Source organism: Orbus hercynius (genome assembly GCF_003634275.1).
Lineage (GTDB): Bacteria > Pseudomonadota > Gammaproteobacteria > Enterobacterales > Orbaceae > Orbus > Orbus hercynius.
In genome coordinates this window covers 57672-115342 of the sequence record NZ_RBWY01000001.1, presented here as the reverse complement: position 1 = coordinate 115342, position 57671 = coordinate 57672, and the positions used below count along the sequence as shown (strand labels likewise).

The following is a 57671-nucleotide window of genomic DNA, read 5'->3' as shown; positions in this document are numbered from 1 at the left end:
GGCAATCTTATTGGGCACACTATTCACCCCAACAATAAAGATACCATCACTGAGATCATGCATACGGTGATCGAGCGGTTTTGATTTTTGCCCCATCTGATACCAACCATCAATGCAGCGGCTGGAAAATACCACCAACCCTTCATCACCCGGCTTAATCGGCACGGTAAAGCAAAATCCCCCTGCATGGGGAAATTGCACCGGAACATCAGCTAAAGGCGGGATGTCAATCTCCTGACCATTAGTAATAATTCGGGTGATCATAATTTCGCAAGTAACCGTGTGCCCATTAAAGCTTACTACTCGCGCGGGAAGTGCCGTATACAGATTTGAACGGTCTAATTTAATCCCCTCTTTGATCACTTGTGTTAACGATTCATACATCAGTCACCTCAATATTAGGCAATAAAAAAGCCCCGATCAGGGGCCAATAATAGGATTTAATCTCTTAGCGTGAGCTAATTGAATGTAATCTAGACGTTAGCGCTCAATACAACCAATCTCTTACAAGTTGATCTGGGTAAATTTCCCGCCAATGCATACCAACTTGCTTTTCCAATCATTACCGGTTAAATCGCCACTGTGCTGTATCGACTGAATTTTATAATCACCATTATATTCTGCCGATTTGGATTCAATGCGCACTAATGCACCTATTTTAAAATGGGGATTACACAGCGTCGTGACTTCTAAACCGTTGCTGGTTTTTTGTGGACAGCCGATCATGCCTGTTGCGCTGGATATCAAAAAGCCCTCATCAGCACGAATGGCTTTCTCTTTTGGTAGCATCACCAATTGGTGATCTTGAATTGACCAATCCGCATTATTATTGAGCGCAACGCGATTGACTGCCTCTCGCGTGTCACACATTAATACGCGCGGCCTAGGTAATACAGAATGATTAGGTAAATCAATATTGCCTTTTTGTATTCGTGCACCAAAACTACCCAGAGCCTCACTTAACACATCAGAATCATCAAGCCCTGCTGCAATCGTGGTGATAATGGTCTTCTCGGTATAAGCAAAATAACCATCCGAACATTTCAGCTTGGTAATAATATCGAGTCCAGATTCACTATTCGTCACCTCAATAATATCGCCCTTAAATATCATCCTTAAATCATCATCGCGATAACTGACAAACAATTCCACATGATTATAAACCTTAGTGGTAATCAAATTACGGTTATTGGGATTAAGATTGTAAATTGAGATTTCAGATGTATTGGGCTCAGAAGAGATGGTTTTGGTAATATTAAAGGTGATTTTTAAATTATTATATATGACACTTTCTGTTTCATTGCCAATATTAAGCTGTATAACTCGTCCGAATTGTCTCATGGTATTCTTCCTTCGTCATGATGAAAAGCGCCATCCGATTGGCAAAATCAGTCTGACTCACGGCGTTAAGCCCATATCCGGACTTGTCACCGAGGGTCAATACAAAGGGTAAATCAAACTCAATTAATGCCGGACTCCCCACCGTCAGTCCTTTCATTTTGGTAATAAAGACATTGTTATTGAGATCAAATAAGTCAAATTGATAGCCTTTTAACCATTTATTGTAATACAAAGTTAAACGCAGATTCATGTCATATAGCGCAAATGATTGCTCTTGAACACTCGCTGATGTTATTGATATTTTATGCATAAGGTATCCACTTATTTGTCACTGCATCATAAACAGATTTGAGATTAGAACGATTATCCTCAACCTTTTGAGGCTGCGTTCGGCCTAAATTTCGTTTCGATCCATTAATGCCACCCACTTTTTGGGTCTCAACGATAAACACCTCACGTAGTACCAGAGAAAATTCACCTGACATCCGATTTTTTTGGTTCATTTGAATCGAAATTAAAATCATATTTTTATATAATTTTGAGCTAGTCAGTAATGAAACGGGCTCACCATTACGCTGTAATAACAACAACTTTTCGTAGGCACTGGCCACGCGATCTGATGACTGAGCATTCACATCAAGCGAACTATCCGTTAAAAAATCGGCAATCGGTTGATTTAACTGCTGATTTGCATTCGCATAAGTGAGCGCAAGCTCATTGGCCCTTTGTTGCATCAATTCAGACAAAGTACTCACCTCCATCGGTACTACATCATCAACAACGCGCATACTGCTAGTTACTGCCGCCGCGGGCATTATTGCGGGTGTATAACCCACGATAATGCCACTGATAGAAACATCTTTCGGATCTAAAACCGCATGATCAGCAATATTAGCCCCGCTTTCAATTGGGTTTTCAGTCACTTTTAATTTTGATGTATGCTGTTCAACGGTAACCGCATCAAAACTAAATGACCCATTTTGGTTAGTTAACAAGCTCGCTGACTGACGAGATGATGAATCTAAAATACTCATTAATGCCATTAAGCCGCCCCCACTGATGAATTAAGATTATTACGCGCATCGACCAGATGTGTTTGGTATAACTCAGCCGCCTCTCGTGCCGATGTTCGAGTGTCAGATGAATGAATGGTAATATTATTCGTCACGTCACCCTGATTAACGGTATTGGTGGTATTGGATGTCTTCGCTATCGTAGCTTGCCTTGCGGCATTACTCATTTGTTCGGTACTAAACGCTTTAGCGATGTCTTGATTATCATCTGAAGACTTATCACCAACACCGAAGAAGGACAAGAATCCCTTAACTTTTTTTACCGCACTTTCAATGCCACCGATAAATTTCTCTTTCACCCATGCTATTGCATCAGCAAAAGGCTTAATAATAGCCTGACCAATGGCAGCAAAGACACTAATGATGTTATCAACAAAGGACGCAATAGCCTGCCCCCACTCATCAAAGATTCCCATCACCCAATCATAGGCAGTAGTAAATGCAGAGATAATCGCCGTAACGATCTGATCAAATACATCGATAATAGTTTGGCAGATCGCTTTACACGATTCGACAAACCCATTCCATTTAGCCACAATCCAATCAACAACGGCAAAAAAGAGCGCTTTAACGTAGTTCCAGCCATCAACGAACATCTGCCAAAAACTGCCAAATGTCGACTCACCCGTCGTTACCCATTGGTATAGATCAAATAAGGCATAAACCAAAGCGGCAACCAACGTAACGATCAGCCCAATTGGATTCATTAAAAAAGCGCGTCCTAAAAATATTACGGCTTTACTTAACAAGCCCGTGATCTTGGTTAAAAAACTGAGAGTTCCACTTAATGATTTAATAACAGAAATAAACGTTTTACTGCTGCGGATAACCGAGATAAAAGACGTCGCTGTCGCGAGCACAGCAAGTAATGCTAAAATATTACCAAGGCCATTTTTCATCTCATCAGATAGACTATTCCATAGTGGTTTGAGTTTACTAATCCACTCAACACAGACACCCCAGAAGTTACCAAATAAACTATCCCCGCCATCCATATAGACCATAAAATCATCGATAATTAACATCAATCCGATGATGGCCGCAGCAACCACACCCAGCGGGCTTAATAATAATTGACGATTAAAGTGCGCCCATACCGACCCGAGTATAATCAACGCATTTTGCCAACCCACCGTATTACTGATGATGGCATCGATAAACCGTGCGGTATTCATAAAAGTCTGTATCACTTTACTCAAAATGGTCACTAAATTGCTAATGCCATTTTGAATCAAGTTTTTATTAATCAGTAACCAATCATTAAAATAACCAATTAATTTTATGACCGTCGGCGCAAGCCCTAAGGCAATTTTATTTTTCACACTGCTAATTGCCGTTTGCGATTTATCCAAAGCTTTGGTGTAGGCCTTCGACACCGCCACTTCATCCTGAGAGATTTTAAATAACGCATCTTTATTTTTTGCCAGGCTTTCCGTTTGCCGAATTGACTCATCAAACGCCTTAGCAGCTTGGTTTACCACTTTTGCAACGCTGATAACACCTTGTTTTAATTGTTGTAAAAGCGAGGTTGTTTTCTCTGTCTTCTCCCCGGTTTTTTCCATAGTGGCAGAGAGACTCATGAACGTCGCACTAAGGCTATTATTAATTAAGGTTGTACTGCTTCTAAGCTCATTGGCAGTGTTATTGATCCCAGAGACTAAGGTATTAATCGTTTGAACTTGGGTTGATTCAACCCCTATTGTTATCAGAGCTTGATCTAATTTCATGATTTTTCGTTCGCCTGTTTTTCTGCTAATAATTGTTCTGCAATCACTTCATGCATATCAAGTACATCGTTAAGTGAATAAACCGTTCTTAATTCATGAAGTGTTGCAAAACCCTTGGTAATTGGCGTCCAAATAAACCAATCTACATCGCTGAATCCACCAGCTTGCCCAAGTCCAGCGTACTTACTTTGGATGCGAGGCCATTTGGTAAAAAACCCAAAAAATGAAATTTCAACCCTTCAAAAATAAACGAGAAATAGTGATCTCGGTGAGTATTGAAAAACGTATTAGCTTCATCTGATTTTTGTAATAAAAACGTTTTATTATGTTCATCGACAACAACTGCATGTTTTAAAATAAATTTTTCAACATCAGCCATTGCTGGTGAGTTAATATTCACCAGTAACTGACCAATATCAAAATTAACGCTCTCACTGGCTGAAAAACAACCCTTCAACAGGGTTGTTAATTTAAAAGCCTCGATTTTCGCTTCAATAAAATTGGCAGCACGCAATTTATAAGTACATTCACCAATTTGAGTCTCATGATCTTGCATTATTTACCTTCCGTTAGTTTAAATTCAGCTTTCGTTGCTTTCAGTGTCCAAGTGTAACCATTATGCGATGTGCCGCGAGCATGTGTTGGTGACGTAGTAAACCAACATTTAGTTAACAAAAACTCATCGCCATTGCGCAAATCTTTGTAAGAGATGGTACTTGGCGCTGATGTTTTTGAGTTATTCACCTGCTCATTACGTAAATCCATCAACAATTTATTTGCCGCAGCATGTTGTAAAATCTTAATCGTAATCGTTGCGCCTTGATTACACGCGTGAACAAATACGCCATCACCACTCGTGCCGTAAGTAATATCGCCATCATCACCAATTGGTGCGATAGAAATCGCATCTTGTGCGTTTTCAAAACCAGTAATTCGATTACCATTAATGGTAAGCACTGCATCAGATAAAGAAAATTCCATGATTTAGCTCCTAAATATTATATTTAACGACAACATCAACACTATGACCGGCACCCGCAAGCTTTAACGCACACATAATTGGCATCATTTTGCGGCTGTTTCGATCGCTAATATCTTGCGTATCAAAGCTATCAGAGTAAAAGTAGTAGCCACTCTCTAACTTATCGCCATAGCTTAACGAGCCGACATCAGCACTCGTCCATTGCCCTGTCGCGAGGAACTTATTATTGCGGAACTGTTCACCAATCACTTTGGCTGAGGCCAGTAATACTTCTTGATCTTCGTCAGTTTGCGCAATTTTTGATGGTGAGCCTTGTAAGGTATTAAACAACTGAACTTGTAACGCATCAGTAAAGGCATCCAAACCAGTTGTGATATCAATAAATGTTCCACCTAGCATCGTGCCTTCAGCTAACATATTGACACCAGCGTAATCGGTATAATAGTTAATCCCTAACCGCTTACACTTGGTTGCCTCAATCATAGTGATTTTGTCATCACTCGTTACGCTCGTTTGCTGCTTAAACTTGACCGTTTTGGCCGTATTCGCACCTGTCCAGACGGTTGATAAAGCAATAGCCATCATCTCAATACCGGCAAACTCATCACCTGTATTATTGTATTGCACCATTAAACGACCGCTATTTTTTTTAGCCAATTTTTTCAAAATATTGCTATCAATATACTCAATATTGTCGCTACGGGTCTCGGTGTAACCAAGGACTTTCATATTGGCACTCACCACCCAATCATGGGCTTCAAGTAATTCGCTATCAGTTAAAATCGTCGCGAAGTAGGCGCCATACCAGTTTTGATATTGGTTCTCTAATGCCGTCATAGCCTGTGAGATACTTTCCGCTTTCAGCGTAAGTGCATCAGCGCCAGGTAAAATAGTTGCTTTACCATCGACCAGATTTAACATTTCACCAATGTAAGTACCATTTAGCGCTTCATCAAAAACATAGCCAAGCGTATCAGATACGCTCGCTGACGACTGAATGGCAAACCGTACGCCAGTTTCGTCATAATAAAACGTTCCTTTATTATTCATGGCATCAGCAATCGCTTCATTAATAATCGTTGCGACCTCTTTTAACGAAGACACCGTTGTAAAGGATAAGCCGCTCACTTGGATCGTTTTGCCATTTAGCATAAAACTAAAATAACCGTTATCAATTTGCTTGTACGTGACATAACTTGTTGATGCATATGAGCCAAGTAGTTTGCTTTGCGTCGCTGCTAAGGTGAATTCATTTTTAACGTATTTGGCGATCAAGGCAGTTTTTAATTTTGGTCTTGCGGCAAATAAACTTTTTGCTGCTTGATATACTCTTGAATTAGCGCCAAATCGATTAGCCACGTCATCGGCGCTGGTCACAACCACATAGCGTGAATTGTCATTGTAAAAATCGCTGCCAGTTTCGTCAGTAAAAATGGCGATAACACTCATGTCTCGCTTAGTTGCTCCTGCTGCTGACTGCTCGACAGATACATTAACAACTTGATTAATTGGTAAACTCATTAATTCTCCTTGGTAATAATTTTAACGCTTTCGCCACGATTGACGTTAGCTTGTGTGATGTGATTGATTGAGAAGATTAGATCAACGGTTGCCCCCACCTCCTGTTCTTCGGCACTGTCTGAAATGACATGTTTTATTTCTGATGCTCTTAAATAACCGATTCTGAGCTGACGCATTTTTAGCCGCATCGGAGCAAGCTGCATGCTATTAACTAGGTTACTGAGCATCAACATCGAATTGTCGCCATAAGCATTTACTAAAATCGTGACCTCTCGCAAACTGTTAATCGTTTCAAGCTCATCCTCGCCGCTGTAGCTAAGCTGTGAACCTATTTCGAATTGAGAAGAGTTAATAACAGTGAGAAAGTGATCATATTGAGAGGTATCAGCCTGTGATTTATTCTCCATAACCCGCTCAACAGGTAGTCCTAATACTTGCGCGATCAATTGTCTGACAACACTCATATCCAGCTGGCAAACGGTTGTAATTGTCATAAATACTCCATAAATAAAAACCACCGAATTAGGTGGATACTGTTGATTATTTGGTTACTCCTCGCCAACATGACGAGTGATGAATGCGGTGAGTGCTAAGAGAGGTAGACATACTGTCTGACACGCTATAACGAAAACTCTAACGTTGCACAAAACAGAGCGTTATCTTTGTCATAGCGCTGCATACCTTTGATGTTATAAGGACGTAACGATTTTAGATTTTCAAAAGCTTGATTTTTAATCGCTTCGGCTTGCTTCATATCATCGGCAAAAACATGTACCTGAAAACAATAAGATGAGCCAACTGGCCCATCAAATACATCAATCGATGATTCAGATTTTTTGCGATAACAAATATACGGAGTTTCGGTACCAGGTTTTGCTATTAATGGACTAATTCGACCATCACATAACGTAATCAGTGCTAATTCAATTTCGGTTTCGATCATAATGGCGATCCTTTTATCGTTTTTAAAAATAAAAAAACCGGTGTAAACCGGCTTTAGATGGATAATATTTAACATTAGAGTGATAAGCTAAGATTATTCAGCAAGACAAATACGACTGATATACTGCTGCAATCCCAATATCATGGTGTCTTTGGTGATGATGTCGTCTCGGAGTAGATAATAATTTTGTCGAGCTTCTCCAGTGAGTTCGCAGGCGTTTGCATCATCCATGCCGGCGGAGCTGGTTTGATTTGGTTTACCATTGTTGAGCTGCAACCTGGCAACATCATTAATAACATTATTATAGCGATGATCATTCTCAGCTTTTGCATCTGCTAAATTCCTTGTAAATTTATTATCAATCTCGTTAACTTTTTGTACTAATGTGTGATATTGATTGAATTCGGCTTTAACTTGTGATAATTCGGTTGTCAGTGTGCCAAGTTTAATATAAGTGTTTTTGATATCAGCTAGGATGGTGGTTAATAATACCAACATCGCAATAATGGCGGCTATTGTGATAAATTTAAATCGCTTAGACATAATTCACGCTCTTTTTCTCGTCTAATAACTAAACCGTTTAGCACTTTGCCAGCCGATTTATTCCATCTTGGCAGCTCATGACAAGCAGCTTGATAATCACCCGTGTTTAAATACCGGTACATCGTTGACATTTTCATCTTAGAACAGCCAACATTGAAGGTGATTGAGACGGTTGCATCAAACACTGATTGCGGTAACTTGGCCCCGCTCGCGTATTGATTAACGCACTGCTCGGCTTGTTTGATATCACTCACCCAACGCACCGCGATTTCATCATCCGAGTATATGCGTTGCTCGATTTGCCCAGTTGTTGAGCCAATGCCAATCGTTAAAATATTCGCTGGGCAATAATAAGGTTCGTTCCGGCAGCTTTCAGCGTTCCCTATAATCTCAAGCCCTTGTCGACTGATGCTAATATCATCACGGTAGTTAGTCAGTACAATGCCAATAATCACACCCACACTACAAATCGAGCTGGTTACGATCTTCGATAAATTTTTCATAGACCTGCTCCCGTAATTTTTTCTTATGCTGAAAGTCACGCCGTTTGTAAACCCAATTAATGCAGAATGTCGCAATAGATAAAATTATCCCGACTATAATTGCGATATCGTTCAAGCTAAGCGCTCCAATTAACGTACAAATAACCCCCCAGAAATAAGATAAGGGCGATGTGAATTTATCCATATTTAATGTCTTCATGCATGCCCCCTATAACTGGAAGCGGTTAGTTAAAAAATAGCGACAGCTACTGTCGCTGACAATAATCACGCTTTAAATTAGCCGTGTTAATTATTCAAGTGTGGTTTGAGTAAGCCGAATAAAAATATCGTTGAATTCGCGTGGCCGTCTTAGCCTGATTTTAGAAATAAAAAAACCGACTTTTATCGGTCGGTTACTATTTTAAGCCTCGCAATTTCCAATATTATCTTGATTGTTAGAAACTATACCTACCCAATAAATGTGAGGTAAATATAGAATATTTATGTACATCAAAATTTCGAGTCGAAAAAAAAGGGGTTAACACAGCTCTTTTGTTTATGATAAACACATCTATTATGTTATCTGTGAACCCCTGTATTTGAATAAACGAGATAAAAATAAGTAATTGACTAGTAAAAGGTTTGATAATAAAAAAGCCCAGCTAAGTACTTAGCTGGGCAATCTATAAAAAATTATATCTGTGATGGCTTATCCCCAATTAACCGCTATGAGGAGGCTATACAGAATTTTTACTATGGAATAATAATATCACTAACCGTCCCAAAAGTCAACCGTTAAATCAACTAAAGTTTACTTAATTTTATAAATTCATTTAAAACAAACTGTTCGGCTGTTTTTTTTCGATTAGCAACCGTTGACTTAGGTATATTTAAATATTGTGCAATATCTCTAATCGTTAATTTTTGGCTCCAATCATATCCATCAATAGCTAAGTCAATCCCCTTATAGTAAGCGTCAATCACCGCATATTCCTGTTGATGTTTTATTAACGAAGATGTTTTTAGCGAAAGCAGGATTTTATCAATAAAATCAATTAATTCGAAATCAAAAAATAGACCTTTTGAAGCAGGTGAGCTAATAAATGATGATGATTTACGTTTATAGCCACAATCGCTTTTATAACGATGATACTTCCCCCACATCATCAATTTGTCACTAATATTGACGAATAAATCAATATTTTCATATTGATGATGGAGTGAATGAGTAGCAGGTAAATGACTGGTATTAGTTAACTTATTGATACTATTATTAAACATATTGACGTCCTATTCTTTTGTTCAACAGATACAACCTTCATAAGGTTAACTAAATAATAATAATAATTGACCCGGCAGTCAACTTTAGTTTACAATATTTCGGTTAATATAAGTTAACTTTAATTAAAAAAAGGCCTAGATATGTTAGGAGAACGAATTAAGTTTGCCCGTTTACAAAGCAAACTCACTCAACCAGAAATTGCTCAAATGCTTGGCGTATCGAAAGCTGCGGTTTCTAAATGGGAAAAAGGCGATAATACGCCTAAAGAGCTTGATCGCCTCGCAAAAATTTTACACGTGAGCCTTGATTGGTTAAGAACAGGTAAAGGTCAAGTCAAGCGAACAGATGAAATAATGAAAGAGCTCAATAAAATTCCTGTAGATGAATGGGATGACTCAACACCACTGGAAACAGATGAAGTTGAAGTCCCCTATTATAAATCAATTGAACTAGCCGCTGGCGCCGGTGCCACCTCAGAAATCGACTATGATGGCTATAAACTTCGTTTTGGCAAACGCTTTTTTAGGCGCAAAGGGGTCCAAAAAGAGAATGTACTCTGCTTTCCCGCTCGAGGTAACTCGATGGAACCTGTGATTCCTAATGGGGCAACCGTTTCAGTTGATACTGCAAAAAAAGAGATCATTGATGGCGACATTTATGCTATCTGCCAAGATAATTTATATCGTTTAAAACGCCTGTATTTAGCACCAAATAATAAGGTAAGGATTAACTCATTCAATTCAGATGAGCACCCCGATGAGACAGCTGATTTAAAAGAAGTCGAAATTATTGGACGAGTTTTTCATTGCTCTTTTGAACTCTAATTAAGGAAATAAAATGAATCGATTTTTTTTGATTTTTGCCGGTTTTTTTGGTGCAACAGGTATTATTTTAGGTGCGTTGGCCTCTCATGGTTTAAGTCATATTTTATCTAGCCAAAATATGACTATTTTTAAGCTCGGCGTTGAATACCAAATGTATCATACTGTAGCACTACTCGCGATTGCAGCATGGTTAAATTACCAGCGTAATCGCTTTATTATCCTCTCGGGTTGGTTATTTATCCTTGGTATTATCTGCTTTAGTGGCACGATGTACGGTATTACGTATTTACAGCTGCCTAATATCGGCACGGCACCTGTTGGCGGGTTTGCTTTTATTCTTGGTTGGGTATTGCTTATTGTTGCAGCATTTAAAAGATAGCTTGTAAATTCATCGGGTAAATAAAAAAACGCTTTAACTTAAGCGTTTTTTTATCGCGTTATTTAGCTGAGTCTTATCGAAATTACATCAGTTGATACATTTTTTAATTTGCTCATTAAAATATTTCACGGCATAACAATTTATTAAAAAAACAAACAATAAGAAATGTAATTAATTTTACGAATAAAAATAATAAATTATTTTTTTATATGTTATTATAACTCAGTAATATTTTTCATATTACATTCCTTTATTATTCCTTATTATTTGCGGACTAATTTTTAGTTCGCTTTTTTTTTATCGACAAATACAGTAATCCTCTAATTTATATCAATTAAAAATTGAAAATGATTAAAGTATATTAAGATATCGCTAAAATTAAACTAATTACCTACGGTTAGACTAAAAGACACATCTCAATTTTCTTATTTAAATTGTGTAATTTACATATTTCATTACAAATAAAAAAAAGCTATTACATTTATTTACAATGAAAATATAGAATTACTGGTGAAATATGGTAGAATTTATTTGTGATGTGATAATTATGTTACATTTCCTTTCTTATTCCTTATTATTTGCCCAACATTTATGTTGGGTTTTTTTATAAAAAAACCAATCAAGTTGAAAATCACGATTTTAAATGACTCTTACGATTTCTTAACAGACAAGCGGGGTTGTAAAGAGGATAATAAAAATTCAAAGAATGCTTATGAGTAATTCATTGATTTCCTTTTTTCTTATTTCTTATGATTTTGCGAACTAATCGTTAGTTCGCTTTTTTTTTCCATCATATAAATGCACTTAGCTAATCATATATAAATATAAGCACGTGATCGACAGCAAGTTGTACACAATGATCCTTTTCTTTAACGAGGCAATATATAAATAATGCTGGTTTTGCAGCCTCAATGTCCCCCGCTAACCGAGCTATAATCCTAGTCACTGAATATTATGATACTAACCCCCATCAATTAGCATTAGTTACAGCAACGCGAATTTATAAGGAACTTGAAATCATCCGACTTGTCAGTGGCTAAATGAGTTGTGGTATGTTGCCCACGAAGTAACATTATCGCCTAGCTATCTAGTTACGAGATCAATCAAGCACCTATATCAATGGTATGAGTGATTTTTATAGATATAAAAATATTCACCCAATCGCCGCTATTTTAACTTTTTTTTTGCATTTCTATACAATTAGGTAGTTTGTTAAATTTTGATTTTTCTGTAATGATATGGAAGATAATATTCGATGCTTATCAGCATAGGCGCTTTATTTAATTAAATACAATTAAGTAAAGAAGCGTTAGAACTTATAGCAGGAAAAATCACCCTAATTGGTGATAATAATTTCATTATACTGGAGAATAAGATGAAAAAATTATTATTAATCGCATCGTTAGCCTTTCTATCCGCTGCATGTGCTAAAAAAGATACCATCAATACACCCAATCCGGCATCACAATATTGTGTTAATATCGGCGGTAAGTCTGAGATTGTCACCGATCCAAAAGGATCTTATGGATTATGTCATTTACCTGATGGTCAAGTCGTTGATGAATGGGAGCTTTTTAACTCTAACAATAAATAACCGCAAAAGCGGTTGTTTATTTCAATCAAATAATGATACTGATTTGCGGTGAAGCACGACACAAAAGCTTACTTCATGGATAATAACCCAAGCCAACTATTCCACTGTTGCCATCATCTCCAATTCGATCCTTGCGATATGCAATAATTGTCAAAATTTAAACAGTAAAATTTACCGTTATATTTGATCAGCAAATGACCTATTGCCGCTACTGCTTAATACAACGCGAGTTATCACATTAATGAAGATTTCATTACTCATGTGCAACTAAGGCCAGTGCCAAATAGCATTATATGAATAAAAAGTAGCTATAAATTTTACAATTAACACCAAATAAGGAATAAACTATTGGAATAGTTACAAACAAATTAAATAATAAAGAATAATGAGGAATTCGGAATGAATTTATATTGGTCAGCCATATCACAAGTCATCAGCTCTTGTTTACCCGTGTTTCTGTTAATTTTTCTTGGTTGGTTTTGTGTACACAAAGGGATATTCAACCAAGATGCTAAAAAATTGCTTTCAGGATTAGTGTCTAATTTTGTGTTCCCAGCGCTCCTATTTGTACAGACATCTCATGCTAAACCATCAGAAATCTTCAATGGCAGTTGGATTGTCGCGTTTTTTTGCACCATGCTTTGTATTTGGATAATCTGTTTTTTAGTTAATAAATATTTCCTACGCAGCACACTGAAAGAAAGTACCATGCAATCAATGCTATGTTGTTTCCCTAATATGGGGGGTATGGGCGTACCATTTTTAACATTATTGTTAGGTGCTTCATCAACTATCTCGGTCGCTATTGCTAATTTTGTCGTCGCACTCACCTTAATACCGATCACCATTTTTCTACTTGAATTTTGTGATGCCAAAATATCGGGTAAAAATGTCAGTGCCAAAATGGTGTTAGATGCAGTCAAAAATTCGATTATGAAACCGATGTTTTTGGCGGTTATTTTAGGATTAATAGTCAGTACCACAACCAAATCTGACGGCACAACTTGGGTTCCTGATTTTGTGATGAATGCAGCAGCGATTATGTCGGGTGCCTGTAACTTCATTTCACTTATTGCTGTTGGTGTTGGTGTATATGGCGTGAAAATAACTTTCGATAAGTCATTAATCATCAATGTAGTATTAAAATCATTTATGACGCCTATCGTCGCTTTAGCTGTGGTTCATTTTTTTGGTATATCAGGCATGGAAGCAGAAGAATTGGTCTTTTTACTTGCTATGCCAACCGCCTCAACTGCCGTTATTTTAGCGTATAATTGGAATGTACAGCAAAAAGAAGCATCGAGTATTTTCCTTGCATCAACGGCATTATCAGTGATTATTTTGCCGTCATTACTATTAATCATGAAATTTATTATTCCTGGTGTCATATAAACACCCAGTAATTTTTTATCAAACACAGTTTATTTAGTTAGTCATAGGTTATTAAGGCATGAGTTATGAAATTTATTAGTTACAGTTATAATCAGCAAGCACATTACGGTATTCTTACACAACAAGGTATTATTGACCTAACCACCAGAATGGGGAAGCAATTTAAAGATTTAAAATCGTTACTTGCCGCTGGCGCGCTTAAACAAGCCCAAAAGTATTTACACGAACCCGTTGATTTTAGTGAAGCTGATATTGAGTTCTTACCCGTCATTGTTAATCCGAATAAGATTTTGTGTGTTGGCATGAATTATGCCGACAAACGCGCTGAGTTTGAACAAACTGATCCGGCGCCAACACTATTTGTCCGTTTTGCAGACTCACAAACCGGTCATCAATGCCCGCTGATTAAGCCTGCAATTACCAATGAATTTGATTATGAAGGTGAACTGGCTGTCATTATTGGCAAAAACGGCATGCATATTAGCGAACAAGATGCACTATCTCATGTCGCCGGTTATAGCTGCTATATGGATGGCTCTGTGCGTGATTGGCAACATACTTGGTTTACGGCTGGTAAAAACTGGCCAAAAACGGGGGGATTTGGGCCGTGTTTAACCACAACGGATGATATACCCGATCCGGCCAATTTAACCATTGCGACTTATTTAAATGGCAATCAAGTCCAACACGATAATACCCGTAATCTTGTCCATAAAATACCGGAACTCATTGCGTATATTAGTACCTTCACCGCGTTATCTGCAGGTGATGTGATTATCACAGGTTCGCCTGGCGGCGTCGGTAAAAAGCGCATACCACCGTTATTTATGAAAGCGGGTGATCGCATTGAAGTTGAAATCGAAAAAATTGGTCGCTTAAGCAATATTATCGCCGATGAAATTAATCCTAAACGATAAATGATGAATGCATATGATAAATGATAATATTAGATTTGCACGAGTAGGCAATAGCGAAGCATCACTAAGCGAAGTCAAACACTTTCTTGAGCAAAGCAATTTACAACTCGATAAACAAATTGATTTATTTGTTGTTGCCTATAATGAACACGATCATCTTATTGGCTGTGCGGGAATTTATCATAACATTGTCAAATGTGTCGCCATTGATCCCAACTATCGCGGTGAAAACTTAACCAATTATCTGATTAATCAAATCATCGATTATGCGGCTGACCGAGGGATTTTTCACTTATTCCTCTACACTAAGCCAGAGAATATCAGCATATTTACGGCATGTAGTTTTTACCCGTTAGTTGTGGTGCCAAATTTAGCAACGTTAATGGAAAATACGCCGGTTGGTATAAAACATTATTGCCAGGAACTGTCAACATATCAGCATGCTGGCAAAACAATTGGCAGCATTGTGATGAATGCTAACCCCTTTACACTTGGTCATCAATATTTAGTTGAATTTGCGGCCAGTCACTGTGATTGGTTACATGTCTTTGTGGTGAGCGAAAACAGTTCCCTATTTACTTTTCAAGAACGTTTTAAACTGGTACAAGCAGGCACCGCTCACCTGGCAAATGTGTCTGTCATCTCAAGCTCTGAATATATTGTCTCGCAAGCGACGTTTCCTAATTACTTTTTAAAGGAAAAAGCCGATATCGAGCATGCTAATACTGGCATCGATCTGTTATTGTTTAGAAACTATATTGCGCCATCGCTCAATATCACTAAACGATTTGTCGGTACTGAGCCCTTCTCACCAATAACGGATAAATATAATCAAGGCATGAAGTATTGGTTAAACCAATACGAGACAAATAGCCCTAAGATTGAACTAATTGAAATTGAGCGTAAAAAAATCCGCGATGTAGCCGTTTCTGCAACCGCGGTTCGGCGCTTATTGAGTGCAAATAGAATTGCTGAAATTCAAGAATTGGTCCCAACTACTACTTGGGACTTTATCGAAAAAAATAGTATAGAAATAGCAGAGAGGTGTTATGAAAATCATTAAAGATGCTATCGCAGGCACACTTGAGTCAAGTGATATACAGGTAAAAGTCTCGCCACATAAAGGATTAGAAATCGTCATCCATAGTGATGTAATGCATCAATTCGGTGATCAAATTACCTCAACCGTCAAAGAAACGCTCAAAAAGTTAGGACTCACTGATGGCTTAATTATTGTCGAAGACAAAGGAGCCCTTGATTGCGCGATTAAAGCGCGCGTCGAAGTTGCGGTATTGCGAGGCGCTGACGTTAACGAATTAAATTGGAGTCAACTAAAATGAGTAGATTACGTCGTAGTATGTTGTTTTTACCCGGTTCAAATGCCGCTATGTTATCGACCGCATTTGTCTACCAACCCGACTCAATTATGTTCGATTTAGAAGACGCGGTTTCATTGCGTGAAAAAGACAGTGCACGCTTACTGGTATTTCACACACTGCAATTACCAATCTATAAAGAGTTTGGTATTGAAACGATTGTACGCATTAATTCATTAAAAACCGAATTTGGTTTAAAAGATCTTGAAGCCGCAATTTGGGGAGGCGCTGACGCCATTCGTCTGCCAAAAACCGATTCTGCGCAAGAGATCCACGAACTAGAAGTGCATATGGCGCGCATTGAAAAAGCAAGTGGCCGCGAAGTCGGTTCAACCAAAATCGTGGCAGCAATCGAATCAGCTCTTGGCGTTGTCAATGCCCTATCGATTGCCCAGTCGTCGCCGCGTTTGATGGGCATTGCGATGGCTGCGTTTGATTACCTTGTCGATATGCAAACGCAGCGCGGCGATGGTAGCGAGCTGTTTTATGCAAGATGCGCTGTGTTACATGCTGCGCGCGTTGCCGGCATTGATGCCTTTGATGCCGTCTTCTCGGATGTCGATGATGAAGAAGGCTTCTTAAAAGAAGTTGAGCTGATTAAACACCTTGGTTATAACGGTAAATCATTGATTAATCCACGTCAAATTCTACCGTTACACAATGCTTACTCGCCAACTCAAGCAGAAGTTGACTATGCACAGCAAGTCATCGCTGCCGCCGAAGAAGGAGAGAAGAAAGGTTTAGGGGTTATCTCGTTAAACGGAAAAATGATTGATAATCCGATCATTAACTCAGCGCGTAGAGTGATCTCGCGTTATGAAGCCTCAGGCGTTCGCCAATAAACTGAGTTAAACGATTATAGGAATACAGCCATGAAAAATATAGTAGATACATTAGCCAAACAATGTCCGGAGTTAAAAAATCTAACCCCATTTTCGACGCCTTATGCAACCACACCTTACTTAGCTGACGTTAAGCAAAAACATCATCGAAAAATCCTCAATTCAGTCGAAGATGCGATTCGGACTTGTGGCTTAAAAGATGGGATGACGATTTCATTCCATCACGCGTTTCGCGAAGGTGATAAAACGATCAACAATGTGATTGATATCATTGCCAAAATGGGCATTAAAGATCTCACATTAGCATCAAGTTCGTTACTCAGCTGTAATACACCATTAATTGAGCACATTAAAAATGGCGTAATTACCCAAATTTATACATCAGGTATGCGCGGTGAACTAGCCGATGCGATTTCACATGGCTTAATGAAAAAACCGATCCAAATCCATTCACATGGTGGCCGAGTTAACCTCATTCAGCAAGGTGAAATTAATATCGATGTTGCGTTTCTTGGTGTATCAACGACAGATGAGCTTGGTAATGCTAACGGCGTATCGGGTAAATCACGCTGTGGCGCATTAGGCTACGCGATGGTGGATGCGCAATACGCGAAAAAAGTGGTGTTATTAACAGAAAGCCTAGTCCCCTTCCCTAATACGCCGCCAAGTATTCGTCAAGATCAAGTTGACTATATTGTCCATGTCGATCAAGTTGGCGATCCAAGCAAAATCAGTGTTGGCGCAGCCCGTGTCACTAAAAATCCTCGTGAACTGATGATCGCTCGTTATGCTGCCGATGTCATTGAACACTCGGGATATTTTGAACAAGGATTTTCACTACAAACGGGTTCTGGCGCTTCAGCGACTGCGTGTACAAAATTCTTGGGTGAAAAAATGGTCCGTAAAGGCATTACCGCGCGTTTTGCACTAGGCGGAATAACAGAAGGTATCGTTGCCCTGCACGAACAAGGATTAATTGAAAAAATCATTGATACGCAAAGCTTTGATCAGACTGCTGGCGAATCACTCGCCAAGAACCCTAATCATTTTGAAATATCGACTAACGTTTATGCTAACCCGGCGTCCAAAGCCGCTTGTGTAGATGAGTTAGATGTGACAATCTTAAGTGCGCTAGAAATCGATTTGGATTTTAATGTCAACGTATTGACCGGCTCAGATGGCGTTATGCGCGGCGCATCAGGCGGCCACTGTGACTCGGCTGCCTCAGCAAATTTAAGAATTATTGTTGCACCGCTTATCCGCAGCCGTATTCCAACGGTTGTGCAACATGTGGCAACTAAAGTGACACCGGGCGATAATATCGATGTGTTAATTACCGATCATGGTATTGCGGTTAACCCTAAACGTCCTGAATTGATAGAGCGTTTAACCGCAGCAAAATTACCGGTGACAACCATTGAAAAACTGTATGAACGTGCGATATCGCTAACGGGTAAACCAAAAGCGATCAAATTTGCCGATCGTATTGTGGGCATTGTGCGTTATCGTGATGGTTCGGTGATTGATGTGGTAAAACAAGTTAACCAATAAATTATAGTCCCTAAGTGCAAGTCTATTGATGTTGATAATGATCCTGATGCCAAATAACATCAGTTATAAAAACAAAGACTTGCCTTAACGATGAACGACGCGGGATAATAAAATTGACCCCATATACGTTAGCGGCTCAAAACGCGTGCGATTAATTATTTATTGAATAGAAAACAAACGATTGTAAAACATAATCAAAATCGTTGCCTTGAATTTAATGATTAAAAAGTGTTAAATTTACATTAATTATGTAATTTTTGCGCAAAATAACCGCTTTATAATTGCTTTAATTTATCAAATAAGCATTAATAATGTAGTTACTTTACGAGAATTAGATATAATCGATACAACAAAATGCTGAATATACATGTTCCGTATTTTTAAATACCATATTTTTAATAAGTTCTAGGAGAATAAAACATGAAAAAACTTATTACGTTAGCCGCTGTTGTTGGTGTAACTTCACTTTTAGCTGCATGTTCAAGCCATAGCAAAAATGAAACTATTGACGGTAGCTATATTTTAGTGAGCGCCAATGAGCAACCACTACCTCAATCAATTCCACCTGTCATTAATTTGTCAGTTAACGATGATCTTACGCAAGTTAAAGTTAGCGGCAAAATGTGTAATGTGTTCAATGGTGATACCAACTACCAAAACGGCGTATTACAAGGTAACTTTATGATGACAAGAGCAATGTGTAGCGAGCCAGTATTAAATGCATTAGATACACAAATTAGTCAAATGTTTGCTCAAGGTGTTAAAGTTGAAAAAGTTGATGGTAAATTAGTTTTCACATCAGGTAACAATACCCTGGTTTACCAGCCTTTACAGTTGACAAGTAAAGACAACACAAAATAATCGTGTGATAACCATGCAAACAGCACTATCATTTAAACGGTGATAGTGCTGTTTTTTTATCCGAATTTTAACCTCTTCACCTACAACAATTATGCCAAACATTCTGCTCGAACGGGTCTATCAAAAACCATTATCAATTAGCCAGAATAGTTATTTAATTGACCGACTATGGCCAAGAGGCATTGCTAAAGCCAAACTTGCTGACGTGATTTGGTTAAAAGAGATTGCACCCTCTAACGAACTACGCAAGTGGTACCATGAGCACTTAGATCAGTGGAATAGCTTTTATCAACAGTATCAACACGAACTTGAAAATAACCAAGCAGTCGCTATATTATCTCAGCAGCTAACAGGCAACCAGGTCATTACCTTGCTTTATGGCAGCAAAGACCCACAACATAACCATGCCATTGTACTACGCGATTTTTTGTACAATAAACTCAAACACAATAATAGCGCTAGTTAAACGCAACAATTTTTAGTATAATGACATTTCATTTTTGGGGCTGATTCTGGATTCGACGGGATTTGCGAAACCCAAGGTGCATGCCGAGGTGCGGTAGGCCTCGTAAATAAACCGCAAAATATAGTCGCAAACGACGAAAACTACGCACTAGCAGCTTAATAACCTGCTCAGAGCCTTCCCTCCCTAGCCTTCGCTCGTAGGACGGGGATCAAGGGGAGTCAAACCCAAACGAGATCGTGTGGAAGCCTTGCTTGGGGCGGAAGCATTAAAACCAATCAAGCTAGTTTATCAGTGGCGTGTTTGTTCGCAGCGGGTAGATGAAACTTAAAGACAAACTACGCATGTAGTGCCGAGGATGTAGAAATTTCGGACGCGGGTTCAACTCCCGCCAGCTCCACCACTTATTGTTCCATAGCAGTCCATTAAAGCCCGTAATTCATTGAAAAATAAAGAATTACGGGCTTTTTGTTTCCAACCCCATCCAGACTAATCCGCGCGAGTCCAACCCAAATTGGCATATTGATTGGCATACATAATAGTGAAATACAAAAATCTCGTTCCATTGATAAAGAGTTATCACTCTATGATGGTGATGGACTTTATGTGTTAATTAAACCGTCAGATAGAAAATTATGGCGTTTTCGTTATCAACGTCCCGACTCTGGAAAAAGAACAGTTCTTGGTTAGGTAATCAATTTTTGGATACGCTAGGGTAATTTTATAATTATAAGATTTTTTACATTGTATTTTGAGTTAATATAATAATTATCTAAATAATTTTTAAATGGTGAAAGTTGTGACAGAATATAGTAATGGTAATTTAGATTTTATTCAAAGGACTCTTGATATTTTAGAGAGAAATAAAGATGAGAAATATAATGTTACATTATTAATAAATTGTTGTATTGGTTTACTTGTTGTTCCTAAAGAGGCATTTTTTGATAACATTAAAACAATGGCATTAAGTCAATTCAACATAGATACTGCTCATCTAACGGCTAAGAATAAAGATAAGAACTTACAATCAATTGTAAGGAGAATGAGAAATGGCATTACTCATTTTCATTTAGATTTTGAATCGAGAGATAATGAAATTAATAAAATAACAATAAAAGACAGACCGAGTCCTGACAGAGAGTTCGATTTTGAAATAACATTTGAAATTAAGGAGTTGAAAGATTTTTTATTAAGTTTAACTTCATATTTAATAAAACATCATACTTAAAACTATTATTTTAATAATACTTATCTTGTTAATATATAATCTTTATATTGAACAGTATTATTTTCGTCTAGGCTGATCCCCGAAAATTCGCAACCCTATCGAACTGGCGTAAATATCTATTAGGGATGCGAGGAGGGGGGAAATGTCCAAACAACGTAGCAGATTTGAAAACCCGATGAAGGAATTAGAAAAGCAGAAAGATAAATATTTTAGTTTTTTTAATGATGATTGCATTGAAGAAATTGAAATAGAAGTAGAAATAGCATCATCTCAAGAAAAAATCATCTACAAAGATCAACTTATACCAACAGTTGAGGGAGAAAAAAAAGGACCTCATAAAAGAAAGAGTAAAACGCGTAGATTAAAAATTGATAATCTTAATTGGTTTACACTTAAAAACTATGAGCTAATAAAGGAAATAAAAAGAGATAAGTTATTTGATATTATCGAAAAAAGGCGCAGAGTTGCCGATGATATTTATTTTTATAATGAGAACCTAAATACCGACGATTACAATAATAACAAAGAATATTATGAATCTATTAAACAAGTCGCCAGTGATAACTTTATAACTAGCTGCCTTGATTATGATTTTGATCATGTAGGTAATTTTTTTGTTTTCGGTCACTACATTGGAATAGTAAAAGATAGAATTTATCCAGTACAATATACAGATGCACATAATGAAGTGTTTGACCTTAAAGACCTGCCAGACAATGAAATCAATAATTATTTTAATCTATTTTATAAAGCACTTGTAAAGGTAGATTTAAACGTTAGTGATGATTTATTAATTGATGAGTTTAAGCAATGGCTAGCAGATAAAAGAACAGAAGAAGAAATAAACCAAAGTAAAAGGTTAAGTGATAATGATTTTAAAAAGATAGCTAATTATAATATTATTCCATACATTGATTTAATATTGTGGCGAGATATAACAGGTAATAAATTAACAAATAAGCAAATAGCTAATCTTTTATTCCCAGATGACCCGAACATACAAGAAGAAACAATAAGGAAAAGGGTTAAGGAGTTAGCTGAAAAACTATTATATTCAGATGTTAACCTAATATAGAAAAACGGAAGAAATTACGCATCAATTTTAGGCGGAAACTTTTCACAGTTAGTTTTATCCGCCTATTTTTACACCCTCAAATGACCCTCGAAAATAACCTCCAATAGTTATATCTTGATAGTACCATTTAAATACATAAGGATATAACTAATGACAAATACAATCCTATCCAAGCAAGAAGTAAAAACTTTACTTCATTTCAAATCTGATATTAGCCTTTACACGCTAGAGCAGAAAGATAAAATCTTTCAACAAAAAATTAAAATCGGCTTGCGTCGCGTTGGTTATAAAACTGATGAAGTTTATAGCTGGCTTGAATCTCGTAAAGTAGAACGTCGCGAGGTGGCATAATAGAGATAAAACAAAACCTTTTATATTGCAAATAGTAAAGGGCTTGGATTGGAACTTAGACACTTCTAATCATAGCCAATCTAACTATAAAAAGCTACCTAAAAAACAAGCAACTTAACTCATTGATTTAAAAACAAAGCGCAAAATTGCGTTAACGGTATCCCCTTGCCTAAATTCAAGAGTTAGGTGAATAAATAGACAGAATTGGAGTAATGAAAATGACAAAATTAATTAATATGGATAGCGTATTATCTAATCTATCAAATAATAATCTATCTATGCCAGATGTTATTATTGTTGGCATTGAACCCGTTACAAGATCTCAAGCAATAGCGACCTATTTCAATAAAGACCATGATAAAGTTGTTAAAAGAATTGAAAATCTTGATTGTTCCGCTCAATTTTTAACCCGTAACTTTCGGCAGGTCAAATATAATCACAGAGGGAATAATTATATATCTTATCAAGTGACTAAAGACGGTTTTATATTTTTAACTATGGGCTTCACTGGCAAAAAGGCTGCCACATTCAAAGAAAACTACATTAATCAATTTAATAGTATGGCTGAATGGATAGCAGAACGAGCAGACGCGAAAGATGAACAAAAAAATATGACTGAATCACTGAAAGGATATATTAACCGCACGGGCGATCATCAACACGGCTTCGCTTATGGCAATGAGTGCCGGTACCTTAATAAATTAGTATTAGGATCAGACCCTAGCAAATGGGCGAAGTTACATAGTATTGATAAAAAAGAAATACGGAACAATATGACAGCCGAACAGTTAGCATTATTAACTTACTTAGAAAACAGAAATTGTGCGTTATTGGACTTAGACACACCAACAGCAGAGCGAAAATTTAAACTAAATAAGTTATCAAACCGTTACTTGATCAAGCAACTGGAAAAGGTAGCGTAATGATGATTAATAAGAGCTTTATGGGTGGCTCCTCAGATATGAGGAGTAGTTCTTATAACGGACACTTTACCGCACTTGAGAACGATGTGATTACAGTACTGAATAACAATAAGATTACAACAAGTATTTACAGCAATATTACGGCATTGAAAAGCAGAATTGTTGTGAACACTATCCAAAATTGTACAGGTATCACTAAGCGAGTCCTCGCCTATGTTAATAACAAAAAAGTGAGAGGTGGTTATTGGCTTGGTGTGCAAAAGCGTATAATAATTAAATACTCATATTAAGTGATGAGCTGATATTATATCGATTATATAAACAAAGCTTTATAGTTTCAATATGCATAGAATTCAAGCATGTGCATAACAAACTTCTACATAGGTGAAAACATGGGATGGAAAGGAACTATCAGATCATTAAATGCATCAATAAAACGTTCAGAGCGAGAAGCTCAAAAAAATAGAAATGCCAATATTAGGCTTCAACAAAAGCAAGAAAAAGAATTTAAACAAATGCAATTAGCTATAGAACGCCAGCTGGCATTTAATAATGCAGCAGATGAGGTTAAAGAATTTGAGAACCATCTTAACGCTTTAATAACACTACACGTCAAAACTTCTAAATATATAGATTGGTTAGAATTGAGTATTTCTTCAAAGCCAAATCCACCAATAATGAGTTATGAAAATAAAAATATAGCAGTCAATGCCTATGAAACATTCTCACCGAATTTTTTTCAAAAGTTATTTAAACGAACAAATAAAATAAAGAAATTGCTACAACAAAAAATAGAAATAGCTGAAAATACAGATAAAGAGCTTTATAAGCAATCAATAAAAAAATTTGATCTCAAATTATCTGAATGGAAAAAGGATATTGAACTATCTAAGAAAGTTCTAAGTTATGATGAAGAAAGTTTTAATCATATATTACAGAATAGAAGCGAGCTACCTCTCGCTTGTTTAAAATATAAATTAGACATTAAAGAAGATAAATTACTGCGCATATCTATTTATATTAATGGTCAAGAGATAGTGCCAACAGAAGTAAAGTTACTATTGAAAAGTGGCAAAGTGTCTACAAAAAAAATGTCAAAAACGAAATACTACGAAATATACCAAGATTATGTTTGTAGCATTCTATTCAAAGTGGCTCGAGAAGTCTTTGCTTTATTACCAGTGAAAGAAACTGTTATAACAATATTTGATCATATATTAGATCAGTCAACTGCTTATCTACGTGATATTCCAATTTTATCTTCATTAATGATCAATGAAACAATTAACAAATTAAATATTGATAAAATTGATCCCTCGGAAGCTTTAAAAAATTTTTCTCATAATATGTCTTTTAAAAAGACTACCGGCTTTGAGCCAGTAGAGATTTTAAAAGAAAATTAATTTAACCGAAATCCTATAGCTGTATTATTAAATAATAATACAGCTTATATCACTTTCTTAAAAATTGACTTTTACTCAATTCAAATGACCTTTTTAAATACTACGTTCTTCGTAGTATCGTCACACAAAATAGGACTGCATAATAAGTGATATGTGTAACTAAAAGATAATTATTATGAAAGAAAAAGACTGGCACCCTGCCGATATCATCGCGGCATTGAAAAAGAAAGGAACATCACTCTCCGCATTATCAAGGCAATCAGGCTATGCGCCTTCAACGCTTGCCAACGCACTGGTGCGCCCGTGGACAAAAGGCGAACTCATTATTGCGAGTGTACTCGGTATCGAGCCAAAGCAGATTTGGCCCTCTCGTTATGCCAACAAAAATCGCGTAGTGCGCATAAAAAATACCGATGAAAACAACCAAATCCCGTTTAGCAGCTAATTTAAATTAGGTGCAAAAAGGGATTGCCACGGTTTTAAGTTCAGTGAGCACACCAAGCCTCAGCATGAATACAACCGTCACTGCTCCGCAGTGACGGCGACGGCAACTCCAAACCACACCGTCATTTTCACATTGATTATCGACATGACCACTACATGATGAGGGGCAAAATTTTTTTTAGTCTAATATCATCGATTGCAGTCCTTTACACAAGGCTTTTATTTACACTGTTTAAATTATCTATATAATTTTAAATTTATTTATGAAAATATGAGTTTTTTATGGCAAAAAGAGTTGCTTTACTGGGTGATCCAACAACAACTGGCGGATCTATTATTTCCGCGAGTGGCAGAATGTTTGGTGCTGGTAAACCAGTAGCTAGAATGGGAGATATCGCAACTTGCCCAAGATGTAATAAAGGATCAGGAAAAATAATCGAAGGTTGCCATAAAATGGTTGTGGATGGTATACCGGTTGTACTTGATGGATATATTGTTGCCTGTGGCTGCCCGATTGGGCGAAATAGAGTTATTGCGGCAAATAGTTCGGTTTTTTGTGATGATGGCGCTAATAGTTCACCAAGTTTTGGTATTTTACCCTCTGCTTATAATAATGTTTTACCAGACTTTTCAACGCTAAGTCAAAATGAGAAAAATGAACAACGGGCACAAATTCGGTTTGAAAAAAATAAGTTCATTACAGACGCAACTCAAATGAGTAATAACTTATTTTATTTTCCGCAAACTAAGCAAGAATTTAAAAATGATATTTCTCAGTTTCCAAATAATGTCGCTGACAAAGTAGAAAATGGACGTTTATCTTACGAAGAAGGCTCTGTTGCGCTAACTGAACACAAAAAAGCGCTACTTGATGAAAGTATTGAATGGACGCAAAGAGGTATTTCTGTTTTAGCAGGGACATCACAAATTGTTTCAGGAGTGAGTGCTTGTAAAAACTGGGCTACCTGCTTGTTTTATAGCTTACCGAGTGCCGCTCATGGAATGAATAATATTTATGAAGGGATTACTAACGAAGATGGTCCTGTAAAGAAAGGCTACCGAGGGATTGCTGAGTTTTTAGGATATGAAGCTATTTATGGCGATATTGCTTATAATACAGTTGATTTAGGGTTGTCAGCTTATTCAATGTTTGGTCTTACTTCCAAAGTTAATCAGTTCGGTAATAAAAACCTCTCTTTGTGGTACCACAATCAACAAGACATGGTTCGAGCTTATCAACTTATGAGTAAAACAGCTTTAGGATTAGAAGTTATCGCTGATAGTTTTACGATAGGTACATTAACCAAACAATTATATAATGCATTTATTGTTGATAAACAATCGGAAGAGGCCGTATTGTTTTTAAAAGATTCTAGTCAGATAAAAAATGCTGAAGATATGTTAGATTGCCCTATTGTTGTCATTAATGGGAATAAATTTGCTTATTGTGAAAGTGTTAAATAAAGTAAAAAAATAAACAATAGATAGCTAAAAGCACGGTTACTTTATGTATAGTGTAAAGTTTAATTGAGGTGAGTTGATAAGGTTTAGCGTGTTCAATCAGCTCATTTTTAAATTGAATTAATCGCCTAACTTGCATGATTGAACGAATTAACCAATATAAGCACCCTAAAGTTAATAATCCAGAAATTACAAATCCGAAAGTATCAATATGTTGTGATTTCTTTGATAGGATTAATGTAATAAGTGCAATGATCGCAAACGAGGCTAATGCCATAGATATGTAATAATTCAACTGTTCATAGACAAGTTTAAAATCATTTCTAATGCTATCTATATTATTTTTCATGTTTACCATTTTGAGATGAATTGTTCCGCATAATATTAACAGAATAAATATTTTTTTTAAAATGTGAACATTTATCAATAGAAAATAGAAAATTCTTGTTTGGGATACAAAAAACAAGCTCATCTGTTGTAGAATCAACAGCTTTGATAAACGGTGTTTTTACGTTCATCAGCAAATTAAAAATGGGAGAAAGGCTGATTATGAAAATATTCATGATAATTTTTATGATTATGGTCGTTATTGTTGAATTATTGATACTTGTCGGTTGTTCTCTGACGGTTAAATATCAAGTAGAAATGACAACCGATACCTCAGAGATGCTTGGAGCGGTATATTCTATGCTCGATACGCTTAGTCTGATCATTATTTTTAATTTGCTGTATTTAGGGGTTATGTACATTTTATATTTTAAAAAAACAAAACGTGGTTAGTGTGATAATGTTATGGTGATCGTGACGCTTTGGCGTTATCGATCCTGTGCCACAAGCCGATGACATTGCGTTTTAGGATAAGATGATTGAACGATAGAAACCTTCATATCACTCGCTAACAAGTTAGCCACAGTCCATAAAAACAACCTTTAAAAATTATTTTTAATCCACACTCGTCCAGAGCAGTCCTTTACACAAAGCCCCTATTTACAAGCAATTAACCCTTGTTATAATCAGTTTAAAAGACGTGCTGGTGCAGCACGCAAACCCAGAGCGGCCGGTTTTTTAAGTCGCTGTTCGGTCGTTGACCGAATAAACCATGACCCAGAGTGTGATTTCCCGTTAGCACACTGCTTGTTACCCAAACAAGAGGGATAGCGGCTACTTATCTGAGTTGCCATTTTAACATCACTCGCCATTATCAGACTTTATGGCATAACGCGTTTTTATTCATCTTAACAACTGCGTTATGCCTAAGCAGATAATGCAGGCATCCAAAGGAGGTTCATTTAATTTTAAACATCAACTTTATGTGATTAGCTGACAAGTTAACGCATAAACGTCTCATAAGAGATCTTGAATGTGCTGAACATTCAGCCCTTTGATCTGTTACAGATAATTTATTACTTCGGGTAATAAATGGGCATTAACACTAACCAAATTGTTTTCAGCAAATGCGTAAAGCGAGGTAAACATCGATAATCTGACATATGATTTGCGTGGCTTATGTCAGCGTAACAAAGATGGCGGCCATACCACCCAAGCTGAACGGCTAACCACCTTAACGTTGATTAGCAAACAGCTTAAAAGCGGTGGTTTTAAGCGAATGAACGCGAGTTCACTCAAACCTAAGCACGTTAACTATTTAGTTGCACAGTGGCAAGCGCAAGATTTATCGATTGGCACCATTAAAAACCGCATGACACACCTACGTTGGTGGGCGGAAAAAGTCGGCAAAAGTAGCGTTATCCCCAAAGATAACATTCAACTTGGCATTGAGCATCGGCAATATGTGACGCAGGAAAATAAAGCGAAACAGGTTGATGAGCAAACCCTGACACAGATTACCGACCCTTATGTGCGGATGAGTTTAATGTTGCAACAAACATTCGGCTTACGGCGTGCTTATGCGCAAACACGATACGAAACGCTTACGGGTTGGAAATCACCGAAAGCAGGTGGACTCACCAGTAAAGAACTCACACCATAACAGCAGATCAAAGATCAATGGGCTCGGCAGATAATTAGCAGAGAACTTGGGCATGAGCGGATTGGGGTTGTTGGGGTTTATTTGGGGTAGAGAATTCACATTAATAAGCTTTTTAAAGCAGAAATTAAAAGTTATTAATTTACCTTTAGAAAAAATAATTCTAATAGATATAAGTATAAGAAAATTTTATGGAATTAAATGATAAGACATATTTATATCTATCTATGGTTATCTACATTATTTAGATAACTATGAACTGACATTGACTTTGTTTCATAATATAATGGTTTAAAAATGCACACTGATAACTTAATTCATGTTAAATATATAATCAGAGGATAATAATGTCTAAATCAAAGTCCTTACCAGTTGACAGCTTAGCTATTGATTTAAATAACTTTAGAACAGTAACTCAAAAAAATGAAATTAACGCAATTAATGCTATGATTTCAATTAGTCCTGATTATTTCTGGGCGTTAACTGAGAGTTTGTTGGATACAGGTTATCTTCCTACTGAGAATATCATTATTCTTGAATATACAGAAAACTCTAAAAAAATATATCTGGTTAAAGAAGGTAACCGACGTATTGCTTCTTTAAAAATTATATTAGGGTTAGTTGATAAAACATCATTAGATATTCCACAACATATTTTAAAAAGAATTACAAATCTTTCTAATAATTGGTTAATAGATAATACTTCTGTTCCTTGTGCCATTTATCCTAGGTCTTCTGCGGAATTAGTTGATAAAATTGTAAATTTAACGCATGGTAAAAGCCAAAAAGCTGGGCGTGATGATTGGGAAACTGTTGCTAAAGCTCGTCATAATAAAAAAATGAATAAGGCTGAGGAGCCAGGTTTAGATTTATTAGAAAAATATTTAGAGTATGGTTCAAATATTACACACACTCAAAAAACAAAATGGGCCGGAAAATTTCATCTATCAGTCCTTGATGAAGCAATGAAAAAAATCTTTCCAAGGCTTGGTTTGTCTTCATCAATAGCGTTAGCGAATAAATATCCAAATATTGTGGAAAAAAATGCTATTGATAAAATGATTTATGATATTGGTTTGGAAAAGTTAAGTTTTCCTATAATTAGAGGTAAAGATGATTTTGCTTTAGTATATGGTTTACCACCAAATATACCTGTAGCTAATGGACAACCTCCATCTTCCACTACACCAACAGGAGCATCAAATACTTCAACTTTATCAGTGGCTAATGCTCAAGTGATAAAAACTAATCAACAAACAGGAACGGCAGGTACTACTTCAAGTTCATCTGTGAGCACATCTTCTTCAAGTTATATTTTAAGCACAACAGTAGCTACTGCTTCTGCAACAAACAACCAAAGCTCAGTAAGAAAAAATTTAAGAGCTTTAAAACTGGTAGGGCAAAATAGAAATAAAATTGTTACTATTAGAAGCGAAATGCTTAATTTAAAAATTAAAGAGAATCCAATAGCATTTTGTTTTCTTCTCAGAGCATTATTTGAACTATCGGCTAAAGCTTATTGTGATGACTTAAAAAAACAAGGTATTCCTAACGCTCCATCATATATTAAGAATGATGGTAGCGATAGAACCCTAAGTGATGTATTACGTGATATCACTACTTATCTAAATAAGAATAATACTGATAAACAAATGGTTAAACTTCTTCATGGAGCTATAACAGAGTTAGCTAAAAAAGATGGTGTTTTATCCGTCACTTCAATGAATCAATTAGTTCATAATCCATCATTTACTATAGCGCCAGGTGATATACCTATATTCTTTTCTAATATTTATCCATTACTAGAGCAGATGCATCTCTAGATGCATTATAAATAATCAAGGAAAAAGATATGTTCCAATCAGCAAAATCAAAAGTGGAGCTAGGTTTACAAGATAATAAATCAATTGTAATTAAGAAAATTAAAGCGGTTGAAATAGAGACCTTTAGAACATTTAATAATCAAAAAATTGAGCTTGGTGAAAATATTACAGTCTTTATCGGCCGCAATGGAACAATGAAAACTTCTTTAATGGGGTTAATTGCACACCCATTTGGTGCAGAGTCTAAAGATGCGTTTGGTAAGTCTTTAAAAACTCCATTAACAGAAGTATTTAAGTTTTCTGAAAAATATGATCAAGAACAGTATAAATACTATTTATATATAGAAGCTACAGAACAAGATACCTTAATAAAAGAACCCGTTACTATTAGTTATAGGAAAGATGAGAATAGACATAGGATCGTTGTATCAGGACATGAAAAAGGTGATGGAAATTTTAATTATAATACTTCGTTTCTTAATCTAAAACGACTACTTCCGTTGATTGATACTAAAGCTAAACCTGATCTCGATGAAAAATTTGTGCTTTCGGATGGTGAGCAACGAGACCAAAAGCATTTTTATGAGTCAGTTTTACCAAGTACTGAATATGGAAAATTTGAAGCTATCCACGAAAAAAATACGAAAACAACTTATGCTCCATCTGGTGACAATATTCAATATGACTTCAGTTCTATATCTTCCGGAGAGGATAATTTAGGAGCTATTTTTAATAGATTAGTTGGTTTTCAACGAGCTTACCAAAAAGGTCAGATATATGGTAATGGTATTTTTTGTATAGATGAATTTGAAAGTAGCTTGCATCCTATAGCACAACTTAGATTATTTAAATTTTTATATGAATGGTCTCTACAATATAAAGTACAAATTGTCCTTACAACACACTCTTTACATCTTATACAACACATATATTTGAAGTATTCAAATGCTCTAGAACATAATCGAATCGTTTTGAACTTTGTTAGTTGTTCAACTTCTGACGATAAAAATTACCCTATTATAAAAAATCCAGATTATTTTGTTGCATATAAAGAGTTAACCCTTCAAACCCCTGATGAAGTTGCAAAGGCTAAAAAAATTAATGTGTTCTGTGAAGATGAAATTGCGATTCATTTCACAAAAAAACTAATTAAGAAAAAAGAAATTATAAATTTGATATCTTTCCATTCAAATCTCAACTACGATCCTTCAAATACAGGAACACCATATACTTCATTGGCAACATTGTGTGCTAATTATCCTTTATTGCTTGAAAATGCTTTTGCTCTTTTTGATCCTGATGTAGTTCCAAGTATGTTGAAAAAAATTAAAAATAAAAATACTTATCTTGTTTTACCTGATGATGAAAATTTAGCAATTGAACGTAGGATCATTTGTTATATAATAGATCTACCAAAGAGCGATGCTTTTTTTACTAAATTTGGAAATGAAAAAGATTGGTTCTTAAACCAGTTTACTGATGCGGGAATAATGTCACTTAATATAGAAGATATAAAAAATCAAACAAATATAGATGTTTGTAAACGTTGGGCAAACCAGAATGTATCTGATTTCAAAAAATATGTGACATATTATTGTGGTCATCTTACAGCAAAAGCAGACTTTGTTTCTTCAATTATTCAACAAATTAATAGAATCAATAAGAATAGAGGGTTACCTCTAATTAGTGAGATTTAAAATGGCAACAACATTGTCTCCATTACGATATCCTGGTGGAAAAAAGCAGTTAGAAAAATTTGTGAATGAACTCTTTATGTTACAAGGCATGGAGAGTATTACTTATATTGAACCGTTTGCTGGTGGTTCTGGTCTAGCTCTCTCATTGCTTGCATCCAATAAAGTAGATAACATTATTATTAATGATTTTGATTACGCAATTTATGCTTTTTGGTATTCTATTCTAAATAATCATGAAAACTTTATAGAAAAGATAGAAAAAACACCGATTACGATTAAAGAATGGGAAAAACAAAAAAAGATTTATTCATCGCAAAAAAAACATAGTTTACTTGAGTTAGGATTTGCTACTTTCTTTTTAAATAGAACCAATCGTTCAGGAATAATTAAAGCGGGAGTGATTGGTGGTAAAGAGCAATTAGGTAATTATAAAATTGATTGCCGTTTTAATAAGCCAGCTTTGATAAAGAAAATAGAACTGGTGGAATCCCTTAAAAATAAAATTCAGCTGACTAATTTTGATGCTACCATTTTTATTAAAGATATAATTCCCCAAACATCACCTAATAATGCCTTTATATTCTTTGATCCTCCATATTTTAAGCAAGGCAAAGACCTATACACTAACTTTTATACAGAAGAAGATCATTCTGAACTATTTAATGCCATTGATCATTTAACGAATTATAAATGGATTGTTACTTACGATAATGCAGATAAAATTAATGAGTTATATAAAAAATATGATGGTTTTCTGTATTATTTAAATTACAGTTTAGCTCAAAAAAAGAAAGCGCAAGAGTTAATGTATTATAGTCCCAATGTTTTAAAAATATTAGAAACCAGTTTAAATAAGCATCTATTGTTATCATCTTAACAAATGAATTTAAAATATAGTTCAGTCTATTTTTTATATTTTAAGTTTCATTTAACTATAATTCTCTTCAATATTTTTAATTATAATCATTGGCTCCCAAATTGGACTACGAAAAAAAATTAAAATTTTTTTATTTTAATTAATCAAGTAATTATTAAAAAATTCAACTCCCGCCAGCGGATACAAGTCTGTTGCACTTTAGACTTGCATCCATCTATTATGGTGCGTTAAAAACTGTATTTAGCCCCTAACATCGCACCAATATTATGGTAATTATGCTCACCACGTTGGTATCCAATGTTAAACCACACATTTGTGTTGGTTAAGATATTGGCTTCAACACCGGTTTTGATTTCAGCCAGGTTGCGAGCGCCATCTTGTGAGATACGGTTATCATCCATTTTAACGGCAAATGACTCGGTATTATGTAACCAATTGGTTTCAATAAAGAGTTGAGCGGTGCTGGTTGATTCTGCGCTTAGCTTATCATTGTTTCGGGTTGCAAAACGTAACCCTAAACGGCTTTGCCAGTTATTGGCATCAACGTTGATTTTGGTACCATTTGATTCGGTGTGATTATTGGTATCAACACCCATATACGTGATTTGCGCTTTAGGTTGTAACCAGTAATCATACCGCTCTGTTTCGCCTAATTTAAGGTTATAACCGGATTCAAGCGAAGCGGTCACACCGGTTAGTTTATATTTCTCTCGGTTTTGCTCTTGACCATCCACTTTGGCATTAAAGTGATTCCAAAGCACCCAGCTATCTACATAAAGGCCACTTTTATCGGCATCATTATCATACCAAGTGCCGTAGAAACCAACGCTGTAACCATCAATGTGGCCAGATGAACCATAGCCACTTACTCGCGCATCGCTATCACTACTACTACGACCAAAACCAGCCATCACACCTAAGTGTAAGCGGTTAGTGTCATTACTAGTCCACTGCGCAATATCGCCACCTAATTGGACTAAGCTCCAGTTAGTTTTATTATCCAGTTGACCGTTGCCTGCCGCAAATTTAGTTTGCCCAACCACCGAGCGTAACCACATGCTCGTGACTCGCTTTTTACCCGTTAGCAAATCCGTGTATTGCGTTTCACCTAAACGATCATATAACGTCGTATTAAATAAGGTATTCGCTGAAGCTAAGTTAGCAATATAAGATCCCACTTCAGGGCGCAGTGTATACTCATTACTAGTTAGGTACCAACTGTTCGTATCCGTGCCACTGGCATTACCCTGAACTAAGCTATATTCATAAGCCCCCGCCAAGGTTATTCACGGTGACATGAGTTGTACCAGAAGCGTCACCAGTAATCAGCAGTTTATCGGTGGTTGATGTATCACCCGCTAGTGCAGCATTAAGCACCAAATAACCTTCATTACCCACATAATCACCTGAGACAGTCAAGGTGTTATATCTACCGTTGGTATTACCATTTAATAAAATGGTGCCATTGTTGGTTACGTTAGATGTTAAAGTGGTATCACCGTAAAGGGTGACCAAGCCTTTATTTAAAAAAGCATCGGCATCGGTGCTTGATGCCGTCCATGCGTTAGTATCATAGAGATTTAATGATGAGCCTTCTGCCACAGTAATTTTATTGACCGTGACATTCTCTGTTGTCTTGGCATCGAATGATGAAGCGGCGTCTGATGTACCAATTGAGAGTAACGAAGTATCACCACCCGAAACATCTCCGTCAACCGTTGCTTGACTACCTAGCAAATAAAGGGAAGACGATGCGCCCAAACTTACATCACCAATTAAAGATCCCGAGTTATAAACGCTCGCATTGGCTGACTTTATATTAATCGATCCCGTGTCACCGGTAATCGTACCGCTATTATTGATAAGAGCCCCTGAAGCGGCGTTTTCGACGTAGATGCCTTGCTTGGCTGCAGTAACCGTTCCCTGATTATTAATGATAAGTGTATTATTATTAACGTCTATTCCAGAAGATTTTTTTGCTAAGATTGCGCCATAATTATTAATCGTATTTGATGAAACCGTATTAGTATTTCCTAAAAAGATGCCTTGTCCATTGCTTAGCGTTGTTGTTGTTATCGAGCCATAGTTATTAATTTCGGCAATATTGCCGTAGCTCAGTATGCCAGTGCTGGCTGTCTCGATAGTACCATAATTATTAATTGTCCCTATCGTGCCATAATTAAGGATGCCATATTTATCAGTAGTGATTAAATTGTTATTGGTGATAGTGCCAATCTTGGCTGATGCGCTATTGAGAAAGATAGATGATCCAAACCATTGTGTGGTGGCATTGCTCGCGGTTATCACGCCATTATTGACCAGATTGGTGATCGAACCATTACCTTCAAGGATCACGCCCGTATTATATCCCGATATTGTGCCGTCATTAGTAAGCGTCTCAATGGTGCCCGTATCCTCAATGGCGGCGCTGCTTGTCGAGCTAATGACACCCGTGCTTGTATTGGTAAAATCTTTTACAAGCCCGCTATTAACAAACACACCAAATTTCCAAGATTTAATGGTCGCTGAGTTAATTAATTCAGTAATCGTTCCTTCCGTGCGTATTCCCGAATCATTCCAACTGCCAGTCTCACTTTGTGTTGTGGTGATCGCGCCATTATTAGTAATACTAACCACATTATTACCACCAACCAAAATACCGGTTGATTCTGACGTTATTGCGCCAGTTGATGTATTGGTAACCGCCATCCCATTATAATTATTATTAAAAACCCACGTAGCAGATGATGTGCCAGCCCCCGTTGATGGTAACACATCATCATTGGTACAGGTGTTAGTATCACAGCTTACCGCCGCATAACTATAATTTGAGCCTAATAACATAAACGCCATTAAAACTGACAAAGAGGGTAATAATTTTTTATTTTTTATCACTAAATATTTTTTCATTACTGAGTCCTAATTAACCTATTCCTTTGCTTCCATATTTAATTTTAATGATTGAGCGCCTCGGCATTGCAAGAATCAATCACGATTTTTTGTCATACTCATACATTGTAAATAATAATATAATTATATTTATGCACTTCTTGTTATCTGTTAAATATAAAAGATAATTAACGTTAACTCTTTGTATTCATGTATAAATATTTAGTGACTGATAATATCATTAGATCATTTTTTGATCAACGAGTTTAAAGGTATTGTAAAAAGACGGATAAAAATCTTAACAATTTGAGTATGTTGTAGTTGAGATAACCATTCCACCAAGGTAGGTAGCAGAACTGATCATTGAGGGGATGATTATTGATTATTTAAAACTTTTTTTCTTGTTGTATTCACGAGGGGATTCTAAAAAACTAATAAAACAAGCGTATATAATAATAATACCTGTTGATATAATTAGAAATGTGCTTTGCAATATGGCTACTTGCGGTGCAAGACCAATAATGGTGGCACTTAAAAATAAAATACAGTAATAATAGATTATTGCTAATCGTCTTTTGGTATTAAGTTTTTTATTGAGTTGATAATCGATGAATCAATTGATTACAAAATGACCCTCCTTTTGCCAGCCTATTTAATATCAAATAAGTCAATTATAAGTTAGCCATAAATCAAAGTAACACTGCATCAGCACGCGTTGCACGGTGATGCAGTTTGCATAGTTAAAGTGTGAATCAGCCAACTTCAGGGTTGACCCAGTTTTCAGTTGGGGGGTTGTCTTGTAAGGCAGCAATTAAGTTATCAACCGCGCATTTTGCCATTACGTAGCGGGTTTCAAGCGTTGCCGATCCCACATGTGGCGATAGCACGATATTATCCAAATGCAGTAATGGTGAGGTCATCGGTAGTGGCTCAACTTCAAATACATCAAGGCCGGCCGCTTTAATCGTTTTGGCTTGTAAAGCCTGAGTTAAGGCTTGCTGATCAATAATGCGTCCTCTGGCGCCATTAATTAAAATGGCTGATGGTTTCATCAAAGCTAATTTTTCTTTGGTAATTAAGCGGTCTGTTTCACTAGTTAACGGTAGAATCACCACCACAAAGTCAGCGTGTTTCAGTAGTTCGTCAAGCTCACAGCGCTTGGCTTGATAAGTTTGCTCAACATCAAGGTGAGCAGAGCGGTTATAGTACAGCACATTCATATCAAAGCCGCAGTGTGCACGTTTAACGATGGCTTTGGCAATACGTCCCATGCCTAAAATCCCTAATGTTTTACCATAAACATCAGTGCCATAATATTGCGGCGTAATGCCACTGGTCCATTTACCGTCATGAATTAAGTTAGAGAGTTCAACCGTTCGGCGGGCAGTTGCCATCAGTAGCGTAAAAATCAGGTCCGCCGTGCCTTCGGTTAATACCGTTGGCGTATTCATTAAGCGAATACGGCGTTTTTTCAGGGCTGATAAATCATAATTATCGTAACCAACCGAGATGGTTGATGCCGCCTGTAATTTTGGTGCAAGGGCTAAAAAGGCATCATCCACTCGGGTGGCCATATTCGAGCCAATCATGCCATCGGCACCCGCCAATGCCGTAATAAATGCGTCTTTGTTACTATCTGGGCTACCATCAAACACCGATAAATTGAATGCGTCAGCTAATCTTTTTTGCTGGTCATCGGGGATTTTACTAAATAAAACCACATTCTTTTTCATGATCTCTCCTTAATATTCACACATTATCAAGTTAGTTTATGCGTAATTGAAAAAAATAAAAGGAGAAAATCATTTCTCCTTTTATGCGTATGCAATGACCTCTTACAAGTTAGCTCACTTGTGGATTGAACCAATTCGAGCTGGGTTTATCCGCTTTTAGTGCCGCAATCAGATTATTCACTGCCGTGACTACCATGTCATAACGTGTCTCATCGGTGGCAGAGCCAATGTGCGGGGTCAACACCACGTTATCCAGCGTCATTAATGGCGACTCAGCCGGTAAGGGTTCCACCTCAAACACATCAAGCCCAGCCGCTCTAATGGTGTTGTTTTTTAAGGCATCAATTAAGGCGTTTTGATCAATAATTTTACCGCGCGCACCATTAATTAAAATTGCCGATGGTTTCATTAAACGGAGTTTGTCTTGATTGATCAAATGCGTTGTTTCGTTGGTTAGCGGTAACGTGATAACCACAAAATCAGATAGTTTAAGTAACTCATCAAGTTCACAGCGCTTCGCGTGGTATTGCTGCTCAGCGGTTTGATTGGCTGAGTGATTCATATACAGTACATTCATATCAAAACCGGCATAAGCGCGTTTGGCCACCGCACAGCCAATGCGTCCCATGCCTAAAATACCGATCGTCTTATGGTGCACATTGACGCCGTAGTACGCTTCGCCAAGACTGTTTTGCCATTTACCCGCCCTAATCATCATCGATAGTTCAACCGCCCGGCGAGCGGTTGCTAGCACTAATGTAAAAATGGTATCAGCGGTTGTATCGGTTAATACGCCAGGGGTGTGCATCAAGCGAATATTGCGCTGGTTTAAATCAGCAATATCAAATTGATCAACCCCCACCGAAATGGTTGAAATCGCTTTCAAATGAGGGGCACAGTCTAATAATTCGGCCCCAATCGGGCTACTCGCACCGATGATACCCTCCGCGTTGGCTAGGGCTGCTTTGACCTGTTCACGGTTTTGATCGTTAATGCCATCAAAGTAAGTGACATTAAAATAAGCCGCTAGCTTCGCTTGTTGATCATCGGGAATACGCTTATAAAGCACAATATTTTTTTTCATGGTACCTACTTTGCTATTGAAATAATCACCAGACTGAGCATGCACAGATCAATTAAAAATCGCCTAATTGCTGTCGGTTTGGTAGCCCTTCACTATCGCCAATCACTTGAATCGCCAATGATCCGATGCGATTACCACGCCTTAAAGCCTGCTCAATTGTTTTGCCTTCAAGCATAGCACTGATAACGCCTACCGCAAAACCATCACCGGCACCAACCGTATCAACCACGTTTTCAACGCGAAATGCTGGCACCGTGCCGCGCTGATTATCGGCTGTTTTATAATAAGCGCCTTCGCCACCATTTTTAATCACCACTAACTTCACCCCCTGGTTGAGGTAAAAATCAGCGATCGCTTCTGGCGCGCAAAGACCAGTGAGAATTTTACCTTCATTAATACCCGGCAATACCCAATCCGCTTTAAACGCCAGTTGATTTAATTTTTGTGCCATCTCTTGCTGGTTTTTCCATAGCGATGGCCGTAAGTTGGGATCAAAGGAAATCGTTTTACCAGACTGACGCATTAAATCAGCCAAAAATGACGATAATTCATAAGAGGTGGTTGATAATGCGGCAGCAACGCCGCTTAAATGTAAATGGCGAGTATTGGCAAAATAATGGTTATCCACATCAGTAACGCTAAGGTGGCTTGCCGCCGATCCTTTGCGAAAATATTCGGTTTTAGGGTCGGAGCCATCTTCAACTTTTGATTTTAACATAAAGCCAGTAGGATGCAGCTCATCGGTTATTACACAATCGGCATTAATACCTTCGCGTTCGAGCATTTTTTTAATAAATCGCCCAAAGGAGTCATTGCCGATTCTGCTCATCCAGCCAACGTTTAAGCCTAATCGGGCCAGTCCCGTCGCAACATTAAGTTCAGCGCCTGCTGCGCGCTTCACAAAGGCGTTAACATCATGCAGTTCGCCCACTTCCGTGGCAACAAACATTGCCATCGCTTCACCATAAGTTACGACATCTAATTGTGTTTTCATAGCCTTCCTCATTCGTTAAATTCATGAATAACCCGACGTATTTTTTATCACCGAGTTGAGATCTGGCCAGCAACGCATTATGGATCAGCCGTGCCAGACGATGAGGCCGCAATAATCCCCTTTTGGGGGCTTATTTTAGCCGCAAATCACACTAAGATAGCGTTAATATAAATCATTGGAACCGATTCCAAAACTATTTAACTAAAGAAATATGATAAAGATCACAGAATAAATCGGCGGTTTATGGAGAGGATTAAGGTAATAAAGTGGAGTGACGAATAATTAACTCACCAGGATAAAGCAGCTCACGCGGAGCATCTTGGCAACCATGAATCCGCTTGAGTAAGAGTTCAAATGCGCAGTAACCAATTTGATACGTCGGTTGCCGAATTGACGTTAAACCATCGCCAATAACGCTTGCCCACTGCGGATCATCAAAACCAATAAAGCCGATATCTTTACCGCTAATGAGATTTAATCGTTTTAGCACTAATGATATGCTTAATGTGACAGAGCCATTCATTGAAATGATCGCTTTACGCTTACCACGGTGCAACTGGCAAAATGCACTTATCGCCTGCTCTAGCTTGCCTTCATATTGCCCGCTGCCTTGTTGATCTGCCAGTTCTAATACTTCGCCAATCATCACACTATGTGCTGAAATAATGCGTTTAAATGTATTAACCCGTTCAAAGCGCGTACTAATATTGTCAATGGGCTGTGTGATAAACAAAATCGCGTCAAAACCAGATTCAACCAGATAATTAGTTGCCAGTGTTGTGGATTGTACATTATCTAAGCCAACAAGGTCGGCGCTAAAGTGATCCACTTTACGATCCACTAGCACGATGGGAAACGGGAAATCTTTTAAACTGGTGACATCCAACTTAATCGAATGAAAAATCACCCCTTCAACGTTATAACTGACTAGGAGCTGTAAGTAATATTTCTCTTTTTGGCTATCTTTATTGGTGTTGCAAACCAGCAGCGTGTAACCATTATCTTGGCAAGCTTTTTCTAAACCTTGCATGACTTCGATTGAATAGGGATTGGTAATATCAGGAATAACGTAGGCAATGAGCTTAGAGCCACCTTTTTTCAGGCTTCTTGCCATTTGATTAGGACGGTAACCAAGTACTTTTATCGCATCAGCAATTCGCTGCTTAATGCGCTCAGATAAGGCATCGAATTCATTATTAAGATAACGCGAAACGCTTGTCTTACCAACGCCGGCCAGCTTCGCTACATCACTTATGGTCGGTTTTTTATTAACTTGACGTGAAGTGCTCATAGCAATATCTGATCGCTATCGGTTAGCGTGCTTCATAATGCGGGCTTTATTCACTTGCCATTCGCGATCTTTAACGTCTTCGCGCTTATCAAATTGTTTTTTACCTTTGGCAACACCAATTTTAATTTTGACCCAGGCATTTTTCCAATACATTGATAAAGCCACAACCGTATAGCCTTCACGATTGATACGACCAAATAATCCACTGAGCTCTTTTTGATTTAACAGTAATTTACGCGTGCGAGTAGGATCACAAACGACATGACTTGATGCAACAGTTAACGGAGTAATGGTTGCGCCAAACAGCCAAGCTTCGCCATCTCTTAATAATACGTAGCTATCACTAATGTTCACTTTACCTGCACGTAACGATTTGACTTCCCAACCTTGTAAAGACAGACCAGCCTCGATCTCTTCTTCAATGAAGTATTCGTGTCGTGCGCGCTTGTTAAGTGCAATTGTTGCCGAACCCGGCTTGTGGGATTTTTTCTTTGTCATAATATGCGATATTATAGATTTACATGATATTATATGCCACAATTTTTTGTGTAATTAATAATTTAAATTTATGACAAATGTTTTTTATGAAATAAGAGAGCCCTATTCTGCGGAGCAGATGTTCGATTTAGTCAACGACATTAATGCCTATCCCCAGTTCATACCTGATTGCGCCAGTGCCGGTATACTCAAACAGCAAGACGATCTTATTTTGGCCTATCTGGAAGTCGAAAAGTTAGGCTTTAAGAAGAAATTTATTACGACCAACAAACTTACTAAGCCATATCGTATCGAAATGGCATTAGTGGATGGCCCATTCAAGCAATTACAAGGTGATTGGACATTTACCGAACTGTCAGAACATGAATGTAAAATTAGCTTTGCGTTAAAATTTGAATTTAAAAGTAAACTGCTTGATTTGACTTTTACGCCGCTGTTTAAAGAACTCATGGAAAACATGGTAAAAGCCTTTAGTAAGCGAGCTAAGCAAATTTATACCAAATGAGAATTGTGCTATGATAAATCTACAAGTTGTCTATGCCTTACCGGAAAATCCAACCATCATTGATGTTTGTCTGCCAGCGCATAGCAGTGTGTCACAAGCTATTATGCAATCCAATATTTTATCAACACACAACATTAACCTGACAGACTATCAAGTGGGTATTTATGGTAAACTCGTTGACTTGAGCGATATGGTCAACGATGGCGATCGTATTGAAATTTACCGCCCCCTGATTAATGATCCAAAAGAAATCAGGCGCAAACGTGCGGCAAACCGCGCTAAGAAGAAATGAGGTCAAGTTATGCATTCAAACAATCATGCCTCAATTATTAACGATATTGAACTGGTCTGTAAAAAACGCAATGTCAAGTTGACTAATCAGCGCCGACTGGTGCTTGAGATTATGTTACAAGCCAAGAAAGCGATGAGCGCTTATGATCTGCTTGATCTATTAAAGCAAGATGAGCCTCAAGCTAAACCACCAACCATTTATCGTGCGTTAGAATTTCTTATCGAACAAGGATTTATTCATAAAGTTGAGTCATCAAATAGCTATATTATTTGTCCGCATTTTAGCCATCCCAATCACATTTCTATCTTATTTATTTGCGATAACTGTAAACAAATTCTTGAAAAAAATAATCATGAAATTGAACATCAGCTACAACAATTAGCCAATCAAAGTCACTTTATGATTAAACACAGTATTATTGAAATACATGGACTATGCCCGTCATGTGCTTCATCGACGAATCTAACCTCTTAACGACTATGACGCTAATCATTATTGGATTATGGTTCATCAATGTCTGCTGCGATACGGTTGGGCAAATTGCCTTTAAGTACGCGGCAATATCGCCGAGCAATCAGACCAAATTGGGTTATTGGCTTGGTTTATTACGCAACTATTGGTTGTGGATTGGCTTTTTATCCTATGGCGTTGGTTTTTTATTTTGGATTGCCTTTTTAACGCTGCTTCCCCTATCGCAAGCCATTTTGCTAGGCTCTGCTAATATTATTTCAGTGATGATTGTGGGTCGTTTGCTATTTAAAGAACAGCTCACGCCGCTGCGCATTATCGGCGTGATCTTAATTACAGCTGGCGTTATTCTAGTTGGAGTGGGTTGATGGCGCGATTTTACTTAATAGGATTTGCCTGTTTGTTATTTTTTGACACACTAGGTCAAACTGGTTTCAAGTTTTCGGCATTAGAGGCGAGGCCCCTTGAGTACTCTTTAGCATGGATCATGCGTATTTTATCTAATAAATGGATATATATTACCACGCTCAGTTATGCGGGTGCGTTTTTTAGCTGGATGATTCTACTGAAAAAAGCTCCAGTTGGACCGGCTTTTGCCGCTTCACGTACCCAAATTGTTACCGTGATGCTCATCTCCGTGTTTATTTTTAATGAAACCCTGACCTTAGCTAGATGCTTAGGCGCAGGGCTCATTATTGCCGGTATTATTTGTTTAGCCTTTGCCGAAAAAAAACTGGCTGAAAAAAATAAATCCGCGATATCATAAAATAAACTGCTCACTTCTCGCGTAAGATATTTAGACGACATCACAATTTTATGCTATTTTAGAGCGCCTGATAAAGGCGTATGCGGCAAATACCCAATCCCCTTTTAGGCGAGTGAAACCTGACATAAAATTTGATGGTGTAATTTTGATGGTGTAATAATAAAATAGGTAAGTATTTTCAATGGCTTTAAAAATAACATCCAAGTGTATTAATTGTGATATGTGTGAACCTGAATGCCCTAACGATGCAATTTCAATGGGATTTGATACTTACCAAATCGATCCGGCAAAGTGCACTGAATGTGTCGGTTATTATGATCACTCAACTTGCCAGCGCGTTTGCCCGATCCAAAATGCGATTATTGCCGATCCGCAGTATGATGAAACCAATGAAGAGTTAATGGCTAAATTTATCCAGTTACAGCAATCACGCTAATCCTGCGTGATATCAATGCGCAGCGCTTTAGGGATTTCAAAATACACATCCTCTAAGATTCCATCCATCTCGCTTACCACTACTCCACCGAGCATTTTAAGGTGATCAACCACTTCACTGACTAACACTTCTGGCGCTGAAGCACCTGCCGTTACCCCAACAACGTTCGCTCCTTTTAACCACTCGGTTTGAATATCAGAACTAAAATCTATTAAATAAGCTGGTTTACCTTCTCGTATAGCCAGTTCAGCCAATCGACTAGAATTCGATGAGTTTTTTGAACCCACCACCAGCACCACATCAGCTTGATGGGCTAAATGACGCACTGCAACTTGCCGATTGGTCGTCGCATAGCAGATATCATTTTTACGTGGCCCGCGGATTTGTGGAAAACGGTGGTACAAAGCCTCAATAATTTCAGCCGTATCATCAACCGAAAGTGTCGTTTGAGTAGTAAAACATAAAAAGTTTTCATTTTTAACGGTTAAAGTCGCCACATCAGCAACGGATTCAACTAAATACATGCCGCCTTGTAAATTGCTATATTGACCCATTGTGCCTTCAACTTCGATATGGCCGGCATGGCCAATTAAAATAACCTCTTCACCACGATTACTTGCTCTAGCCACTTCCATATGTACTTTTGTAACCAACGGGCATGTGGCATCAAAAACTTGTAAGTTACGCAGTTTAGCTTCTGTACGAATCGCTTTTGAGACACCATGGGCTGAAAAGATTAAAATCGACTCATTAGGCACATCGCTTAACGCTTCAATAAAAATCGCGCCTAGTTCTTTCAGACGATTAACGACATAACGATTATGCACCACTTCATGACGTACATAAATCGGCGCGCCAAAGAGCGCTATCGCACGTTCAACAATACTAATTGCCCGATCAACACCGGCACAAAAACCCCGTGGATTGGCTAATATGATTTTCATGAGGATTCCTTATTATGTGTTTTACAGCTGGCCCAAATAAAACAAGCAATACCAACACAAATTGCACAATCCGCCAGATTAAACGTGGGATAATGCCAAGTTCCAAAGTTTACATCAAAAAAATCAATTACATAACCATGATAAATACGATCGAACAAATTACCAAGTGCACCACCCAAAATCAGTGCCAATGAGAAATTCTCGAATTTTTTATGCCGCCCATTTTTATATAACATATAGATAATAAAAATACTTATCACAACTGCCACTATCGCTAACAGACCGCGTTGTCCTTCAAGAATACTAAATGCCGCGCCGGTATTACGGCGATAGCTGATTGAGAAAAAGCTAAATAGTCGAATTGATTCGCCATAATAAAACGTATGATGAATAATAAATTTACTCATAATATCAATAACAAATACAGCTATCGTCACGATTAACCATATTAGACCACTGTTTTTTAGGGAACGGGTTTTTGATGAACTATTGTTTAAGGAAGTTTGCTTCATATCTACCACTCTTTTAAACAGCAAAGGCAAGATTATGATCTTGCCTTAGCACTTGTGTTGCTGATAACGCAATTATGCAAATCGGCGAATTTCACCAGAACCATGAATATTACTATCACAGCGCTGACATAAATGAGTCGTCGCATCATTATCAACGGTATAATGCCAGCAGCGAGGACATTTATCACCCGGCGCTTTAGCCAACACAATTTTTAAGCCAGCCATTTCAGTCTTAACGGCTTCACTTGGTGCTTGTGCAAGCGGCTTAACCTCTGCTTTAGAGGTCAACAAGACAAAGCGTAATTCATTTTGTAGCGATGATAATGAACTAAATAAAGACTCATCAGCATACAAAGTAACAGCAGCTTCTAATGAACCACCAATCACTTTGTCATTACGCCCTTGTTCCAATACTTTATTCACTGCATCCCGAATTTGCAGGATATGACCCCAATATTCGCTGTTCATGCTTTCACTATCAGCCAAGGTAAATAAGTCTTGATACCATTCATCGGTAAAGACAAATTCACTCGGTTTAGTGCCCGGTAGATATTGCCATACTTCATCAGCCGTAAATGAAAGTACTGGCGCAATCCAACGTACCATCGCCTGCGCAATATGATAAAGCGCCGTTTGACAACTATGACGCGCAACACTATCACCTTTAGCGGTATATTGGCGATCCTTAATGATATCCAAATAGAATGAACCCATTTCAACTGAACAGAATTGCATGATACGTTGGACAACTTTATGAAAATCGTAATTATCATAAGCTTCAATAATTTCCGCTTGGGCTTCGCGAGCAACACTGACCGCCCAACGATCTAATACCACCATATCTTCCGCTTTTACTAAATCTGTTTCAGGATTGAAACCATTAAGGTTAGCCAGTAAAAAGCGTGCAGTATTACGAATACGACGATAGCTATCAGCTGAGCGTTTGATAATCTCTTCAGAGTAGCTAATTTCGCCAGAGTAATCGGTTGAAGCAATCCACAGACGCAAAATATCAGCACCGAGTTTATTCATCACTTCTTGTGGCGTGACAATATTGCCTAATGATTTAGACATTTTACGCCCTTGACCATCAACCACAAAGCCATGCGTTAATACTTGCTTGTACGGGGCTTTATTATCAATCGCAGTCGATAACATTAATGAAGACATAAACCAACCGCGATGCTGATCGGAGCCTTCTAAATAGATATCAGCTTCTTGACCATTAAACTCAGGTCTTGCTTGTACCACAGAATAAAACGTCGATCCTGAGTCAAACCAAACATCCAATGTATCAGGAATTTTGCGATAATCATCAGCATCAGGCCCTAATAGATCTTTAATGTCAGCATCCCACCAAGCTTGAATGCCTGATTTTTCAACTAATTTAGCCACTTTTTCAATTAGTGCTAGCGTGTCAGGATGCAATTCATCAGTCTCTTTGTGGACAAATAACGTCATTGGTACGCCCCAAGTACGTTGACGTGAAATACACCAGTCCGGGCGATTCGCAACCATAGATTCAATACGCGCTTCACCCCATTCTGGGATCCAACGAACCTGTTTAATCTCACTAAGTGATTGTGCACGTAATCCCTGTTTATCCATACTAATAAACCACTGTGGCGTTGCACGATAAATCACAGGCGTTTTGTGCCGCCAACAGCACGGATAACTGTGCTCAATATTTTCAAAATGTAATAAAGCATCACGCTCTTTTAACATTTCAACAATTATTTTGTTGGCTTTAAATACAAATACACCATCTAAACCAAGACCAGTTCCCGGTAAGTAACACCCATTGCCACCAACTGGATTAGCCACTTCCAGCCCATATTTTTGTCCCACAATAAAGTCATCTGCACCGTGGCCTGGCGCGGTATGCACAGCACCAGTACCGGCATCAGCGGTTACGTGATCACCTAAAACAATCGGCTCGTCAAAATCAAATAAGGGATGTTTAAAACGCAATAACTCCAGATCGCTACCTTTACAAGCTGCCAGCACTTTCCAATCAGAAATACCGATTTTTTGCATGATTGCAGCAACCAGTTCAGTCGCTAAAATTAAGCACTCTTGACCATTGACTTGCACTAATTGGTAGTCAAATTCAGCGTTAAGCGCAATCCCTCGGCTAGCGGGTAAAGTCCATGGTGTTGTTGTCCAGATAACAGCATAAATGGGTAAATCAGTTTGTACACCAAATTTACTGGCAACCGCTTTGCTATCAACCGCTTTAAATTTTACATCAACCGCTGGCGAGGATTTATCATAATATTCCACTTCAGCTTCAGCGAGCGATGACATGCATTCAGTACACCAATAAACGGGCTTTGCCCCTTTAATCAAATGATTATTGTTAATGACTTTACCTAGCGCGCGGATAATATTCGCTTCGGTGTCAAAATTCATGGTTAAATACGGGTTATTCCAATCACCCATCACGCCCATGCGAATGAAATCAGCTTTTTGGATTTCGATTTGCGATGCCGCGTAATCGCGACAAATTTGACGGAACTCTGCAGGCGATATTTTTTCACCGGGCTTACCAACTTGCTCTTCAACCTTTTGTTCAATTGGCAAACCATGACAATCCCAACCCGGAATATAAGGCGAGTCATAATTCGCTAAGGTTTTAGATTTCATTATAATATCTTTAATAATTTTATTAACCGCATGACCGATATGAAGTTTACCGTTTGCATAAGGAGGACCATCATGCAAAATAAAACTTTTTTTGCCTTTTTTCGCAGTACGAATCTGGCGATATAACGCTTTATCATACCAATTTTGTAACATTGCAGGTTCGCGTTTGGCTAAATCGCCTCGCATTGGAAAACCTGTTTCAGGTAAGTTCAATGTATCTTTATAGTCTGTCATGCTATTTGTTCCGCTTTAATATGACTGAGTTAATAAATCTATTATGCTATTTGGGCAAGCTCCCTATCAGGAACTTACTCAATGCCTTTAATATTAGCCTAAAAGAGGCCAGTATCAGGAAGTTATCTGTAATTTTGCACTAATCTGCTTAGCGATGCAAATATCTTGTTGAATTTGTGCCTGTAATGCCGATAACGAGTCAAATTTCACCTCGTTACGAATTTTACTGACAAATTCAACCGCTAAATACTGGCCATAAATATCCTGATTAAAGTCAAAAATATGCACTTCTAAAACCGCGACTTTCCCATTAATTGTTGGTCTGATGCCAATGTTGGCAATGCCATGATAAAATTGATTATCACACTGATTTTGAACTTTAACAAAATACACGCCATGTAGCGCCGGATTTTTACGATGCAATAAGATGTTAGCGGTTGGGAAGCCAAGCTGCCGAGCTAATTGATTACCATGAATCACGCGCCCTAAAATGGTATAAGCCCGTCCTAATAGCATATGGGCCAACGTAAAATCATCGTTTGATAAGGCTTGACGAATAGCAGTACTGCTAACGCGCTGCGCTTCAACAATATATGTAGGTAAGCTTTCTAGTTCAAAGTGCCCCTTGGCCGCATATTGCTTAAGTAATGCCGCCCCACCTTGCCTTTTAGCGCCAAAACGAAAATCATCACCCACAACAATATATTGGGCTTTTAATCGACTAATCAATCCCTGCTCAATAAACGCATCTGCGTGCATATTAGCAAAAGTTTGATTAAACGGAATCGCTAAAATATAATCAATGCCGAGTTTATCAAGCACGTGATATTTCTCTTGGAAAGAGGTCAATCTTGATGGTGAATTATCACCACTAAAAAATTCCAGTGGCTGTGGTTCAAACAGCATGACAACGGCAGGCAATTGCTTCGCCTTGCTCACTTGTTTTAAACGCGCAATCAAAGCTTGATGACCTAAGTGGATTCCATCGAAATTACCCAACGTCAGCACACAGTGTTTAAAATCGGGCGGTAAGTTATAAAGTCCTCGGATGATTTCCATTAGTTCACGCTTTCAAAATAGGATTAATAAGGTTATATACCAGCTTAAATAATTAACAATTTTATCAAAAACAACGATTAAACGATAGTTTATCAATAGTGTTTTAATGATCGAAGAAATTCCTGTCGAGTACTTGGGTTCGTTTTAAATCCACCACCTAACGACGTCGTTGTGGTAATGCTTGTCGCATCTTTAACACCACGTGCTTTAACACAATAATGAGTTGCATCGATTGAGACAGCCACATGCGCCGTACCAAGTAACGTTTGTAATGCAACTAAGATTTGCTGCGTTAAACGTTCTTGCACTTGCGGTCGCTGCGAAAAAAACTCAACAATACGATTAATTTTAGATAATCCAATCACCGATGACTTAGGAATATAAGACACGGTTGCTTTACCGTCTATCGTGACAAAATGATGTTCGCATACGCTCGTTAATGTAATATCACGTACCGTAATCATCTCATCGACTTGCATTTTATTTTCAATTAAAGTGATTTTAGGGAAATTATGATAATCCAAGCCAGAAAAAATTTCATCAACATACATTTTTGCCACCCGCCGCGGTGTTTCAACCAAACTATCATCAGATAAATCGAGTTCCATCAATTGCATGATTTCACGAAAATGCGCTTCAATCTTCGCCTTTCGTTCACGATTATCCATCGCCACGCGACAAAGCGGGGTTTCAAGATTTTTTTGTTCTAATGCGGTTTTCACTTTCTGCGCTTCAAGGCTTAGTTCACTCATAACAACAACCAATGTATTGGATTATTTTGCTTATTATATACTAATAATTAGCCAAGATGTACTGGCTGATGGCGGTATTTATTGGTGACAAAGCCATGATATCTGAATATCTTGATATGCTAAACTAGTGATTTATCATAATTTAGAATCAACACAATATTGCGCACTGATTGATGATTAACCATAATTATTACTTTTTGGCGGATAGCGCAATCAATAGGATGGTTTTAATAAACAAGGCTGCGGTTAATACCTCAGAAATCCTTCCCACCATTAGGTCTTAACAACTGGAATAGGCTTCGCCGCCTTAAGGTGCTTATACCAATGATTATTGCTATAATGGCAGCATAACTGCGTAAAAAGGATATGAATATGTTAAAGATCGGCCTAGTCTCTGTGTCAGACAGAGCATCATCAGGTGTTTATGAAGATAAAGGTATTCCAGAGCTAAAATACTGGTTAACCACTGCCATTAAAGGGGAATTTACCGTTGAAGCAAGGTTAATTGCCGATGAACAACCTTTGGTAGAGCAAGCATTAATGGAATTAGTTGATATGCATTCGTGTCACTTAATTTTAACCACTGGCGGCACTGGTCCAGCTAAGCGCGATATTACGCCTGATGCCACCTTAGCTATCGCCGATAGAGTGATGCCTGGTTTTGGTGAGCAAATGCGGCAAATTAGCTTACACTTTGTGCCAACCGCTATCTTATCTCGGCAAGTGGGTGTTATACGTAAAAGCTGTTTAATTATCAATTTACCAGGGCAACCAAAATCGATTAAAGAGACCCTTGAAGGCGTTAAAGATGCTAATGGCAATGTGTTAGTTAACGGTATTTTTGCTAGCATTCCTTATTGTATTCAATTACTCGAAGGGCCTTATATTGAAACTCAAGAACAAGTAATTAAAGCATTTCGGCCAAAAAGTGCACTAAAATAAAACAAGGGTAATTTAATGATTTTATTTTATGCAAATTTATTGCATAATTATCCGGATTTATGCAATCAATATAGGAATTATTGAGCAATGACAACTCAGCACAAACCAGATGATCTTGTTAAAATATTTAAAGAGATGCTAAAACAAGAGAAATTCAGCTCACAGCTGGAAATTGTACAGGCACTACAAGAGCAAGGGTTTGAACATGTTAATCAATCCAAAGTATCGCGGATGTTAACCAAATTTGGTGCAGTGCGAACGCGCAATGTGAAAATGGAAATGGTTTACTGTTTACCGACAGAAATTAGCGTGCCAACGACCTCAAGTCCACTCAAGAATTTAGTGCTCGATATCGACTATAATCATTCAATGGTGGTGATTCACACTAGCCCAGGCGCTGCTCAGCTAATTGCACGATTACTTGACTCGATCGGTAAATCAGAAGGCATTTTAGGATCGATTGCGGGTGATGATACGATTTTTAGCACACCAACTAATGGTTTTACTGTTAAAAAATTGTATCAAACGATTCTCGATTTGTTTGAGCAAGAGCTATAAGCCTTGCTCAATAGATTTATTCGCCAAACTCGTCATATTCACGGCACAAAATAACCGTATCTTCAATTAAACGCCGAGCGACAGTGCCATATTCTGGAATTTTAGGCAGTTCACTATAGTGATACCAATGTGCTTCAACCAATTCACTGGGATCAACGCTAATTTCACCGTGATCATAATCCGCTAAATAAGCCATCATCATTGAATTAGGAAACGGCCAAGGCTGCGAAGCCACATATCGAATATTCTTGATCGCCACTTTCGACTCTTCATAGACTTCGCGCACAACCGCTTGTTCCATCGTTTCACCGACCTCAACAAATCCCGCTAAAACCGTATACAGATCTTCTTGAGCATGTCTGGTGTGCTTCGCAAGTAAAATTTTATTTTTATTGCGAATGGCAACGATAATCGATGGCGAAATTTGGGGATAGTAACGCTGATGGCATTTCGCACATAAACAACACCACTCAGTGGTACTTAAATGCATTTGGTGGCCACAATAACCACAATATTTATGTGAACGATAAAATTCGGCCAATTGTACCGCACGCCCAGCCATTAAAAACAGCGCCTGCTCACTACTGCCCAGCAAAGGCCGAATCGATCCCATGCTGTGTTTCATCTCTTTACAAATCAGCCAAGCAATTTGCCCTTGCCATTCGCCAATTGGCTGCGCGCTATCACCGGTAAAATCAAAATCCTTAGCAAGCCCACTTGGTACTTCACCTTTAGGTAACCATAAACGACCATTTTGACTAACAAACCAATAGCCCTGTTCAAGACCCGTTAAAATAATGTGTTGTTGCATATCATTTTTGTCCATAAAAAATTAAGGCAGAGAATGCTCTGCCTTAATGCGATATTATTTTTTCTTCTTATCGTGAAGCCCTTTTTTCTCAAGCTCCCAGTAAATAATACGTTGTTGCACAATCGTAAATAAGTTACTCACGATATAGTATAAAACTAATCCTGATGGGAACCATAAGAAAAACACCGTAAAGATTAATGGCATAAACGTCATTAATTTTTGCTGCATTGGATCAGTCACCGGTGTTGGCGACATTTTTTGAATTAAGAACATCGTTCCGCCCATTAATAATGGCAGGATATAATACGGATCTGGCGCGGCCAAATCTTGAATCCATAACATAAATGGTGCTTGTCGAAGTTCAACCGAACTACCTAGCATATAGAATAATGCTAAGAAAATCGGCATCTGTACTAATAATGGTAAACAGCCGCCTAAAGGATTAACTTTTTCTTCACGGTACAGCGCCATCGTCTCTTGGCTCATTTTTTGACGATCATCACCATAACGCTCTTTAAGTGCTTGTAGTCTTGGCTGTAATAATTTCATCTTAGCCAATGAACGATATTGTGCACGCGTTAGTGGGAACAAAATACCACGCACAATAAAGGTAATAATGATAATTGCAACGCCCCAGTTACCAACAAAACCTTGGATGAAAGTCAATAAATGGAATAGTGGTTGCGATAAGAACCATAACCAACCATAGTCAACAATTAAATCTAAGTGCTTCGCAGTTGCCGCTAATTGGCTTTGAATTTCTGGACCTAACCATAGTTTAGCGGTAATCGTTTGCGATTGACCACCATTAACCACGGTTTCTTCACCTTTAAAACCAACCGTTGCTTGGCTGCCTTTAGCGGTTGAACGCGTATATAATAAGTTCTCTTGATCTTGTGTTGGAACCCAAGCTGACGCAAAGTAGTGTTGCAACATAGCAACCCAACCGGTTGAAGAGTTCACTGATAAGTTTTTATCTTTAATATCAGCAAAACTGTATTTCGTGTAGTTAGTTTCAGAACTTGAATACGCTGCGCCACGAAATGAGCTTAAACCGAGTCCACCACCGCCCTCAGTTATTACATCAGTTGGTAAGTCAACAGTTTGCTTTAGCTGACCATACATCGCAACTTCAATAGGTTGGGCTGTTTGGTTATTAATATCATAGCTGACATCTAACGCATATTGACCACGCTTAAGCACATAAACTTTAGTGTACGTCACGCCATCTTTCGAATAAGTTAATGGCACGCGTAATTCATTTTGACCATCAGCTAAAACAAACTCTTTTTGCGCTGCTTGATAAGTCGGACGCGAACCTTGTCTTGGGTTATCTGGCCCATTTCTACCCGTTAATCCGCTCTCCGCTATATAAATAAAATCAGGTCGAGCCATTAATAATTGAAATGGCGTATGTGAGTCTAAGGTTTGATCATACTTTAATAACTGTGCTGATTGGACATCACCACCGTAAGTATTGATAACTAAAGACAACACATCGGACTTAACGGTGATGGTTTGTCCAGCAGTGTTTGCAACTGCATCATCATTACTTACCATTTGTTCTGATAACTGATTTGCAGTAGCAGGCTTAGGCGCATGATCTTTGTCCCAAGCTTGCCAGATTAGATAAGAAACAAAAAGTAAAGCAATAATTAAAATGTTACGTTGAGATGCCATTCGTGTTTTCTCTATTGTTTTTTGTCATTGCAAGGAGGAACAGGATCGTCGCCCCCTTCATGTAAAGGATGACATTTTAATACACGTTTAACCGTTAGCCAACTCCCTTTTATCAATCCAAAGCGTTTTAGTGCAATAATTGCATAGTGTGAGCACGTTGGATTAAAACGGCAGTGTGGGCCAAGTAATGGACTAATAAAACGCTGATAGCCCCGAATTATCCAAATAAAGCCATTTGCGCCTAATGAAGTCAATTGTGCCAAGTATAATTTCAATGTTGATTTTTCTGCATTAAAATGAGACGTTGCCATAATTTATCAACGACGGCCCTTAACGCCGAATTATCGAGTTCAGAAGCGGCAGATCTTGCCATTACAATGACATCTATTGCAGGAAGTTCGCACTGTGCCAAACGAAACTGCTCCCTAATCACACGCTTAAGGCGATTACGATCATGTGCATGCTTAATTTGCTTTTTGGCAATTGCGAAACCGATTCGGCAATGAGTTAAAGAATTTTCTCTGGCAACAAAAGTGATATATGGTGAACTTACCCGAATAGACTGGTTAAAGACGTGTTTAAAGTCGGCGGGAGTTAGCAAACGTAACTCCCTGCTAAAGGTGAGCAAATTAATCACTCAACTTTACATATTAGCTAGATGATACAGTTAAACGAACGCGACCTTTAGCGCGACGACGAGCTAATACTTGACGACCATTTTTTGTAGCCATACGAGCACGAAAGCCGTGAGTACGATTACGCTTTAAAACTGATGGTTGAAATGTACGTTTCATGACGATTTATACCTAAATCAAATTATTAACAATGAGCGGAGACAAACTCCACTTTGGTTATAAAGAGGTCGAGATTATAGAGGTAAATAACAAGATAGTCAACGAACTTTGTCGCCTTTTTATTGTAATAAAACGAACCCTATAATTTAGTTAATCCAATCGCGGTTTCTAATCTTAAGCTGGTAATAGTAGCCATAAATATTAAATAATTATTTCTAAAGCACAATTATTATATTAATACCGCTTCTTATACTAGCACGCATCAGACAACACTTTACGGATAGAACCACCGCACTGGTTTAATAACGCTTTAGCTTGCTCCGCGTCAGTATGCGTTAGAATCATTACAATCGCCGTTTTACAATCCCGCTTAGTTACAACTAATGCTTGCTGAGCTTGTTGCCGAGTACACGACGTTGCTTGCATGACAATGTTGATTTGCCGTTCAACTAATTTGGCATTAGTCGCCTCAACATCAACCATCAGATTACCAAATACCTTACCGATTTTAATCATACTGCCAGTCGTTAGCATATTAAGTACAAGCTTTTGCGCGGTTCCCGCTTTCATTCGAGATGAGCCTGTAATAACCTCAGGCCCAACAACGGGGGTAATTGCAATATCCGCTAAACTAACCATTGGTGAATTGGGATTGCAGCATAAACTCACCACCGTTGCATTTAACGATTTAGCATAATTCATCGCGCCGATCACATAAGGGGTTCGGCCACTCGCCGCAATGGCAACTAATATATCAGCTGCTGTAAATCCAACCGATTGTAAATCCTGCTGGCCAAGAGACTGATTATCTTCAACATTTTCAACCGCCTTAAAGATTGCCGTATTACCGCCAGCGATTAAGCCAACGACTTGTTCGGGCGCGCTGCCAAAAGTTGGTGGACATTCACTTGCATCAAGAATCCCTAAACGTCCAGATGTACCGGCACCGACATAAATTAAACGGCCGCCTTGTAAAAAAGCGTTAGCAATCTTATCGACAGCTAACGCGACTTGCGGTAACACTTGTTCGACAGCGAAAGCGATTGTTTTATCTTCATTATTAATGACAGTGAGCATATCAAGAGTCGATAGTTCATCGATCTGCTCACTGGCGTGATTACGGCTCTCAGTGACCAAATGAGAAAGATTAATATTTTGCATAATATAGCGGCCCATCATGTTGTTAAATTATTTATGTATAAAATCAAAGAAGCGAAATTATCACTGAAACCATCGCTATAATAGTGTTGCCACAATGTATCGGCTTAATAAAGAGAGATTATTCATAATAATCCTCTAGAATTATAGCGATAATGATGAGCATACCGCTATAATAATTTAGATTAGCAAACGGATCGTTTAACTTTTATCAGCCATCTGTCTCAATGTAACAAAATCGATTTTACCCGTTCCGAGTAAAGGCAGCTGTTTAATAACACGAATATCTCGTGGCACGGCTAATGCAGGAATACCCAATGTTTGTGCTGCTTGATTGAGCTTGTCTCGGTTCACAGTATCAGATGTAGTAAATAATACGATCGCTTCGCCTTTACTTGCATCGGCTTTAATCGTCGCGCCATGCATTCCTTGAGCATCAACTGCTTTAGCCAATGATTCTACACTTTCTAGTGACACCATTTCTCCAGCAATTTTTGCAAATCGTTTAAGCCGACCTTTAATCGTAATAAAACCATCAGAATCAATATCAACAATATCACCAGTATCGTACCAGCCTTTGGTCACATTACCGTCTTTATCAGTCGCACTCACCGTGACTAATTTACCTGGCTGTTCAAGTAGCAAATAGCCTTTCATAACATTAGGGCCTTGTAGCTGTAACCTTCCCCCTGATTGAATACCATCGACAGGAACAATACGAGTACGCATGCCTGGTAAAACTCGACCAACTGAACCACGTTTATATGCCATTGGTACATTGAGTGACACAACCGGCGCACACTCGGTTACGCCATATCCTTCTAAAATACGAATACCAAATTTATTTTTCCAAATATCACGCGTAGCATCTGATAATCGCTCTGCTCCTGCAACGACATAACGTAAGCGCATAAAATTATCAGGATGAGCATAACGTGCATAATTAGCAAGAAATGTTGGTGTACCAAATAGTACCGTGCAATTTTGATCATAAATGATTTCAGGTACCATTTTATAATGCAGCGGATTGGGGTACAAAAATGTCTGACTACCAGAATACAGCGGTAAGAATAATCCAGCCGTCAAGCCAAACGCATGAAATAAAGGTAACGTTGACATAAATCGATCAGTTGGCATCGGATCAATCACGCTGCGAATCTGCTCAACATTCGCCAACAAACTACTATGAGAATGAACAACCCCTTTTGGATTACCTTCCGAGCCGGAAGTAAATAGTATTAACGCCTCTTCTTCAGAGTTATG

At 37.9% G+C, this 57671-nt stretch carries 64 protein-coding genes, 1 other RNA gene and 1 pseudogene (2 of these 66 cut by a window edge); 33 read left to right on the top strand and 33 right to left on the bottom strand.

The annotated features are described in order from the left end of the window. The 14 genes from DES39_RS00630 to DES39_RS00565 form a co-directional block, all read right to left on the bottom strand. A protein-coding gene (locus tag DES39_RS00630) for a Gp138 family membrane-puncturing spike protein (RefSeq protein WP_121143843.1) crosses the window boundary here: on the bottom strand, positions 1-384 show its 5' portion. Its footprint begins 294 nt before the window's first position; 384 of the gene's 678 nt are visible here — the first part of the coding sequence; its start codon is at positions 382-384; its stop codon lies beyond the left edge, outside the window. A 120-nt stretch (positions 385-504) separates the two neighbouring features. Further along, positions 505-1341 carry a phage protein gene (locus tag DES39_RS00625; RefSeq protein ID WP_121143842.1) on the bottom strand — a complete coding sequence of 279 codons (837 nt, stop codon included), beginning with the start codon at positions 1339-1341 and terminating at the stop codon, positions 505-507. Then, the gene (locus tag DES39_RS00620; RefSeq protein ID WP_121143841.1) at positions 1310-1651 is read right to left on the bottom strand and encodes a phage baseplate plug family protein; all 342 of its coding nucleotides are present in this window, start codon (positions 1649-1651) and stop codon (positions 1310-1312) included. Before DES39_RS00620 ends, DES39_RS00625 begins: the two co-directional genes overlap by 32 nt. Further along, positions 1644-2384 (bottom strand): phage baseplate protein, encoded by a 741-nt coding sequence (locus tag DES39_RS00615; protein ID WP_121143840.1) that lies wholly within the window; start codon positions 2382-2384, stop codon positions 1644-1646. Before DES39_RS00615 ends, DES39_RS00620 begins: the two co-directional genes overlap by 8 nt. Continuing rightward, positions 2384-4141, bottom strand: a complete 1758-nt coding sequence (locus tag DES39_RS00610; RefSeq protein ID WP_121143839.1) for a phage tail family protein — start codon at positions 4139-4141, stop codon at positions 2384-2386. Before DES39_RS00610 ends, DES39_RS00615 begins: the two co-directional genes overlap by 1 nt. Positions 4142-4283: 142 nt before the next feature. Continuing rightward, positions 4284-4697: a putative phage tail assembly chaperone gene (locus DES39_RS00605; protein WP_121143838.1), complete on the bottom strand. Its 414-nt coding sequence runs from the start codon at positions 4695-4697 to the stop codon at positions 4284-4286. Further along, entirely contained in the window at positions 4697-5122 is a 426-nt protein-coding gene (locus DES39_RS00600) for a tail tube family protein (RefSeq protein ID WP_211324575.1), read from the bottom strand. Before DES39_RS00600 ends, DES39_RS00605 begins: the two co-directional genes overlap by 1 nt. A 10-nt stretch (positions 5123-5132) precedes the next feature. Continuing rightward, on the bottom strand, positions 5133-6644 hold the full coding sequence (locus tag DES39_RS00595) for a DUF3383 family protein (RefSeq protein WP_121143836.1): 1512 nt from the start codon (positions 6642-6644) through the stop codon (positions 5133-5135). Continuing rightward, positions 6644-7138: a phage neck terminator protein gene (locus tag DES39_RS00590; protein WP_121143835.1), complete on the bottom strand. Its 495-nt coding sequence runs from the start codon at positions 7136-7138 to the stop codon at positions 6644-6646. Before DES39_RS00590 ends, DES39_RS00595 begins: the two co-directional genes overlap by 1 nt. Positions 7139-7263: 125 nt before the next feature. Continuing rightward, entirely contained in the window at positions 7264-7587 is a 324-nt protein-coding gene (locus tag DES39_RS00585) for a hypothetical protein (RefSeq protein ID WP_170143294.1), read from the bottom strand. A gap of 93 nt (positions 7588-7680) precedes the next feature. Continuing rightward, entirely contained in the window at positions 7681-8130 is a 450-nt protein-coding gene (locus tag DES39_RS00580) for a lysis protein (RefSeq protein WP_121143833.1), read from the bottom strand. Then, the gene (locus tag DES39_RS00575) at positions 8100-8633 is read right to left on the bottom strand and encodes a lysozyme (protein ID WP_121143832.1); all 534 of its coding nucleotides are present in this window, start codon (positions 8631-8633) and stop codon (positions 8100-8102) included. Before DES39_RS00575 ends, DES39_RS00580 begins: the two co-directional genes overlap by 31 nt. After that, positions 8593-8832, bottom strand: a complete 240-nt coding sequence (locus tag DES39_RS00570; protein WP_211324574.1) for a phage holin family protein — start codon at positions 8830-8832, stop codon at positions 8593-8595. The genes DES39_RS00575 and DES39_RS00570 overlap by 41 nt, the downstream gene beginning before the upstream one ends. A gap of 584 nt (positions 8833-9416) precedes the next feature. Next, positions 9417-9893 (bottom strand): hypothetical protein, encoded by a 477-nt coding sequence (locus tag DES39_RS00565; RefSeq protein ID WP_121143831.1) that lies wholly within the window; start codon positions 9891-9893, stop codon positions 9417-9419. A gap of 141 nt (positions 9894-10034) precedes the next feature. Between DES39_RS00565 and DES39_RS00560 the strand changes: the two genes are divergently transcribed. The 25 genes and pseudogenes from DES39_RS00560 to DES39_RS00425 all read left to right on the top strand — a co-directional run bounded on the left by DES39_RS00560 (position 10035) and on the right by DES39_RS00425 (position 33362). After that, a complete protein-coding gene (locus tag DES39_RS00560) occupies positions 10035-10718 on the top strand; it encodes an XRE family transcriptional regulator (protein ID WP_121143830.1) in 684 nt (227 codons plus the stop codon). Positions 10719-10731: 13 nt separating this feature from the next. Continuing rightward, positions 10732-11097 carry a DUF423 domain-containing protein gene (locus DES39_RS00555; RefSeq protein WP_121143829.1) on the top strand — a complete coding sequence of 122 codons (366 nt, stop codon included), beginning with the start codon at positions 10732-10734 and terminating at the stop codon, positions 11095-11097. A 1375-nt stretch (positions 11098-12472) separates the two neighbouring features. Further along, positions 12473-12691 (top strand): putative hemolysin, encoded by a 219-nt coding sequence (locus DES39_RS11170; protein WP_121143828.1) that lies wholly within the window; start codon positions 12473-12475, stop codon positions 12689-12691. Between the two features lie 399 nt (positions 12692-13090). Next, entirely contained in the window at positions 13091-14083 is a 993-nt protein-coding gene (locus DES39_RS00545; protein ID WP_121143827.1) for an AEC family transporter, read from the top strand. Between the two features lie 65 nt (positions 14084-14148). Continuing rightward, entirely contained in the window at positions 14149-15000 is an 852-nt protein-coding gene (locus DES39_RS00540) for a fumarylacetoacetate hydrolase family protein (RefSeq protein WP_121143826.1), read from the top strand. Positions 15001-15013: 13 nt separating this feature from the next. After that, complete coding sequence (gene citC, locus DES39_RS00535; RefSeq protein WP_211324573.1) at positions 15014-16063, top strand: [citrate (pro-3S)-lyase] ligase; 1050 nt, start codon at positions 15014-15016, stop codon at positions 16061-16063. Next, entirely contained in the window at positions 16050-16340 is a 291-nt protein-coding gene (gene citD / locus DES39_RS00530; protein WP_121143824.1) for a citrate lyase acyl carrier protein, read from the top strand. The genes citC and citD overlap by 14 nt, the downstream gene beginning before the upstream one ends. Further along, a complete protein-coding gene (locus DES39_RS00525) occupies positions 16337-17218 on the top strand; it encodes an aldolase/citrate lyase family protein (RefSeq protein WP_121143823.1) in 882 nt (293 codons plus the stop codon). Before citD ends, DES39_RS00525 begins: the two co-directional genes overlap by 4 nt. 30 nt (positions 17219-17248) lie before the next feature. Then, positions 17249-18769 carry a citrate lyase subunit alpha gene (citF, locus tag DES39_RS00520; protein ID WP_121143822.1) on the top strand — a complete coding sequence of 507 codons (1521 nt, stop codon included), beginning with the start codon at positions 17249-17251 and terminating at the stop codon, positions 18767-18769. A gap of 420 nt (positions 18770-19189) precedes the next feature. Then, a complete protein-coding gene (locus tag DES39_RS00515; RefSeq protein WP_121143821.1) occupies positions 19190-19630 on the top strand; it encodes an META domain-containing protein in 441 nt (146 codons plus the stop codon). Between the two features lie 91 nt (positions 19631-19721). Further along, on the top strand, positions 19722-20096 hold the full coding sequence (locus tag DES39_RS00510) for a DUF488 domain-containing protein (RefSeq protein ID WP_121143820.1): 375 nt from the start codon (positions 19722-19724) through the stop codon (positions 20094-20096). A gap of 36 nt (positions 20097-20132) precedes the next feature. Beyond that, positions 20133-20496: a transfer-messenger RNA gene (gene ssrA, locus DES39_RS00505) on the top strand. Between the two features lie 65 nt (positions 20497-20561). Then, complete coding sequence (locus DES39_RS00500) at positions 20562-20783, top strand: integrase arm-type DNA-binding domain-containing protein (protein WP_121143819.1); 222 nt, start codon at positions 20562-20564, stop codon at positions 20781-20783. A gap of 109 nt (positions 20784-20892) precedes the next feature. Beyond that, positions 20893-21321 (top strand): HEPN family nuclease, encoded by a 429-nt coding sequence (locus DES39_RS00495; RefSeq protein ID WP_147405403.1) that lies wholly within the window; start codon positions 20893-20895, stop codon positions 21319-21321. A 142-nt stretch (positions 21322-21463) separates the two neighbouring features. Beyond that, on the top strand, positions 21464-22396 hold the full coding sequence (locus DES39_RS00490) for a DUF6387 family protein (protein WP_121143817.1): 933 nt from the start codon (positions 21464-21466) through the stop codon (positions 22394-22396). Between the two features lie 150 nt (positions 22397-22546). Further along, positions 22547-22747, top strand: coding sequence for a helix-turn-helix transcriptional regulator (locus tag DES39_RS00485; RefSeq protein ID WP_121143816.1), 201 nt, complete (start codon positions 22547-22549; stop codon positions 22745-22747). Positions 22748-22965: 218 nt separating this feature from the next. Continuing rightward, a complete protein-coding gene (locus tag DES39_RS00480; RefSeq protein WP_211324571.1) occupies positions 22966-23670 on the top strand; it encodes a Rha family transcriptional regulator in 705 nt (234 codons plus the stop codon). 392 nt (positions 23671-24062) lie between these two features. Continuing rightward, on the top strand, positions 24063-25073 hold the full coding sequence (locus DES39_RS00470) for a hypothetical protein (RefSeq protein ID WP_121143813.1): 1011 nt from the start codon (positions 24063-24065) through the stop codon (positions 25071-25073). Between the two features lie 175 nt (positions 25074-25248). Continuing rightward, complete coding sequence (locus DES39_RS00465; protein WP_211324570.1) at positions 25249-25518, top strand: helix-turn-helix domain-containing protein; 270 nt, start codon at positions 25249-25251, stop codon at positions 25516-25518. Between the two features lie 281 nt (positions 25519-25799). Continuing rightward, positions 25800-26981: a DUF4225 domain-containing protein gene (locus DES39_RS00460; protein WP_121143811.1), complete on the top strand. Its 1182-nt coding sequence runs from the start codon at positions 25800-25802 to the stop codon at positions 26979-26981. Between the two features lie 441 nt (positions 26982-27422). Beyond that, positions 27423-27758, top strand: a complete 336-nt coding sequence (locus DES39_RS00445) for a hypothetical protein (RefSeq protein WP_147405402.1) — start codon at positions 27423-27425, stop codon at positions 27756-27758. A 694-nt stretch (positions 27759-28452) separates the two neighbouring features. Then, positions 28453-29058, top strand: a pseudogene (locus tag DES39_RS00440) (phage integrase N-terminal domain-containing protein). A gap of 254 nt (positions 29059-29312) precedes the next feature. Beyond that, the gene (locus DES39_RS00435; RefSeq protein ID WP_121143807.1) at positions 29313-30788 is read left to right on the top strand and encodes a hypothetical protein; all 1476 of its coding nucleotides are present in this window, start codon (positions 29313-29315) and stop codon (positions 30786-30788) included. A 29-nt stretch (positions 30789-30817) separates the two neighbouring features. Then, positions 30818-32485, top strand: coding sequence for an ATP-dependent nuclease (locus DES39_RS00430; protein WP_121143806.1), 1668 nt, complete (start codon positions 30818-30820; stop codon positions 32483-32485). A 1-nt stretch (position 32486) separates the two neighbouring features. Then, a complete protein-coding gene (locus DES39_RS00425) occupies positions 32487-33362 on the top strand; it encodes a DNA adenine methylase (RefSeq protein WP_121143805.1) in 876 nt (291 codons plus the stop codon). Between the two features lie 227 nt (positions 33363-33589). Here DES39_RS00425 and DES39_RS00420 read toward each other — a convergent pair whose 3' ends face one another. From DES39_RS00420 to smpB, 7 genes are all read right to left on the bottom strand, one after another. Next, positions 33590-34642 carry an autotransporter outer membrane beta-barrel domain-containing protein gene (locus DES39_RS00420; protein ID WP_170143293.1) on the bottom strand — a complete coding sequence of 351 codons (1053 nt, stop codon included), beginning with the start codon at positions 34640-34642 and terminating at the stop codon, positions 33590-33592. Next, on the bottom strand, positions 34626-36272 hold the full coding sequence (locus tag DES39_RS00415; RefSeq protein ID WP_121143803.1) for an autotransporter outer membrane beta-barrel domain-containing protein: 1647 nt from the start codon (positions 36270-36272) through the stop codon (positions 34626-34628). The genes DES39_RS00420 and DES39_RS00415 overlap by 17 nt, the downstream gene beginning before the upstream one ends. A 731-nt stretch (positions 36273-37003) precedes the next feature. Then, on the bottom strand, positions 37004-37984 hold the full coding sequence (locus tag DES39_RS00405) for a 2-hydroxyacid dehydrogenase (RefSeq protein WP_211324569.1): 981 nt from the start codon (positions 37982-37984) through the stop codon (positions 37004-37006). Between the two features lie 109 nt (positions 37985-38093). Continuing rightward, entirely contained in the window at positions 38094-39068 is a 975-nt protein-coding gene (locus tag DES39_RS00400; protein WP_121143800.1) for an NAD(P)-dependent oxidoreductase, read from the bottom strand. Positions 39069-39120: 52 nt separating this feature from the next. Then, positions 39121-40062 carry a sugar kinase gene (locus tag DES39_RS00395; RefSeq protein WP_121143799.1) on the bottom strand — a complete coding sequence of 314 codons (942 nt, stop codon included), beginning with the start codon at positions 40060-40062 and terminating at the stop codon, positions 39121-39123. A 253-nt stretch (positions 40063-40315) separates the two neighbouring features. After that, positions 40316-41353, bottom strand: coding sequence for a LacI family DNA-binding transcriptional regulator (locus DES39_RS00390; protein ID WP_121143798.1), 1038 nt, complete (start codon positions 41351-41353; stop codon positions 40316-40318). A 15-nt stretch (positions 41354-41368) separates the two neighbouring features. Next, complete coding sequence (gene smpB, locus DES39_RS00385; protein WP_121143797.1) at positions 41369-41851, bottom strand: SsrA-binding protein SmpB; 483 nt, start codon at positions 41849-41851, stop codon at positions 41369-41371. A gap of 70 nt (positions 41852-41921) precedes the next feature. Between smpB and DES39_RS00380 the strand changes: the two genes are divergently transcribed. The 6 genes from DES39_RS00380 to DES39_RS00355 all read left to right on the top strand — a co-directional run bounded on the left by DES39_RS00380 (position 41922) and on the right by DES39_RS00355 (position 44318). After that, the gene (locus tag DES39_RS00380) at positions 41922-42356 is read left to right on the top strand and encodes a type II toxin-antitoxin system RatA family toxin (protein WP_121143796.1); all 435 of its coding nucleotides are present in this window, start codon (positions 41922-41924) and stop codon (positions 42354-42356) included. 10 nt (positions 42357-42366) lie between these two features. Then, positions 42367-42648, top strand: coding sequence for an RnfH family protein (locus DES39_RS00375; protein WP_121143795.1), 282 nt, complete (start codon positions 42367-42369; stop codon positions 42646-42648). Between the two features lie 9 nt (positions 42649-42657). Next, entirely contained in the window at positions 42658-43122 is a 465-nt protein-coding gene (zur, locus tag DES39_RS00370; protein WP_121143794.1) for a zinc uptake transcriptional repressor Zur, read from the top strand. Continuing rightward, positions 43092-43484: a DMT family transporter gene (locus tag DES39_RS00365; RefSeq protein ID WP_245959541.1), complete on the top strand. Its 393-nt coding sequence runs from the start codon at positions 43092-43094 to the stop codon at positions 43482-43484. The genes zur and DES39_RS00365 overlap by 31 nt, the downstream gene beginning before the upstream one ends. Further along, positions 43484-43882 (top strand): DMT family transporter, encoded by a 399-nt coding sequence (locus tag DES39_RS00360; protein WP_121143792.1) that lies wholly within the window; start codon positions 43484-43486, stop codon positions 43880-43882. The genes DES39_RS00365 and DES39_RS00360 overlap by 1 nt, the downstream gene beginning before the upstream one ends. Before the next feature lie 181 nt (positions 43883-44063). Further along, on the top strand, positions 44064-44318 hold the full coding sequence (locus DES39_RS00355) for a YfhL family 4Fe-4S dicluster ferredoxin (RefSeq protein ID WP_121143791.1): 255 nt from the start codon (positions 44064-44066) through the stop codon (positions 44316-44318). Here the strand turns inward: DES39_RS00355 and ispH are convergent. From ispH to folE, 5 genes are all read right to left on the bottom strand, one after another. Further along, positions 44315-45262, bottom strand: coding sequence for a 4-hydroxy-3-methylbut-2-enyl diphosphate reductase (gene ispH / locus DES39_RS00350; protein WP_121143790.1), 948 nt, complete (start codon positions 45260-45262; stop codon positions 44315-44317). The genes DES39_RS00355 and ispH overlap by 4 nt on opposite strands. Next, entirely contained in the window at positions 45259-45774 is a 516-nt protein-coding gene (gene lspA / locus DES39_RS00345) for a signal peptidase II (protein WP_121143789.1), read from the bottom strand. Before lspA ends, ispH begins: the two co-directional genes overlap by 4 nt. 72 nt (positions 45775-45846) lie before the next feature. Further along, complete coding sequence (gene ileS, locus DES39_RS00340) at positions 45847-48654, bottom strand: isoleucine--tRNA ligase (RefSeq protein ID WP_121143788.1); 2808 nt, start codon at positions 48652-48654, stop codon at positions 45847-45849. A gap of 114 nt (positions 48655-48768) precedes the next feature. After that, positions 48769-49713, bottom strand: coding sequence for a bifunctional riboflavin kinase/FAD synthetase (gene ribF / locus DES39_RS00335; protein ID WP_121143787.1), 945 nt, complete (start codon positions 49711-49713; stop codon positions 48769-48771). A gap of 92 nt (positions 49714-49805) precedes the next feature. Further along, entirely contained in the window at positions 49806-50465 is a 660-nt protein-coding gene (folE, locus tag DES39_RS00330) for a GTP cyclohydrolase I FolE (RefSeq protein ID WP_121143786.1), read from the bottom strand. A gap of 366 nt (positions 50466-50831) precedes the next feature. Between folE and mog the strand changes: the two genes are divergently transcribed. Next, positions 50832-51407: a molybdopterin adenylyltransferase gene (gene mog / locus DES39_RS00325; protein ID WP_121143785.1), complete on the top strand. Its 576-nt coding sequence runs from the start codon at positions 50832-50834 to the stop codon at positions 51405-51407. A gap of 87 nt (positions 51408-51494) precedes the next feature. Continuing rightward, positions 51495-51965, top strand: coding sequence for a transcriptional regulator ArgR (argR, locus tag DES39_RS00320; RefSeq protein WP_121143784.1), 471 nt, complete (start codon positions 51495-51497; stop codon positions 51963-51965). Positions 51966-51981: 16 nt separating this feature from the next. Here argR and nudC read toward each other — a convergent pair whose 3' ends face one another. The 7 genes from nudC to aas form a co-directional block, all read right to left on the bottom strand. After that, positions 51982-52776 carry an NAD(+) diphosphatase gene (nudC, locus tag DES39_RS00315; RefSeq protein ID WP_121144741.1) on the bottom strand — a complete coding sequence of 265 codons (795 nt, stop codon included), beginning with the start codon at positions 52774-52776 and terminating at the stop codon, positions 51982-51984. Between the two features lie 54 nt (positions 52777-52830). Beyond that, on the bottom strand, positions 52831-54456 hold the full coding sequence (yidC, locus tag DES39_RS00310; RefSeq protein WP_121143783.1) for a membrane protein insertase YidC: 1626 nt from the start codon (positions 54454-54456) through the stop codon (positions 52831-52833). A gap of 11 nt (positions 54457-54467) precedes the next feature. Next, on the bottom strand, positions 54468-54719 hold the full coding sequence (gene yidD / locus DES39_RS00305) for a membrane protein insertion efficiency factor YidD (RefSeq protein WP_245959539.1): 252 nt from the start codon (positions 54717-54719) through the stop codon (positions 54468-54470). A gap of 8 nt (positions 54720-54727) precedes the next feature. Then, positions 54728-55090, bottom strand: a complete 363-nt coding sequence (rnpA, locus tag DES39_RS00300; protein WP_121144740.1) for a ribonuclease P protein component — start codon at positions 55088-55090, stop codon at positions 54728-54730. A 16-nt stretch (positions 55091-55106) separates the two neighbouring features. Then, positions 55107-55250: a 50S ribosomal protein L34 gene (gene rpmH / locus DES39_RS00295; RefSeq protein ID WP_121143781.1), complete on the bottom strand. Its 144-nt coding sequence runs from the start codon at positions 55248-55250 to the stop codon at positions 55107-55109. A 252-nt stretch (positions 55251-55502) separates the two neighbouring features. Further along, positions 55503-56411 (bottom strand): N-acetylmuramic acid 6-phosphate etherase, encoded by a 909-nt coding sequence (gene murQ, locus DES39_RS00290; RefSeq protein WP_121144739.1) that lies wholly within the window; start codon positions 56409-56411, stop codon positions 55503-55505. 198 nt (positions 56412-56609) lie between these two features. After that, on the bottom strand, positions 56610-57671 hold the end of the coding sequence (aas, locus tag DES39_RS00285; RefSeq protein ID WP_121143780.1) for a bifunctional acyl-ACP--phospholipid O-acyltransferase/long-chain-fatty-acid--ACP ligase. Its footprint extends 1083 nt past the window's final position; 1062 of the gene's 2145 nt are visible here — the last part of the coding sequence; the start codon falls outside the window, past its right edge; it ends in the stop codon at positions 56610-56612.

Excerpts from the sequence above, each read along its gene's own strand:
- DES39_RS00625 (WP_121143842.1), bottom strand. The coding sequence starts at position 1,341 with ATGAGACAATTCGGACGAGTTATACAGCTTAATATTGGCAATGAAACA.
- DES39_RS00620 (WP_121143841.1), bottom strand. The coding sequence starts at position 1,651 with ATGCATAAAATATCAATAACATCAGCGAGTGTTCAAGAGCAATCATTT.
- DES39_RS00615 (WP_121143840.1), bottom strand. The coding sequence starts at position 2,384 with ATGGCATTAATGAGTATTTTAGATTCATCATCTCGTCAGTCAGCGAGC.
- DES39_RS00610 (WP_121143839.1), bottom strand. The coding sequence starts at position 4,141 with ATGAAATTAGATCAAGCTCTGATAACAATAGGGGTTGAATCAACCCAA.
- DES39_RS00605 (WP_121143838.1), bottom strand. The coding sequence starts at position 4,697 with ATGCAAGATCATGAGACTCAAATTGGTGAATGTACTTATAAATTGCGT.
- DES39_RS00600 (WP_211324575.1), bottom strand. The coding sequence starts at position 5,122 with ATGGAATTTTCTTTATCTGATGCAGTGCTTACCATTAATGGTAATCGA.
- DES39_RS00595 (WP_121143836.1), bottom strand. The coding sequence starts at position 6,644 with ATGAGTTTACCAATTAATCAAGTTGTTAATGTATCTGTCGAGCAGTCA.
- DES39_RS00590 (WP_121143835.1), bottom strand. The coding sequence starts at position 7,138 with ATGACAATTACAACCGTTTGCCAGCTGGATATGAGTGTTGTCAGACAA.
- DES39_RS00585 (WP_170143294.1), bottom strand. The coding sequence starts at position 7,587 with ATGATCGAAACCGAAATTGAATTAGCACTGATTACGTTATGTGATGGT.
- DES39_RS00580 (WP_121143833.1), bottom strand. The coding sequence starts at position 8,130 with ATGTCTAAGCGATTTAAATTTATCACAATAGCCGCCATTATTGCGATG.
- DES39_RS00575 (WP_121143832.1), bottom strand. The coding sequence starts at position 8,633 with ATGAAAAATTTATCGAAGATCGTAACCAGCTCGATTTGTAGTGTGGGT.
- DES39_RS00570 (WP_211324574.1), bottom strand. The coding sequence starts at position 8,832 with ATGAAGACATTAAATATGGATAAATTCACATCGCCCTTATCTTATTTC.
- DES39_RS00565 (WP_121143831.1), bottom strand. The coding sequence starts at position 9,893 with ATGTTTAATAATAGTATCAATAAGTTAACTAATACCAGTCATTTACCT.
- DES39_RS00560 (WP_121143830.1), top strand. The coding sequence starts at position 10,035 with ATGTTAGGAGAACGAATTAAGTTTGCCCGTTTACAAAGCAAACTCACT.
- DES39_RS00555 (WP_121143829.1), top strand. The coding sequence starts at position 10,732 with ATGAATCGATTTTTTTTGATTTTTGCCGGTTTTTTTGGTGCAACAGGT.
- DES39_RS11170 (WP_121143828.1), top strand. The coding sequence starts at position 12,473 with ATGAAAAAATTATTATTAATCGCATCGTTAGCCTTTCTATCCGCTGCA.
- DES39_RS00545 (WP_121143827.1), top strand. The coding sequence starts at position 13,091 with ATGAATTTATATTGGTCAGCCATATCACAAGTCATCAGCTCTTGTTTA.
- DES39_RS00540 (WP_121143826.1), top strand. The coding sequence starts at position 14,149 with ATGAAATTTATTAGTTACAGTTATAATCAGCAAGCACATTACGGTATT.
- citC (WP_211324573.1), top strand. The coding sequence starts at position 15,014 with ATGATAAATGATAATATTAGATTTGCACGAGTAGGCAATAGCGAAGCA.
- citD (WP_121143824.1), top strand. The coding sequence starts at position 16,050 with ATGAAAATCATTAAAGATGCTATCGCAGGCACACTTGAGTCAAGTGAT.
- DES39_RS00525 (WP_121143823.1), top strand. The coding sequence starts at position 16,337 with ATGAGTAGATTACGTCGTAGTATGTTGTTTTTACCCGGTTCAAATGCC.
- citF (WP_121143822.1), top strand. The coding sequence starts at position 17,249 with ATGAAAAATATAGTAGATACATTAGCCAAACAATGTCCGGAGTTAAAA.
- DES39_RS00515 (WP_121143821.1), top strand. The coding sequence starts at position 19,190 with ATGAAAAAACTTATTACGTTAGCCGCTGTTGTTGGTGTAACTTCACTT.
- DES39_RS00510 (WP_121143820.1), top strand. The coding sequence starts at position 19,722 with ATGCCAAACATTCTGCTCGAACGGGTCTATCAAAAACCATTATCAATT.
- DES39_RS00490 (WP_121143817.1), top strand. The coding sequence starts at position 21,464 with ATGTCCAAACAACGTAGCAGATTTGAAAACCCGATGAAGGAATTAGAA.
- DES39_RS00485 (WP_121143816.1), top strand. The coding sequence starts at position 22,547 with ATGACAAATACAATCCTATCCAAGCAAGAAGTAAAAACTTTACTTCAT.
- DES39_RS00480 (WP_211324571.1), top strand. The coding sequence starts at position 22,966 with ATGACAAAATTAATTAATATGGATAGCGTATTATCTAATCTATCAAAT.
- DES39_RS00470 (WP_121143813.1), top strand. The coding sequence starts at position 24,063 with ATGGGATGGAAAGGAACTATCAGATCATTAAATGCATCAATAAAACGT.
- DES39_RS00465 (WP_211324570.1), top strand. The coding sequence starts at position 25,249 with ATGAAAGAAAAAGACTGGCACCCTGCCGATATCATCGCGGCATTGAAA.
- DES39_RS00460 (WP_121143811.1), top strand. The coding sequence starts at position 25,800 with ATGGCAAAAAGAGTTGCTTTACTGGGTGATCCAACAACAACTGGCGGA.
- DES39_RS00435 (WP_121143807.1), top strand. The coding sequence starts at position 29,313 with ATGTCTAAATCAAAGTCCTTACCAGTTGACAGCTTAGCTATTGATTTA.
- DES39_RS00430 (WP_121143806.1), top strand. The coding sequence starts at position 30,818 with ATGTTCCAATCAGCAAAATCAAAAGTGGAGCTAGGTTTACAAGATAAT.
- DES39_RS00425 (WP_121143805.1), top strand. The coding sequence starts at position 32,487 with ATGGCAACAACATTGTCTCCATTACGATATCCTGGTGGAAAAAAGCAG.
- DES39_RS00415 (WP_121143803.1), bottom strand. The coding sequence starts at position 36,272 with ATGAAAAAATATTTAGTGATAAAAAATAAAAAATTATTACCCTCTTTG.
- DES39_RS00405 (WP_211324569.1), bottom strand. The coding sequence starts at position 37,984 with ATGAAAAAGAATGTGGTTTTATTTAGTAAAATCCCCGATGACCAGCAA.
- DES39_RS00400 (WP_121143800.1), bottom strand. The coding sequence starts at position 39,068 with ATGAAAAAAAATATTGTGCTTTATAAGCGTATTCCCGATGATCAACAA.
- DES39_RS00395 (WP_121143799.1), bottom strand. The coding sequence starts at position 40,062 with ATGAAAACACAATTAGATGTCGTAACTTATGGTGAAGCGATGGCAATG.
- DES39_RS00390 (WP_121143798.1), bottom strand. The coding sequence starts at position 41,353 with ATGAGCACTTCACGTCAAGTTAATAAAAAACCGACCATAAGTGATGTA.
- smpB (WP_121143797.1), bottom strand. The coding sequence starts at position 41,851 with ATGACAAAGAAAAAATCCCACAAGCCGGGTTCGGCAACAATTGCACTT.
- DES39_RS00380 (WP_121143796.1), top strand. The coding sequence starts at position 41,922 with ATGACAAATGTTTTTTATGAAATAAGAGAGCCCTATTCTGCGGAGCAG.
- DES39_RS00375 (WP_121143795.1), top strand. The coding sequence starts at position 42,367 with ATGATAAATCTACAAGTTGTCTATGCCTTACCGGAAAATCCAACCATC.
- zur (WP_121143794.1), top strand. The coding sequence starts at position 42,658 with ATGCATTCAAACAATCATGCCTCAATTATTAACGATATTGAACTGGTC.
- DES39_RS00365 (WP_245959541.1), top strand. The coding sequence starts at position 43,092 with ATGTGCTTCATCGACGAATCTAACCTCTTAACGACTATGACGCTAATC.
- DES39_RS00360 (WP_121143792.1), top strand. The coding sequence starts at position 43,484 with ATGGCGCGATTTTACTTAATAGGATTTGCCTGTTTGTTATTTTTTGAC.
- DES39_RS00355 (WP_121143791.1), top strand. The coding sequence starts at position 44,064 with ATGGCTTTAAAAATAACATCCAAGTGTATTAATTGTGATATGTGTGAA.
- ispH (WP_121143790.1), bottom strand. The coding sequence starts at position 45,262 with ATGAAAATCATATTAGCCAATCCACGGGGTTTTTGTGCCGGTGTTGAT.
- lspA (WP_121143789.1), bottom strand. The coding sequence starts at position 45,774 with ATGAAGCAAACTTCCTTAAACAATAGTTCATCAAAAACCCGTTCCCTA.
- ileS (WP_121143788.1), bottom strand. The coding sequence starts at position 48,654 with ATGACAGACTATAAAGATACATTGAACTTACCTGAAACAGGTTTTCCA.
- ribF (WP_121143787.1), bottom strand. The coding sequence starts at position 49,713 with ATGGAAATCATCCGAGGACTTTATAACTTACCGCCCGATTTTAAACAC.
- folE (WP_121143786.1), bottom strand. The coding sequence starts at position 50,465 with ATGAGTGAACTAAGCCTTGAAGCGCAGAAAGTGAAAACCGCATTAGAA.
- mog (WP_121143785.1), top strand. The coding sequence starts at position 50,832 with ATGAATATGTTAAAGATCGGCCTAGTCTCTGTGTCAGACAGAGCATCA.
- argR (WP_121143784.1), top strand. The coding sequence starts at position 51,495 with ATGACAACTCAGCACAAACCAGATGATCTTGTTAAAATATTTAAAGAG.
- nudC (WP_121144741.1), bottom strand. The coding sequence starts at position 52,776 with ATGCAACAACACATTATTTTAACGGGTCTTGAACAGGGCTATTGGTTT.
- yidC (WP_121143783.1), bottom strand. The coding sequence starts at position 54,456 with ATGGCATCTCAACGTAACATTTTAATTATTGCTTTACTTTTTGTTTCT.
- rpmH (WP_121143781.1), bottom strand. The coding sequence starts at position 55,250 with ATGAAACGTACATTTCAACCATCAGTTTTAAAGCGTAATCGTACTCAC.
- murQ (WP_121144739.1), bottom strand. The coding sequence starts at position 56,411 with ATGCAAAATATTAATCTTTCTCATTTGGTCACTGAGAGCCGTAATCAC.